The sequence below is a fragment of the Bradyrhizobium sp. P5_C11_2 genome (genome assembly GCF_054049755.1).
The window spans coordinates 1-55,712 of record NZ_JBFULT010000001.1 but is presented as its reverse complement, the minus strand read 5'-3'; the positions used below and the strand labels follow the sequence as shown (position 1 = coordinate 55,712).

The window sequence follows — 55,712 nt, the reverse complement described above, 5'->3', positions numbered from 1 at the left end:
GGGTGTCTCGGATACTGGCAGTCGGGCGCTCATAGCTTTGAACCGGCCGTGGATGCGATCCCAGAAGTCCGAAAGCTCGCACGAGCCGAGCATAGCATAAAAGCTGTCCGCCACCCAGGTCGGCACGATCTCGGCCAACGGCGACAAGGAGATCGGCGAGATGATCGCCCACGCCATGCAGAAGGTGGGCAACGAGGGCGTGATCACGGTCGAGGAGGCGAAGACCGCCGAGACCGAGCTCGACGTCGTCGAGGGCATGCAGTTCGTCCCCGATCCGCGGCCTGAGCTGAGCTTCCACCGCTAGCGCATCTACAATCCGCAGCTCCTAAGGCTCAAGCTGGATGCGTGAAGAAAGCCGCGAAAAGGTGATCAGCGCGCGCCCCAGGGCTCGATGACTTCGTTCAAAACTTAGTGTAAAGTAGCGCAATACGGCGCAGCTCCAGCTTCGCGGGAGTTCAGCCATGTCAGATGCATTTTCCGAATATCGGCACGTCGTGGCGGCTCCCTGCCCGAGCGAGGATCCGAGCGATTGTCTCGCCGGAGCCTGGGCGCTCGGAATCTGTGGCGAAGATTGGGTCTGGGGCTGGTGCGATCCTGACAGGGTTCGGATCGCGTTTCGCCGCGAGAGCGACTGTGTCGCGTTCCTCGCCCGCGCAGGGTCGGCCTACTCGGTGCCGCCACTGGGACTGTATGACACTCCGCGCATGAGCCTGTGAGACTGCTGCCCCATATCTTCCCGATCGCTGCTCGGGCCGAAAGGGCTGAGCCATGCCGAAGTGCCAGTCTTGCGGTCAGTGGATTGAGGCGACGGCGAGGATCTGCCCGATGTGCGGCGCGCTGACCGGCGTGACCGTGCCGCGGAGTAACGAGCCGACAGCCCCAGCTTGGCGCGGCAACACCCTCATTTATATCGTCACGACCATACTCATCCTGCTGTTCAACTGGTTTCTGACGTAGCGGAACAAACGCGGCGCTCGCCTTCTCGTCGGTCCAGACGGGCGCCCCCGAGACCTGCTGAAAGACGGCAACACACCCAATGCGTTACCGCTCATATGCAAGGAAGGCCAAGCCAAAACACGAGCGCAGCAGCTACTTCCTCGCCACCGCCGGGGTTCCCGTTGGATTCCTGACGGAAACGTTCCACAGCGGCGGTCAAGGTCACTGCTTCAGCTGCTATGCTTCCATCTCAACAACATTCCGAACAAATCGCGCGGATCATCCGGGTCGGCGAGCAGATCGAGATTTCCGTAGAACGGAAACGCCTCCAGCTTGTGTCGCACATAGCGCAAAGCTGAGAAATCTTCGACCGCAAAGCCAACTGAGTCGAAGATCGTAACCCGTTGCGGGTCACGGCGGCCTGGCGCCAAACCGGCTATCACCTGCCAAATCTCTGTCACGGGGTGCCCGAGTGGCAGTTGCTGAATCTCGCCTTCGATCCTGGTCTGCGGGGCATACTCGACAAAGATATCTGAGCGCAGCAGCACATCGCGATGCAGCTCGGTCTTGCCCGGACAATCCCCGCCAACTGCATTGATATGAACGCCGGCCCCAATCAGGTTGTCATTGAGGATCGTGGCGTTTTGCTTGTCGGCCGTAGCTGTCGTGATGATGTCTGCCCCTTCTACCGCCTCCGCGGCAGTCCTGCAGGACGTCATGTCGAAGCCGAGCCCGGCGAGGTTGCGCATACATTTGGTCGTCGCGGTTGGGTCGATGTCATACAGGCGTAAATGATCGACACCGAGCAACGCCTTGAAGGCCAGCGCTTGGAATTCGGCTTGCGCCCCATTGCCGACAAGTGCCATCGTGCGCGCACCGGGCTTGGCGAGATGGCTGGCCGCCAGAGCTGAGGTTGCTGCCGTGCGCAGTGCAGTGAGAATGGTCATCTCCGTCAACAGCATCGGGTATCCATTACCCACGTCAGCTAGAACGCCAAAGGCCGTCACCGTCTGACGGCCCTGGCGAAAGTTCTTCGGATGACCGTTGACGTATTTAAATCCATATTTTGATCCATCGCTCGTCGGCATGAGCTCGATAACGCCATCTGGGCTGTGCGATGCRACGCGTGGCGTTTTATCAAAGAGGTGCCAGCGCCGGAAATCTTCACTGATGCAATCGGCTAGTTCCACAATAAATCGTTCGACACCGATCGCGGTGACGAGCTGCATCATGTTTTCGACATCAACGAACGGAACAATATTAAAATTTCGTTTTGGGAATGTGGTTTCAGCCATAGGAAAAGGGTTTCTATAAGAGATTGGATCGTGATTTTACATCACTGCATGGTCGCGCTTTGAAGGTTGCTGCGAAAATGCTCGTGCCGTGAAGAGCGTGGACTGCAGCGCCTGATGTCCTGTACACCTTTACCGTTCCCAACGCTCTCGAAAAACTATGCTCCGCACCCACGGCTTCATGTCGTCCAGCGTGTCGGCGACGCTTACTGCCCTCGCCGGGTAGTCTTATAGCTACTGTTGGGCGATTCACGAACGTTGATGGCGGAAACTCCGGAGCGTCCGCCATAGTGATCACAGGGTCGAACCCTTCCGTGCTTTTTCCAGCTGTATAAGATCTGCTAAAAGCTTTTGTGCAAGAGCCGTATGTTGGTTATTACTCACCCCCGCCCTTAAGTGGGATTTACCATTCGGGACCAACGGGTTAGGCCAGATTTTCGCGGTTCCTGCGGTTATAGTAATTGCGGCGCCTTTATCCGTACTTACTGGTGCATCACCGCGTCTGCCATAGCAGATTTCGCGTTTATACTGTTTTGTTCCGAAATTTCGCTTTCAAAGGTTCCGGACCCTCACGGGCGGGAAATTTGAGTCGCATGCCAACATACTGATGCAATTGGCCTTTCGAAATTTATGAGGGGTGGGTAATTACGTATGTTGCGCCTTTTCTACTGGAGCGGTTTTCTTGCCGTATGTTGTGGTCACGGTCATCAGGTTTCGGTCAACCTTGAAGGTGCCCGAGTAGGTTCTGCCGTCTAGCTTCACATGAATAGAGTGGCCCGACATGCGGAGATCCTCCCGACTGTGTGGCAAACATCTTAGCTATAAAAATACCTGTGATGCCTTTTTTCGTGACACAGGCTATCATAGAAAAACGCCGATTGCGCGCCTAGGAGGGCTCGATGTTGCGGCTCGAGAACGGCCTACACAGCCCTCGAGACTTGGTTAGCGAGGCGGTTAGATTGGATGTAGTAAGCCTCATCGAGCTCTACGGCAACGACGCGTTCAGAGTGGCTTGCGACAGAATTCAGCAAGCACGAGCAAGAGGAGATCGGGCGGCAAAACTTCTATGGACGCAGGTGGCTCTCAAGATACGTCACCGGGCCTTCGGTGACGCTCCGAAGTTGCTCGTCCCTGCTGAACCGGCACAACGAGCGAAGGTGTCCAAGCCTCGTCTCGCGGCGCGTTCTAAGCCAGCAGGTTCTGTAGATCGGCGCCACCGCTAACAGCYGACGGCTCTGACTTGGCGGTGCGGGCTGATGGCCTGGGCATCACCATCGCCGATACGTTGATCTCCGCCTGCCGGCAATCAGCGACGGAACTCCGCCCCGGTCGCGAAGGGATGAGGCGGGAGGTTCCGAAGTGGGGAAAAGATGGTAAACTGGATCGGTCCTGGAGGGTTGCTCCATGTCCGCACATCCTGAACAACTGGTCACGAAAACCTGCACACCCTGCCAAGGCGGGATCCCGCCGCTTGCGCCCGATGACGCTGAAGATCATCGCCGACAGACGCCCGCTTGGGCCCTGCTCGATGACGCGCGCCGCATCGAGCGACGGTTTGAATTCGGCAGCTTTGCCGACGCGTTTAGGTTTGTGCAGCGTGTGGCAGATCTCGCCGAGCGCGAGGGCCATCATCCAGACATCACATTCGGTTGGGGCTACGCCACGGTTTCGCTTCAGACCCACAAAATAAAGGGATTGCACGAGAACGACTTCATTCTCGCGGCTAAGATAGATCAGGAGGCATCGAGCCAGCATTAGCGCTGCATCTTACTCACTGCTTCAGAGCCCGTCCGATAGGGGTGCGAGGCGTGGTTGCATAGCCGGGATGGAGATTATTCTAGGCAAGTTGCTGAAGCCTGATCTGGAAGCGCCATGTGGACCCCGCCCGCCCGAGGGCTTGAACGCTCGGCGCCTTCCGAGCCGGGAAGGCACCAAGCCATGCACTTCGAACGTGACACGCATGGCGACTGGGTGATTGATCCCGAGCAGCTTGCTTCCAAGCTGGGGATCAATCCCGGGCACCTCCGGCACGAGATGCGCCTTGGGCTCGTCACCAGCCGCATCGAGGCCGGGAAAGAGGCTGACGAGGGCTGTTGGCGCGTGACGATTCGGACCCGTAAGGCGGCTTGGCAGGGCGTCATTGATGATGCAGGCTGCCTTGTCAGCGAACGCCGTCTGTGAACCCGGGGCAGATTTATTAGGCGGCCTGCCACATTCGCGACGTTGAGGGGCTTCCAGGTCCAGCTACGCCTTGCGCGAGGCGAAACCCCCATATCAGAATGCAGCCGCTGCCAGGAAGCAGAGGATGACCGCTGCCAACATCACCAGCCCCGGCCAGTTTGCCTGAGGGCTGAAGCCGGCCGCCCCAGAAGCGGACTTTTCGAACATCTCCAACGGGTGGAGGCTGTGTGAAAACGCAGGAGCACTTCAAAATAGTAGAACAATTTTCTACGTGGCTGCCAAACAGCTATCCTGGACAGGTGCATAGCTCACTGACTCAGACGGATGGTTCAGGAGATCGGCTGACGGCTGCGATGATGTCGGTGGCGGGCTTGGTCCAGACGAAAGGTCGGGCGCGTCGGTTGTGCTCGGCGATATAGGGTTTGATGGCCGCCTGTAGATCGACGACGCCGGTGAAGGAGCCTCGCCGCAGCCGACGACGGGTCAGCGCTGAGAAGAAGCCCTCGACCGCGTTGACCCACGAGGCCGAGGTCGGGGTGAAGTGGAACGTCTAGCGCGGATGCCAGGCGAGCCAGGCGCGCACCTTCGGATGTTTGTGAACCGCCCCGGGTTTCCCGGAGGCTCCAACTCTTGAGAGACTGGAGCCATGACGAAGCATACCCCACCGTTTTCCCCTGAGGTCCGCGAGCGGGCTGTCCGGATGGTCCGGGAGCATCAGGGCGAGCACAGCTCACCCTGGGCCGCGATGCAGTCGATCGCCGCCAAGATCGGCTGCTCGGGCGAGACGCTGCGGAACTGGGTTCGCCAAGCCGAGCGCGATCAGGGCCAGAGGGCCGGACCGACCACGGACGAGCGCGAGCGGATCAAGGCCCTGGAGCGGGAGGTTCGCGAACTCCGGCAGGCGAACGAGATCCTGCGCAAGGCATCCGCGTATTTTGCGATGGCGGAGCTCGACCGCCGGTCCCGGTCATGATCGCCTTCATCGACGATCATCGTGCGCTCTACGGGGTCGAGCCGATCTGCAAGGTCCTGCCGATCGCCCCGTCGACGTACCATGCCCATGTCGCGCGACGGGCTGCCCCCGAGACGCTGCCGGCCCGAGCCAAACGGGACGCGACGCTCATGATCGAGGTCCGGCGCGTCTATGAGGCGAACTTTCGCGTCGACAGTGTGCGCAAGGTCTGGCGGCAACTCGCCCGCGAGGGGATCGTGGCCGCCCGCTGCACCGTCGCTCGGCTAATGCGAGCGACGGGTTTGAAGGGCGTGGTGCGGGGCAAGTCGGTCCGGACGACGATCCCCGATCCGGCCGCAGCCTGCCCACGCGACCGGGTCAACCGGCAGTTCAAGGCCGCGTGCCCGAACAGGCTGTGGGTCGCGGATTTTACGTACGTCGCAACCTGGGACGGCTTCGTCTACGCCGCCTTCGTGATCGATGTCTTCGCCCGCCGGATCGTCGGCTGGCGCGTGTCACGTTCGGCCCGAGCGGACTTCGTGCTCGATGCTCTGGAGCAGGCCCTGTACGAGCGCCGCCCCTTCGCCGGCAGCGGCCTCGTCTGTCACTCCGACCGCGGGTCGCAATACGTGAGCCTCCGCTACACCGAGCGTCTCGCCGAGGCGGGGGTCGAACCCTCCGTCGGCAGCGTCGGCGACTCGTACGATAATGCTCTGGCCGAGACGGTGATCGGCCTGTTCAAGACCGAGGTGATCCACCGGCGTGGACCCTGGCGCTCGTTCGAAGCCGTCGAGTTTGCCACCCTCGAATGGGTGGATTGGTTCAACCACCGCCGGCTACTCGAACCCATCGGCAACGTCCCTCCCGCCGAGGCCGAAGCGCGCTATTTTGCCCAGACCGAGGTCCAAGCCTTGGCCGCCTGACCCAAACCAAACGGCCTCCGGGAAACCCGGGGCGGTTCACTGCGCCGCAGCACACACTCCTTGCGGCTCTCGGTGATCTCTGACGGATAAGAACTGGAGCGATCGGCGCCAATGCGGTCACCATCGCAAAAACATCTCGTGTAGGATCGCGCCTGCGAACGCTCGAGTGGTGGTCTGCAAAGGGGTGCCTGACGCCTCGACAGCCGCCCCGGCGCTCGCCATCTTGCGTGCATGCCCGGGCAGCACAGCCAGACCTACGATCCGCAGGAGGAGCCCGCACCCCAAGGTGTTGCTCCTAGGTGCTCTCGGTCACGTATCCTCGGTCGCCTCTCACGAGCACGCTGCACGCTGATCGTCCTCACGCTCATCAGCGGCAGCGCCGTTGCCGGACCCGCTGATCCGCCAACTGCTTTGGTAGCGCAGGACGCCGCTCGCCTCGCCCAAGCAGCGCAGATGATCGTCCGCGTGACCCTCATCGGCCGGAATTGCGCGCCGTTCTACGCCGTCGACCAAGCCCAGCTTCAGGAGATCGGGAGCGGGTTGTTCAACCAAGCGCTCGCCCGCTACGGCAAGGATCGGCTGCTGCGAGCGGTCGATACTGCCGAGGCTGAGGACACGGCTCAGATCCGCGAGAGCGGCGCCGCTTTCTGGTGTCCGCTCCAGCGCGCCTACCTCAACAGCCTGAGAATGCCAGGCCTGATTGGGAAACAGCGGCAGTAGCTCGGTCAGCTCTGACTGCTTCTCGTGACTGGCTCGACCGTAACCGATCTCAATCCCGTAGCTCTCATGCGGGGCGCGTCTACGGGCCGCCTGACCGCCGGATTTCCCACAGTTGCTGGCGTAGTACCTGCAAAGCGTCCGTGTCCTCCCAGAGCTGCCGCTCAGCGTCGCGGGTGTCGGCCTCAGCCTGGGTTAGGGCGGCGAGCGCATCGCGGTCTGATCTGCTCCAGGAAGGCGGGCGGGCAGGATTTGGATCTCGGCCATGGTGACCTCAGGCGGCGCGCACGGTTGCGAGGAAGCGGCTCATCTCGGCGGCGAGTTGCTCGGACTGGCGCGAAAGCTCGGAGGCCGCCCCGAGCACTTGGCTGGCGGCCGCACCGGTCTCCTCGGCCGCGCCCGCCACACCGGCGATGTTGCTTGTCACCTCACCGGTGCCCTGCGCCGCCTGCGCGACGTTGCGCACGATTTCCTGCGTGGCCGCGCCCTGCTCCTCCACCGCCGCCGCGATCGAGGTGGCCACGCTGCTGATCTCCTGGATGCGCGCGCTGATCGAGCCGATGGCCGACACCGCCTGACCCGTCGACCCCTGGATCCGGGCGATCTGGCCGGAGATCTCCTCCGTGGCCTTGGCGGTCTGGTTGGCCAGCTCCTTCACCTCGGAGGCGACCACCGCAAAGCCCTTACCCGCCTCGCCAGCACGCGCTGCTTCGATCGTGGCATTCAGAGCCAAGAGGTTGGTCTGGCCAGCAATCGTCGAGATCAGGCCGACTACGTCGCCAATCCTGGCCACAGCACCGCTGAGTTCCTGCACGAGTGCGGCCGTCTGGCTGGCCTCATCCACGGCCGTGCGGGCCAGCTGAGCCGAGCCGGTCACCTGACGACCGATCTCCTGCACGGACGAGCCCAGCTCCTCGGCGGCGGCGGCAACCGTGTTGACGTTCGAGGCGGCCTCCTCGGCGGCGGCCGCGACCGTGGTGGACTGGCTGGCGGTCTGCGTGGCGGTCGCGGTCATGGTCTGAGCCGTGGCCTGCAGCTCGGTGGCTGAAGAGGAGACCATGCCGACAATCCCACCCACGGCCTGCTCGAAACCGTCGGCCATCTGGCGCATGCCGGCTTTGCGCTGCTCCTCGGCAGAGGCACGGGCGAGCGCCGTCTCCGCCTCCAGCTGACGCGTGCGGATCAGGTTGTCCTTGAACACCTGAACGGCAGACGCCATCGCGCCGATCTCGTCCTGCCGGCCGACACTGGGAACCGCGATGGTCGCGTCGCCGGACGCTAGCACGCCCATCGCTGACGTCATGCGCTCGATGGGGCGCGCGATGCCGAAGAGGCTGAACAGAGCCGCGCCGAGGGAAGCCAGCAGAGCGACAGCCATGGCGACGTAGGCGGTGCGGGTGGCTGCGTCGGCGCTCGCAATGCTGGCGCTCACTGCGGTCTCTGCGGACTGCTTGTTGAAGCTGACATCCTCCTGCAGGGCGTCGCTCGCTTCCTTGGCCAACTGCGCCAGTTCAGGCGCGATCAGCGAGGACAGAGCTTCCGTTTTACGGCTGCCCTCCATGGCATCCAGCAGCGGGCGCTGGTCCCTCAGGTACTGCGCCCAGGCCGCAGAGAAGCGGTCATAGAACACCCTCTCCTCGGCGGAGCTGATCATCAGCTCGTACTCGCGCCGGAGCTGCGCGATGACATCTGCAGCGGCGCTGAGCCCCGTCTTGTTGGCCGCTTGGGCATCAGGCGTGTTGGAGGCGACGACGAACCGGTAGAGCTTGACCCGGTAGTCGCGGATGGCGGTGTTGATGCGGTTGACCGTGTTGACGGCGGGAAGGCGCACCGCGCCGACGTCGCTGACGTTCTGCCGGATTTCGGAAAGATCCCGGATACTGAGCAGGCCCTGGCCAGCGGAGATCACGGCGGCCAGTCCGAACAGACCGGCTAGAGCAGATTTGATCGACAGACGCATGGGAGAGGCCGCCAGAATACAGAATACTGCTTTTTTCATGAAATGTATAAAGTTAACAATTTGCTAATGATAACATAAGTACTTATTGCAGGCCGAAGCAATCTGACAGATAGTGTGTATGTGAACAGCTTGCGGATGAGTGCTGATTGCTCCTCGACCGCTTCAAGATCAAGCGCTTAGCGCCTTGAGCGAGCTTCAGTTTGCGCGCCGGATCAGGAACGCGCGATAGGTGGAAGTTGAGGCGCTTTACCGAGGCTAATGAGGCTTGGTAGCCTCAAAATAGCTCGGTCAGCCCGAGGCGGCGGCGAGCTTCCATGTCGTTGCCGCACCAGGCCGCGAGCAAGGCGACTCAATCGAGCAGGGCGGCGCCGTTCAGCAGGACGCCTTCTCCCGTCTGCCAATCACCGCGGCCTGTGCGACGGGCGCGCCGGCGTGCAGCCACGTGATGATGGTCTGCTCGGGCACGGCATAGATCTCGGCGGCATCTGCGACCGTCAGGAGCGGCGCGGACAGGTCAGGATGCGTACCGCGCTGTGCGACGCGCCCCAGGAATACGACGACGAGCGGATCGGTCGCCCGCGGCACCGGGCGTTTCGGTTTGGGCAGGGTGCCGTGGTCGCGGCGATCGCGCAGGCCGAGGGCGGCCAATGCACTGCTCAAGCGGTAGACGGGACGGCCGCTGCGCTGTCCGTCGGGCTTGACCGATGCACGAAGGGCCGACGACCGGAGTGTTTCAGAGCGGTCGTCTTGTTGCACGACACAGACGATATCGCGGCGCGTTAGCTGTTGGGCAATTGCCACTTGGCCTTATGCCGGACGATGAACATGCGGTTGGCGCCCTCCGGACCCTTCAAATTCGTGTAGGTATAGGGCGCCGACCCCGTGAGCCCTTTGTACTTACCCGTACCGCCTGTGAAGGTGTGGACACCGCCTTTGGCGTCGGCGTCAAAATCGGAATAGAACTGATCACCATCGGTATCGACATCGACGCATGAGCCGCGGGAATGGACGGCACTTCCGGTCATCTCCCGTAACCCCATGCAACGCGTCCCCACATTGTTGAACATCTGGCCACCCGCATCATTGGTGGTGATGCCGTTCAATTCGAGGTAAACGACGTTCTTATCTCCAGATTTCATCGTGTTCGTCGCGACGACCACGAAGCTGCTTGTGTATGCATCTTCCCCGGATTTTGGAGTCTCAGCGGCGTGAGCACCGACAACAAAGCATGCGCTCATTCCCAGAGCAATCGGTAGCTTGCCCATCTCGTTCCTCCTCCGTGATCGTCCCCTTAAACTGAAGATCGATTCAGCTACAATGTAGCTGAGGTAGAGATGATTGAATAGATGTTCCTTAGACGCCGCCACTTTCAGAGCGGATGCTGATTATCGGCGAGGGGCGCATTCTGCGGACGCCGGACAGGCGGAGGCGAAGATGGAGACGCTTCATTCAGGCTGGATCTTGATACGTGGCTGACGCCGTTCCTGGCCGTGACGGGCCGCAAGACGCGGCAGGCCTGGGCGCCCCTCTTCCTGAGCGGTCTGCCGATCTTCGGCCTTCTTGGCTCCGCTTCAAGTCCTGCAAGTGCTCCGAGCGAACCTGGTCGTACGTCAGTGTCTCGTCCGATCAAGCATAGTACGCTGGAGGTGCGAGACTGAGGCGGAGCTTTTCCTGAGCTAACGGAAGGCCGCAGGCAAGACGGACGCCGCTGAACTGAGCCGTTGAGCTTCAAACCTCGACGCTGTCAATCTTTGCCGAACGAGCTCAAAGGGGAAATTGGTGGACGGCAGGGTCCGGGCGAGAAAGGTCGTGATATTTTGGACCGCGGATGGCCTATCGGTCTTTGTCTATGACATAGATCCGGTATACACGGCTAAGGCCAGATGCGTCTGGCCGATCTCGAACGCGCTTAGCTGGGCAGGCTCATGAGGAGTCGCTGGCTCCGGGCTGTCGCATCAGTGGCCTGCCTCGCAGCAGTTGCGATCGCTGGCGCCTATGTCGTAACTCTCTATCCATCGCTGATTTCCGGGCGATATACCCTGACACTCGCGACCGGTCCCATCGGGAGCGACGGACAGAAGGTCCTCGCGGGATTTATCCGCGAAATTTCTGCGGAGCATCCCCTCGTCCGCTTGGCGCCACTGCCAACGGAGAGCCTCGCCCAGAGCGCAAACGACCTTGCGGCCAATCGGGTCGATCTCGCAGTCGCGCGGAGCGATGCTGAGGCAGCAGCACACGGACGAACAATCTTTGTGCTGCGGCAGGTTGGCATAGCAATCCTCCTGCCGCCGGCATCGAAGATCGAGAGCGTGAGTGACCTCGCGGGCAAGAAGCTCGCGGTGGGCCCGGGATGCGATGCCGGACTACTTAAAGCCTTCACGAGTTTCTTCGGGCTGCGTGCGACAGACCTGATCGAGATGCCGCAGCAGGAGTTCGGCCCTGCGCTGAAGGCGAAGCGCGTCGTTGCCGCGATCGTCACCGGGCCCCTCGGGGAGGGACCAATCCCGGGCGCTTTCGCCTCCATTCGGAAGAGCTTCAAGGATAAACCCTCGTACTTGGACATCCCAGAAGCGGAGGCCATTGTCGCCCAGTGGCCGACCTACGAGTCGGTCGAGGTCAAGCAGGGAACCTTTGGTGGGACGCCGACCGAACCTGAGGAGACACTCAACACCTTCGCGGTGCGCATCCTGCTCGTCTCGCGCCCTTCTTTGCCCGACCGGGTGGCCGGCGAGCTCACGCGACTCCTGATGACAACGAAAGCGAAGCTCATCGCTGGGCTTCCGGCGGCGTCTCAGATGGAGGCTCCGGATACTGAGCGGTCCTCGCTCCTGCCGGTCCATCCCGGGACACTCGCCTATCTTGACGGCGAACAGGAAAGCCTACTGGACGAGACGCTCAATTATTATTGGCTGGGCGCAATGGTGTTTGCCGTTTTGACGCCGCTGACGGGTTGGATCGTGTCGAGGGGCAGGTTGCGCCGCAGTGAGGATGCGCGAGTGAAGCTCCTTCGCTTGGTCGAACTCATGAGACTCGCCAAGGTCGGCTCAGTCGATCAGCTTCGCCCTGCCGACGAAGAACTCGAGCTTATGATGGAGGAGCTATTGGAACGGCTGGCGTCTGGTGAGATAGAACGCGACCATTTCCAATGCGTCGAGAGGATTATCCGACAGTTGCGCATGACGATCGAGAAGCGACTGGGCGAACTCGCCATCACGGACGCCAGCCCGAAATCCAAGCTCAACGATTTCACGCTTAAGCCGCGCCCGCATGCCGTCTAAAATGGGCGAGCCAGCACTAATGTCGGCAGCTTCTGCACACTGACTTCTAACTCAGACCACTCGGGTCTAAGTCATCGATAGGGCAGGGGATGCCGAGGCGCTGCGCTGAGACTAGCCGGCCGAAAAGCGTTCCAGACGGGAACGCTTTGCCGTTTGTCACGGACCTTGGCCTGACCCGCAAGGCTATCCACGAGGGTCGCCAGCTGCGCGCCGCAGAGGCGGCCGACCAGGGACTTGCCCGGTCCCACCAACTTACGAGTGTCAGCTCATTCAGCAGCTGCCTTCTTCGGTTTGCGAGCCTTGCCCGGCTTCTCTGCAGGCGCGGCAGCCTTCTTCCGGCCGCGAGCCTTCGGCGCCTCGGCAACGGTCTCGGTCGTGTCCGCTACCTTCGCAACCGCCTTGCGCCGCTGCTGCCCGAGGCCGAGGCTCTTGGCGAGCGCGGAGCGCTGAGCCGAGTAGCTGGGGGCCGTAGACGGGTAATCCCGTGGTAGGCCGAAGCGCTCGCGGTACTCCTCAAAGGTCATCCCGTTGCCGCTGAGGTGACGCTTCAGCGTCTTGTACGACTTGCCGTCAATGAAGCTCACGATGGCGTCCGGCGTGACGGACTTTCGGATCTGAGCCGGCGTGAGCTTTTCGCGCGCAGGCGCTTCGGATGCGCCGCCCTGGCCGAGGCTAGACAGTGCGGAGTAGACGCTGGTAAGCAGGGTCGGGAGTTCGGCAACCGGAAGGCTGTTGTTCGACACGTAGGCTGCCACGATGTCGGCAGCCAGTTCAGTCGATTTGCTCGGCGGGCTTGCTGTGTTATCGTCCATGTCGTGCTCCTTTTCGAGGGTGAGCACACCGACGATCTAATTTGTTCCCGGCGTCAAGTGGTTGGCTCGGAATTTCAGAGCACAACCCAGATTTTCATACTCTCGGCCTGCATAGCTCTTTCGGACGACGCTTTGTCTGTCGCACATTCGGCTCGGTTAACTGGGCCGTCGCAACAAAGATGATCCATTGGTCGGCTTCACTATGGCGAAGGGCGCACGCGACGAGCTGATAAGGGCAGCACACCGCTCAGGTCGATAGGTACGTTGCTACGCGTGTCCCGCAGCACATCGAGCCGTAAAGCTTGAGCATAGATCTCCGTCAACGAGGGAAGTCGCCGCCCATCTCATTGAGATCACCATGTCCCCCTCGTCCCGCCTCGTTCTGCTCGGCGGTGTTGTCATTCCTGATGGTGCCCTCCTCGTCGGCGCGTTCGCTACACTCGTCAGCCTTGCCTTGCCGATGCACTTCGCCGGTGGGTCCAAGCTGCGGCCGAGAAATTAGCCGCAGCTCCTGTGAGATGAGCCCAGTTAGAGTGATGCCCGAGCGAGTTGCGACGACGGCCTAATAGACCGCACGTGACATTCAGCGGTGGTGCCTAAATCTATTCATCCCACTCAAGCGCGAACGCGCGTTGATGAGGATGTCGTAGCCCCATGTCACTGTCGATCAAAGCCGAGCGGGCGCTCATAACGCACGAAGAGTTCGAAATGCTCGCGCAGACCCATCATCCCGCACTTCACAGCATTTCCGATGACGCCTTGTCGGATGCTCAACGACGCATCCGCGATCTCCGCGCAAAGGAGCGTACGTTCGCGCGAGATCTGCGGCGGAGCATTCGCGGCAAGGGCGAGCAACGGGGCGGTAGTTTCCCAGGCAATGCCGATAAGCCTGGACGCAGGAAGCAGGTCTTCGCCAGCGCCTTAAAGCGGGTAAACGGCGAGGTAACCCGGCGACGCGCGGTCGCTGCGCGGGATGCACTAAAGGACGCCGCACGCCGCGCTATTGGGCTGAAGAATGCCGCGCGCAGTCATCGTGCACCTGCGTATCGAACCAGTCGTGCAGGCATGACACGGATCGAGAACGAGCGTACCCGCAAAATCGTGCAGCCTTCCAAGGTTGGCAGCGTTTCTCAGGCGACCAAGAACACTCAGGCAGCGCGGGACGCGCGTGAGTAGAAAGGCATCACATTAGGCCGTGTCAGCGCCTGACTGTTTCAACTAGTGCGGATGCGGCTCTAATTGCCGCCCTGCCGTACGCTGTTTTCGGATCTTGCCGCCGGCAGATACAGCGCTGTACGAGTGCTGGTCGCTAGAGATTTGCCGTGCGCCACCGCGCCCCCGTAGCTGTTGCCCTTGCCGTCAGTGCGCACGCCGCGTCCGCCTGCGCGCAGACCCAGGAGGAGCAGGCGCTGGCCCTGCTCCAGGCCTCCAGCGCGCAATCGGCGATCACCGCGTTCTGCGGCGAGCACTACGCGATCGACGGCGCGACGGCGCTGCGGATCTCCCAAACCGCACGAGACGTGGCCACCAAGGTGCTCGGTCCCAAGCGGGCGAACGCCGCCTTCAAGGACGAGCTGGCGCGGCGCTACGCCGAGGTGAAGGCGGTCGGAGAGCAGCAGTGGTGCACCGACCTGCGCGAGGAGCCGGCACAGGGCGAGGTGCGGATCTTCAAGAACTGAGGCGCAAGCTCAGGCCGGATCTGTCAACGTTGACAGATCCGGCCTGCACGGTCTCACCCGGCGGCACCGTCTACTCGATGAGCACCCGCCACATAGGCCGGCAGCAGCCCGAGCCCGCGCTGCTGCCCGATTAGCTATCCGCCAACCGCCAAGGCGTCGGTCACCAGCCGATTGACCAGGGTGTCCCGCCTTGCCTGACGCAATACGATGCGGGCCGCCGCCCGAGCATTGGCTGCGCGCTGCACACCTTGTGGGCCACCATCACGCAGGGCACGCCACGCCATCGCACGAAACCATCGTATGTTAGCAACAGCTATGGCGCGATTATGGGTAATCGCGCCCCGTTGGCGCGGGTCGACTGGAAATACGGTATGCATTTGTACGATCCTGGACGGCAAAGATACGCCAGCCCGTGAACTAATGCTGTATTCGCATACCAGGATACAGCAATCAATACTCCATCTGGGGGAATCGGAAGATTTTAGCCAGCGCTACGGCGCTGTGTCACTCCGGCTGCTCTACCCGACCCGCCAGGGCCGCTCGCGTCGCCACCGAGTAGCCCGTGACGAGGATCATCATCTCGCGCATGGGCGCTGCTCCCCCTTAGCGTCGAGGTAAACGGGCCCAAGATTAGCGGCGTTGTCCCTTTGCAGCTCGACGAACATCCTGCGGGCGGCCCGTGCAAGTCAGCGGCCGCCAAGGCTTTTGCGAGCGTTAGGCTACGGTGTCGGCCAGATTTGCACGATTAAAGCGCAGTGCTCGCGAGGTTATTTCCGTCAGGCGCTCGCGGAATATCCGATCCTGACGCGGAGAGTCGGGCCCGTCTTGTATTCGCCGGTGCGTTTGTCGGGCTCGGCGGTGGCAGCGGTCCCGAAAAAGCGGCAACTTACGCATACGTCGGTTCGCGCAAGCACCGAGTATCTGCGGCAAGCCACGATGCGGCCTAACGAGGTCGCGCGACCAGAGCAGATCAGATCAATGATGAACGTGTCCGATACCCAGACACAGAGCGCAGGTACCAGGACGCGCCTTGGATGATCAGCTCGGCCTCAAAGTGCCGGATTCAGAAATCGCCACGGGCTACTCTCTTCAGCTTGAGCGCGAGGGCATTGAGGATCATGGACCGGTTTCGAAGGCGGAGCGGCAAGCTGGGCAGGTTTGGATAAGGCCCGTGAGACTTGCGCATTCGCGTTTGCGACAGGCAGCAGCCGAAGTTGTTTCACTTGACTGCCCAAAAGCAAAAACCTCTGCCTTCCGCAGCGGATCGAAGGTGGGTGGTAACAAGTGTCTGCTTTGGTCCAATCGTCTCCTCAAATGAAAGCCCCACGCCAAGAGTCGGCTTGGATCAAAACTTTCATTCTTTTGGCTTCGTAGGGATGTTGAGTTGGGCTTTAAGCTCACGGATTCTCTCCGCACGCGGGCTCGACTGCCGTGCCGCTTCTCGCGCAACTGACAAACACGCCTCAACGCCTGCATGCAGCGTGGCCACGTAGTGGTCCGCGCCGATCTGGTTGCGCAGCGTTTCATCCCTCAGCACGGCATCGGTCGACGGCCACAGGCCAACCAGGACCGGAATTTCGCCTGCGCGCTGGCGCAGGCGCCGCAGCAGATACCGTAGGTGCGACGGGGTGCCGTTGATGTCCAGATAGGAGACGCAGATCATCGCCACCCCCTGCATCTCAAGCTCTCCGATCCGGCTGCGCTTCGTGACGGTGTGCGAAAGAACGCGCGCGCCAACGCCATGCTTCTTGAGGAGTTGCGCCATCATGGCAGCAGCGGCTTCGTCGAGCGGCCCCCGTCCGGCAATACACAAAACCGGAGCTTGACCACGCCAGAGCGGCGGAAGTTCCTGCGGCTCGGGCGCTCGATCCGTGACAGTCCGACTCTCCGGCAGTGCTTGCTCGGATTGGGAGGGAATATCCGCCGAAGCCTGCCGTTCCGACTGCTTTGGATCGGGGTCGCTGTCCTCATGATCGTCCAGGTCCTCGATCAGTTCACGGACAGTCTCTTTGATCAATAGGATCTGGTCTGGCTTGAGTACGCCACGTCGCGCATCATCGGCGGCCATCTGCAGCCCTTTCAGCGCCACTTCGTCGTAGTATGACGACAGCGAGCGCTCCTTGAGCAGTTGCTCCGCGTGCTCCTCAGCCTCATCGGCGTCCCCCGCCAGCATGCGCTGATAGAAGTTCTCGACGGGCGTAAGGGCTGGACGGTCGCCGAGGAGGACGTCCAGGAACTCGAGGTGCTCGATGTGCTTCCCGAGAACGACCAAGCACAGGGTCAGCGGCGTCGACATGAGCAGCCCAACAGGGCCCCACACCCAGGCCCAGAACAGGGCCGAGATCACCACGGCGATCGGCGACATGCCTGTGCTGTGGCCGTAGAGGAGCGGCTCGACACCGTTGCCGATCACTGGCTCAGTCACGAGGAACAGGGCCGCCGTCCACAATGCCATCGACCAGCCTGGCTCTGCAGCAGCCGCCAGCAGGATCGGGCCTGCCGCTGAGGCGAACGCACCGACGTAGGGCACGAAGCGCATGATCGCGGCGACGACACCCCACAGAACGGGGCTCGGTACACCGATCAGCCAGAGCCCAGATCCAATCAGCACACCGAAGGCGATGTTGATCCCGAGCTGTGCCAGGAAGTAGCGGCTCAACCGCCGTGCCGCATCATCCAACGCGGCCGTGGTGCGGTGCAAGTCGTCTGACCCGAAGAGGCGGATCATGCGGTCGCGCAGATCCTGGCGCTGCATAAGGATGAAGATCAGCACGACCAGGATGATGACGGTCGTGGCGAGAGGCTGGAGCAGAGGACCGATGAGGCGTTCGGTGAGCGCCATGGGCGTTGGAGGAGGCTCCCGGACCTCGACAGGGACCGGCTTCGGAGCCTCTTGTGTCGGCGTGGCGTTACTGCCGCTTTCTGGCTCATCTGCGGGCTTGCTGGGCTGCTCTGTGCGGGTTTGGGCACCGCGATTGAGCTGGTTCAGCACTTCAGAGACGCGGCCGAGAGCGCCCTCCTGCAAGCCCAGCACCTTCTGCTCGATAGCTCGCTGATAGTAGGGCAGATCCGTCGCGAGCTGAGCGACTTGGAGGCCGATCACCCCGGCCACGGCCGCAAGGAGGCCGAGAGCGACAAAGACGGTGACGAGCACCGCCAGGATACGCCCTATGAAGCGACGCAGGAAGCGGACAGCTGGGGCGAGGAGAAAGCCCAGCAGGACGGCCAGGGCGATCGGGATGAAGATCTCGCGGCCGAAGTGCAGCACCGCGACCACGAGCACGAGAACAGCCGTGGTTCCGAGACCAGATGGACCAGGCGTGGAGGGTGGGAGCACTCGTGGCGTGCCAGGCTGAGCTTCGGGTTGGTTGGCGGCTTGCATCCCGTCCTCGGCGAACTCACGACAGTGGCAAGCGCTCCGCGTGGCGGAGGCCCAGCTATAGAAAACGCTGCCGCTCATCCTTGTACCATGGATCAGCGTTGAACTGCTCAAACGGCCTGCGTTCGTAACAGACCTCGCCGATTTGACCGTCAGAGTGTCTGGCTCGATAGGCTCCTGAAATGAGGAACTCGTCAGGAGCGGCAGCCGTGTTCTCAAAGCATAGTCGCGAGGGACAGCCGGCGAGGCCCTCTTACCGTATCGCCCGATGCACATGACAGCGAGACCGACGCGCAGCCATTGAGCCCCCTCGTCAATTTTGACATAACGTTTCGGAAAGAAGACCAATAACGAGAGAGGGCCATGTCGTTGTTTTGGATAACACCAAGGCCGTCGACCACTACTTACAGGTAGACTGCTGAGTTTTTCCAAAGCAGATCTCGCCAGGGAATGCCCGCTCAGCCGCTTCCATCCATCTTGCTTCGTGTTTGCGCATCAGCATCACCAACCAGATAAAGCCGGCAGCGGCGACTGCCAGCATAATGATGCCTGCTGGCCCCGTAAGAGATTCGATGCGTGAACCGAAGAAGTAAGCCCCGCAACCGAACACGGTCGCCCAGACGACGCCGCCTGTCGCGTTGAACAGGAAAAATCGTGGCCACGCCATCTGGTTTGCGCCAGCTAAGAGCGCCGCCAAAACACGTAGCACCGCGACGAAGCGGCCGAAGAATACGACTTTTCCGCCGTGCCGCAGGAAGAGGTATTGTCCTAGCTTAATCTTATCTGGCGTAATCCCGACACGAGGTCCGTGGCGGATCAGCACGCGCTGTCCGATGCTCCGGCCGAGCCAGAAGCCGAGACTATCTCCGATGACAGCGCCTGCAGTCGCGGCTGCGATGACGCTGACGAGCGTGAGATTGCCAGTTGCTCCAGCGTAGATTGAGGCAGTGACGAGGCAGGTCTCACCGGGGAGCGGCAGACCCATGCTCTCCAGCCCGATCACCAGCGCCACGATCCAGAGACCGTGCGCAGCGATCAGGCTGGACAGATCACCGAGAATGAACTCCAACATGCACGAACAGCCACCTGAACCAACACATAACCGCCGAGGCCCGACAGCATAGACACCGACCCGAGACAGCGGGCCGGTGATCGCTAACGAGCGGCTCTACAGGAAAGCTTAGTCACAGTTTTCTCTTCGCACCGTCTTCGAGTCACCGAGCTCATTCTCCTTGTGGACAGTTGTATGCGAGCAGCCGCCCCGGCGCTCGACGACAGTGTCGCGATCCGGGCCAGTCGCCGCGTGCCCGACACCTGCGCCAACCGCTGCACCGACCGGCCCGCCCACGGCGGCACCAGTAGCAGCCCCGACGGCGGCCCCTCCTTCAGCAGCAAGAGCGGCCGAGCCGATCAGTGTTGTAGCCGCGATCACAAGCGCAACGCGTTTCATGGCACACCTCCGCGATCCGAAGGCCATGCAACGGTTCGGTATACGTTTCCGTTCCGCGGCCGAATAATCGGAACTGTCGGGTTAGGCTGAGCGTTTCGCTGCGTCGAGCGCAGTATAAGTGGCTTAAAATATTCTGGAGGAAGCGATGGACAAGGATCGAGTCGAAGGGTCGGCCACCAACATGGGCGGCAAAGTCAAAGAAGGTGCAGGCAAGCTCACCGGTGATGACAAGCTGCGCAGTGAAGGCATGATGGATCAGGTGAGAGGCAAGGTTCAGAACGCCGTTGGAGGTATCAAGGATACGCTGAAGGGCAAGTAGCCAGCCGATGCTCGCCAGCTAACTGGGCTGGCGAGCTTCCCTGAAGCTGAGGATAAGGAGAAGCGATGTTTAGAGGTGGGCTACTCTGGCTGCTCGGCATTCCGCTACCGATCATTCTGCTGCTCTGGTTGTTTGGCGTCTTCCACTAACGCCTTCCCTCCTACGCCACCCAGGACAAGCGACAGGTTTGCTCGCTGTTGAAGGAGCGAACCTGCCGTCGCGTCAAAAGCGGAGCGATTGAGCACATAGCCCTAGACGAGCGCGGCACATGTTTCCCTGCATGTGTGGATTAAGCGACCATTCCGAGCCCAACGACGCAGCCCACCAACGTCACTAACGACAGGCCGAATCCGAGGCTTGCCTGAAAAAGGCTGGGGCCGCTGACCAAGCGTGTTCCTTCGTTGCTGCTCATACCACTTACCTTGGCTGTTCGGGCTGGGGCTGCAACGCGGACCGGCATCATGCAGTTCCAGGCATTTGGGGATGGCCCTTGCAAGCTATCCAGTCCGCAGCAGAGCGAGGGCGATTGCATTACACCGGCGACGAGCGCACCTCTCGGCTTGCCCCAGCTCCCTATGATGCCTCTCGTCGGCAAGCCGCTGGACCAGCTCTCGCCGGGTGCCCGCGAGGCGCTGATCGCGGCACGGGGGCTGTCAGGCTGTTGGCCGGGACCGTATGTACGCGGGCAGCGCTGAAAAGCGCCCAGCGTAGGCGGCCCCAGCGTTACTCGGCCTCACTACCGCGATAAAGGCTGAGCGAGATCGATACGCATGAGCACGGGCATCCGGCTGATCGATGAAAAGGCGGCAACGGAGAGCATCGGTCGCCTCGCACAAGGCAAGCTCAGTCTCGAGGTGGTCGGAGCGTTAGCCGGTGAGATAGCGCGGTGGCTTGAGGACCATCCCGATCTGCCCATCGTCGCAGTTTCGGTACGAAGCGGCGGCCGACTGCAGAAACTCTGGGTGCTATTCAGCGCGGTCGAAGCGCAGCGGAAGGACGTCCAGAAGAGCAACGATGCTTTGATGCTATTCAAGGCGACTTGGAATGTGCCTGAGCGTGGTGTTCAGTGGCTTGTGCCTCCAGATAGCCGCACGGTGCTGTATGCGCACTGAGGCTTCGGAGTTGGGCTACTGCCTGTGAAAGCTCCAGCGAATGTCCTGTGGGGCATCAGTGCTGCTGCCCAGCCCCGGCAGCTCCCCTGTGAGCCCGGGAACTCAAGACGCTTGTGCTGGGGCATCCCAGGCCCTTGCTGACAGCTGCAGGACCCGGAGAGCTGCGAGCACCTCTCCTACACTCAGTCGGCGTCGTAGATGAGACAGGCCAGCACGTTGCCGTGCGCGATCGTGCGCTGGCCCGCATCCTTGGTCACGTTCTGACCTGGGTAGTAGTAGCCGAGCGTTCTCTGCGCGGCGTCCAGCGCCTTACGCCGTCCGTTGTTCTCCGTGACGATGTACCCCAATGTTCGCAGGTAGCGATCCTTGATCGTTTCGCGGCTCATATGAATTCTCCTGAAGAGAAATTGGGGTAGCCAAGCCGGTCACCTGCAAACGAGCAGCGCTGCCGCTGGTCATCCTCGGAAGGTGGGGACGACCAGGCACATGCTGGCCTGGTCGTTTGCCGGTGGCGCGCTCAGGCGGCCTTCTTCCGACGCTCCGCCATCATCAGCCCACGAGCCGCTGCGGCTTCCTTGATTTGAGGATCCAGCTCACCGGCGCGCACTGCGGTGATCAGCGCGTCGACGACGCCGGGCAGCTTGTCGAGGCTGCCGATGCTGATCGCGGCCTTTCCGGGCTGAAGATCTAGAGGGCGGCCGCCGACCCGCATGATGAAGTGGACCGTGCCGGCCTCATCCTGGAACCAGCCCTTGCGCACACGGCGAGCCACCTCCACCCGCACGCGCTCGCCTTCAGCATTCTTGCGGATCGCCGCCACCTTCGGCGGCTCGTACAGCCGACCCTCAAGGGCGGCGCTCGCCATGTTTTTCTGCTCGGTCAGCTGACCCAGCAGCTTCTCGCGCGCGCGGGAGAGAGGATCATTGGCCGACGCGGCGGGCGCGGCAGTACTCAACTTGAGCGTCTTGAGCACGGACATCTGCATCTCCTTACATGTGAGCTCGATCAGCTCTCATGTCCGGGACGGTAATGCCGCTATCCTGCCGTTCAACCGAAGATTTTCGGGTGGCGCTGCAAGGATTAACAGGCAGGCCTATGCATGCTTGTAAGCCGGCGCCATCGGGTTGTTGCTGCGGAAAGGCCTCATTTCCCGGCGGAAAAGTTCCACACCGTTATACACCTCGACAGCTGTCAGTTGCTCACCCTCCCAGCATGCACGAGCCATCACGCGCGGGACCGGCCGCCCTTCACACCTGCGATTGCCGTACAAACCGCTCACCGCGAAGCGCTCAGCGTAGTCAGCTTTTCCCATGATCGGGGATTGGCGGTCCCGGTAGCCTCGCCCAAGATTCTGCCAAATGTGGTGAGTCAGCCAGGCGTGGTTGATTGGATTTTCGCTGGCGCAGTGACTGCGGCCCATGAGTTCTTCGCATCGTGTATAGCTCAAGAAATTGACGTGGTACGTCTCGCCGTTGGCCTTAATCTCACCCGACAGCTTGCCGCCGTTAACCCACAGCGAAGCTTCCAGCTTGAGGCCATTAAATGCATCAATGCCTGGCGTGATCTCGTCCGCGAAGCTTCTTGCCGGCTCCGCCCCGCTCCCAGTCCAGGTTGCCTCCTGGTGCTCCTTGTCAGCCGGCTCCGCCTTACTCTCCTCGAACTGGCAGTCGGCACCGGGGAACCACGGCCAAGTCGCGTCCTGCGGGTGCTCGGCTTCCGGCTCCCGAGCCGCGGCCGTGCTCGGCGCGGCCCTTCTTTCTCTCGAGCTTAAATGGGCTGCCACATCTTTGGCTGAGCGAAGCTCACTCACTACTGGCGAGCCGGCAGGCGAGCCAGGGTGTTCAGGTGGCGTGGCGAGCGCCACCTCGTCCGCAGGACTAATCACTGGAACACGCGGAGCAAGACCCAACGACCGACGAGTGGACCGGAGGTCCATCTCAGCCATCCGTTCTGTGTCGTTCCGTTCCGTTAAGTTTCGTTCCGTAGAGAATGCTAAACTACTTGCGCCGTTGAAGTTTCCGCTCCATTTGCCACAACTTGGCAACAAGCTGGCTGCATCCGCGTTACGTGTTGGATACGAGCTGTGTACGTCCTGGTCACGAGCCGATGACGTGCCACCTGCAATGCCGCGGGTGTTCGACCGACCGGTGCCACATGCCAGAGCGTCGGTGTCAAACGCCTGAGGGAAACAGGCGATTAGGTCAGTCAGGATGTTGCCATCGTTCTTCAGCGCTGTTTGGCGCTGCCGTGCAGTGAGCATCGCTGTTTCGGGAAACTCTCGAGTCAGGTATTGGCCGCCCACCCGGAGGCGCACACTCTCAACAAAGCTATCGCGCTGTTTTTGGCTGAGAGGGCGCCCGGCGAGCAGCACCTTCACGCATTGTGCCATGATGCTGCGGTCGATGTTGTCGGTTCGTGGGCTTCGTGTACCATCTTCGTAGGATTGGGCGACCTTAATGGCGAGCCTGAGCCACTGTTCGGAGTTCTTCATGTGAGTTCCTTTCGAGATTGGGCCTCCTCGGCCCCTTCTCGGAAACACTGCTGAACTCACGCTGGCCGCGTCAATATTATCTGCTTGGCGGGCGTTCGGCAGCCCACTTGCAAAGGACGAACGGGAAATCGGTGCGGCGAGGCTAAGATTGGGGCTGCCAAGCGAGGCAAGCCGCTGTCTGAGGCTCACAAAGAGGCAATCCGAGCGGCACGCACGGGAGTAGCCCAGAGCGACGAGCACAAGCGTAAGCGCATCGAGGCTATTAGAGCCACCAAGCAGCGGCAGCGCGAAGAACGTCTGGCGCTCACAACCCGCGTGGCTGAAGCCGCATAACGTGCTGGCGCGGCGGGGTGGGAACATGCCCACTTCGCACCGTACCATGGTGCTGCGGGCAAGCTCCTGCCCACATAGGGCTGAGCATGAGAAAGCCCCGGCGCGGGTCCGGGGCTCTTACTCTCACCTCAGCGGTCGAGCTGCAGATAGCAGTTACCGAACGGATCCCGTCGTCTCGACAACGTCGCTGGGCTGAGCCTGGGCCGCGGGGACTGGACGCAGTGTGGTGGTCAGCTCGGAAGCCGGACGCACCGCCGCCGTAGAACGGGCCTGCTCGCGGAAGAGCGGCGGGGTGAGGTTGATACGGTCCTCGRCCATCGCGACACCCACCGTAGCGGTGGAGGCGAGAGCAGCGAGGGCGAGAAGCTGAAGGGCGCGCATGGATCGTCTCCCGTGAGATCGGTCCGGGTAACCAACCGATGCGTGGATTGAACCACAGATTCGTGCGCTGCGGTTTGCGCATTTCGCAACGCACCATATTGCGGTTCCGCCACCCGAGATCAGATATTCTGCATCTCCCTGAGCGCAATAAACGATGCAGAAACCGAACAAGCCATGCGCTTAGCGCCTGAGTAGAAAATATTGATGCCGGCCTAAACTTTTTTGCACCGCGAGATAGTACGCGGTCGACCGAATGACGAGGCGATTTAGTGCTGCATCGTCTCGGACTGCAACTCTGCTCGCCGCTCGTGGCAAGGCTCGCACAGCCCTCGCAAGCAGCCCGGTTCAGAACGCCGGAACGTCGGCGCTAATTCGCCTAAACGTCAAAAATCACTTCGGATGTCCGGCTATGGCCGTCGGGAAAACAGTTAGTATCATGTATGTAAAAGTTGTGAAAGCTAATCCTTCTTAGAACCCGTACGAGTCTTCAATCTCTCAAACCCACCTCTTTTCGACATCGACCAATCCACATACGCGGTGATGTCCTTGTCCTTCCACTAGCTCCTCTGTAATGACATGGCCGTGCCATTCCATGCCAGCTGCGCAGTGGACATCTTGTAGTTCGCCTCGATTCGAAACTTCATGGAGTACCGCACCAGCGTCTTAATGTTCTCAGCTACAGGCTTGTGCTGGTGGAACTCCGTGACGTTCACCTGATATGGCCTGCTGTAGCCCTTAGATCGGAGCGCTTTGGCGAACTCCTCGCGGGTCACATCGCCCAGGTGCACCAGCGCATGTAGGTGTGGCTGCCACACCGTTTGATCGTAACGGTAGGCGAACTGCGGCCATTCCGCCTGCAGCGCGAGCTTCTTATTCCGACCCAGCTTGGTCTCGGCGTCCTGCCAGTCGTGCCGGTCCATCTCCCACCAGCCCGTGTAGTGCACGGAGTTCCAGCGGTTGTCTGACTTCCGCTTATAGCGGATCATGTTGCGGACGCTCGTCTCGGTTTCATCCATGCATGGATCTACCGTGCCAAGATCCAACGTAGGCGGCACCAGTAGCGTGAGGAATGCCATGTCGTCATTGGTGGCTCCTGCGAAGTACTTCTTGATGGCCTTACCTGTTTCTTTGCCACGCTTCACCATGAAACAGCGCGGGCACAACGGTACACCGCATAGCCGCATGTTATGTCCGTTCTCGTCCATCGTGCCGCAGGCTTCCATTCGCTCGTACTTGTCGTGCCTCCAACCAATTGCTTTCATCACACGCGTGCGTTGCTCGGCCATTCCCGGAAACAGGTAACGGATGTTCCTCCGCTCCCAATATGTGAGCTCCGGGATGAGCGCGGATCGTATTTCTTTGATGGTAGTTTCCATGTTGTCTGGTCCTTGATGTGAACTCTTGTTCCCATCTATTTTATGMCAGACGCGAAATTCGATTTTTACCTGAGCATCATGGGACGACAGCCAGCTGCGGCGTCATCACCGAATACACTGGGACGCGCCGGCAGGTAGGCTGCTGCGTCCTCGCGGCCCTATGGCTCAGGGACGTCGCTGCATCCACGTCCGCAGCCACGCCAATCCGAGAGGGAAGAAGATCGGCGTTGTAGAAAGTCAGAGGGTGCCATTCCAGGCGGTCCAGTGGCCCAACTTCGGCAACTCCTGGCCGGAAGCAGCACGTCCGCTGCGAACTGAGTAAGACGGGATAAAGGACATTTGGCTTGCGACCCAACCCGGTAGCATAAGCTGTTGAAGATGCCGCTCGATAGTCGATTTGGATGTAGATCATAGGGCGTGCAGGTGACCGCACCCTCAGTTGTCACGCAATTTCTCAGTGATGAAGTCGACGAAAGCGCGCGCGGCCATGCGGGTCGCGCGACCCATCGGAAAGTAGGCGTGGACCGGAAGCTCCGCCATTTCCCAGTCCGGAAGCAGGTTCACGAGCGCCCCTTGGTTCAACTCGCGTCGACACCCCCACGACGTCGATGAGGTGATCCCCAGACCGCTGGCCGCCGCCGCAACGGCTCCTGCCGTGTCGTTGGTCGAGATGTGGGGTTGAACGGCAACCTGCACCGTCTCGCCGTCGCGCTGAAATTGCCAGGACGAGGCCTGCATCGCCGCCGGGCCGGCCACGATGCGATGCTTCTCGATGTCGGCGGGTACCTGCGGGGTGCCATGGCGCGCGAGGTAGGTTGGAGACGCGACGGCGACGCGCCGCATCTTTCCGATCAGCTTCGTCGTCCCGGTGGCGTCCGGGAGCCGGCCCACGCGGATGCCGACGTCGACCGCCTCCTTGACCATGTCCTGGTTCCGGTCGTCGAGCATGACCTCGATGCGAAGGTGGGGATGTACTTCCGCGAACGCCGGCAAGCTCGGGATGACGATGCTGATGGCCAGCGTCGACGGCATCCCGACTCGGAGCAATCCGCGTAACTCACCGGTCTCGCGCACGCTGTTCTCGGCGTCCTCCAGGGCGGCGAGTATCGGCTCGATTTGAGCGAGGAATCTCTGCCCGGCCTCCGTCGGCGTGACCGCTCGCGTGGTCCGAGCGAGGAGGCGCGCACCCAGTCCCGCCTCAAGCTCGGCGATCATCCGGGATACCTGCGACTGCGCGAGGTCGCATTCGCGCGCGGCCGCCGAGAAACTGCCGAGGCGGGCGACGCGCGCGTAGAGCTTGAGGCTCAGAAGATCCTTCACGGATCAACTCCTGACCGGAACACGATTCCCGGACGTCCCCGGCTCTCGCCCGGCCGGATACTAATGCCGGGCCAGCATAGAACATAGCGGAATTCAGCGACTACCGAGCAGAGGCGGTAGATAGGATCTTCCAACCCAGCCCGGCGACGTATGCCGGATTAGAAGGTCGGTGCCGCCCCGGCCAATCCCGGCGGCAAGTGGTTTTCTCCAATCACTGCTCAAAACGCAGACCGGCACCTGTATTCGCCGTGCGCGCCCTCATGTCTGAAGGAGATCATCATGACCACCGTTCTCGTAACCGGCGCCTCGGGTGACACCGGGCGTCCCACCGTCGAACGACTGCTCGAAAAAGGCCTCAGCGTCCGTGCGCTGGTACGCAAGGACGACGAGCGGGCCCAGCGCCTGCGCGACCTTGGCGCCGAGGTGGTGCTCGGCGACATGAGGAGCCTGCGCGACATCCGGCTCGCCATGGACGGCGTGCGGCGTGCCTACTTCGTCTATCCGCTGGAGGAAGGGCTGGTCGAGGCCGCTGTCATCTTTGCGCAGGCGGCGAAGGAGCAAAACCTCGAAGTCATCGTCAACATGTCCCACAAGCAGGCGCGCCCGGCCGCACGCAGCAAGGCGAGCCAGAACCACTGGCTGTCCGAGCAGATCTTCACCTGGTCCGGTGTGCCTTCCGTGCACCTGCGGATCACCTTCTTCGCCGAGTGGCTGCTCTACATCGCGCCGCAGATCCGCTACGGGCGCTACGTGATGCCCTACGACAAGGACAGCCGCTTCGCCCCCATCGCGGGCAGCGACATCGCCCGCATCGTCGCCGGCATCATCGACAACCCGGGGCCCTACCTCGGGCAGGCCATCGCCCTGCATGGGCCGGTGGAATACAGCCACGAGGAGCTCGCGGCCGAGGTGAGCCGCGTGCTGGGCAAGGACATGCCCTACGAGCACGTCACTGTGTCGACGTTCCTGGAGCTTTTCGGCCTCCAGGACGCCCAGGCCATGCGGCGGCACTTCGAGGCGGTCACCATCGACCAGCAGGAAGGCCTGCTCGCGGGTACCGACACCATCGGCAGGGAGATCATCGGACAACCGCTCGTGACCATCGAGGAGTTCATCAGGGCGAACCTCTCGAAGTTCGTGCTCGAATACCCCCTGGCCGCCAGCCGGCGGTGACAACGTCCGGCGACCGCCCGGTGCCTCAGGCCCGCGGTCGCCGGACCCCGGTGATTGATGCTGGGGCGAGATAGATATTAGCCGAAAACAGCGGCTACCGGCCCAGCCGCCCGCGGCCGATAACCAACACATCGAAACGGAGGCGCCAGGCAGCGGCGCCTAATCCAGCAAAGTCCAGCGCGAATAAAGTCACCGCGCCCACTAACCCAAATAACTTCGATGATCGTGTCAACCCCCTTTCCGAAGGAGCTTTCGTCATGTCCAAGAAGGTGCTCATCACAGGTGCGACAGGCGACACCGGCCGTGCCGCCGTCCGGGAAGCCATCGCTCTCGGACTCGACGTCCGCGCGATGGTGCACAGCAGGGATGACCGCGCGGCGGCCCTGGAGGCGCTGGGCGCCGAGGTAGTGGTCGGCGACCTCTTGGAGATCAACACCGTCCGCGACGCGATGAACGGTGTCGAGGCGGCCTACTTCGTGTGGCCGGTCCAACCCGGCCTGATCAACGCCACGGTGAACTTCGCCCAGGCCGCGAAGGAGACGGGCGTCAAGACCGTCGTCAACCTCTCGCAGCGCTCGGCCAACCGTGAGTCCTCCAGCAACTCGTGCCGCGACACCTTCATCGCCGAGGAGGTTTTCAACTGGTCGGGCCTGCACGTCATCCACCTGAGGCCGACCTACTTCTTGGAGTGGCTGCTCTACCCCTGGCAGCTCCCCTACCTCCAGCAGGGCGTCCTGCGCATGCCGGTCGGCAAGGGCCGCCACTCGCCCATCGCCGCCGACGATCAGGGCCGCGTCATCGCCGTGCTTCTGAAGGACCCGGAAGGGCACATCGGCACCACCATCCCGATCTCCGGTCCTGTTGAGATGGACCATGAGCAGATGGCCGCAGAGCTGTCCGAGGCGCTCGGCCGCAAGATCGTCTTCCAAGACCTGCCGGTCGACGAATACGCCGCCTCCATCACGGAGATGGGCGTGCCCGCCTACATCGTGCAGCACCTGAGCGGCGCCATGGTGGACTACCAGAACGGCCACATGTCCGGTGCCGACGACAACGTCGAGAGGCTGACCGGCCGGCGCTCCATGACCGTCGGCGAGTTCGCCCGCCTGCACGCGGACAAGCTCAACGCCCACTGACATCCACCGGCGCGGACCCGCCTCCGGATGTCCGCGGCCTCCCTCATCCCCAATCCGCATGAAGGATTCACGGTCATGGACATCTCCGGTTCTGTCGTCCTGGTCACGGGCGCGAATGGCGGCATCGGGCGCGCCTTCGTCGCCGACTTGCTGAAGCGCGGCGCGGCCAAGGTCTACGTGGCGGCACGCGACACCGCTTCGCTCAGGACACTGGTCCGTGACGGCGACCGCCGCCTCGTGCCGCTGCCCCTCGACGTCACCGACCCCGACCAAGTCGCCGCCGCCGCCGGCGTGGCGAAGGACGTGACGCTGCTCATCAACAACGCCGGATTCGCAGCCTTCCAGGGCTCGATCTCCGCCCCCGACATCGAGGACGCACGGCGGGAGATGGAGGTGAACTACTTCGGCACGCTGGCGCTAACTCGCGCCTTCGCGCCGGCGCTGGCGGCGTCCGGCGGTGGCGCCGTGCTGAATATGCTGTCGATGTTGGCGCTGGTCAGCCTGCCGCTGGCGGCGACCTATTCCGCCTCCAAGGCGGCGACCCTGTCGCTCACCCGCAGCATCCGCGCCGAGCTCGGCGCGCAGGGCACGCAGGTCGTCGGCGTCTTGGCGGTTCAAACTGAAACGCCTCTGGGGGCCAAGCTGCCCGAGCCGCGGATGTCGCCGGCCGAGGTCGCCTCCGACGCGCTCGACGCGGTGCAGGCCGGCACGAACGACGAGATCGTCGCCGGCGCCCAGTCCCGCGGCATCCATCAGGCCTTCATGGCCGACCCGAAGGCTGTGCAGGCGATGATGTCCACTCGCCTGCCCAAGCACGCCTGACCGACCGCAAAGCCGTAGATCTCAGGAGGCGACCATGGACTTTCTCGACACGCTGCTAAAGCGCAACGCCGACTTCGCCGAGACCGGCTTCTCGGCCGGCATGAAGATGATGCCGTCCTGCCGGACGATGATCATCGGCTGCGTCGACCCTCGGGTCGACCCGATGGACATCCTCAAGCTCAAGCCGGGCGAGGCCGCCATCATCCGCAACGTGGGTGGCCGTGTGAGCCCGGCGCTGCTTGAAACCCTGGCGCTCCTGCGGGTCGTGTCTCGGGCGGGCGGCCAAGAGGTCGGCACCGGCTGGAACCTGATCGTCCTGCACCACACTGATTGCGGTATCATCGGGTGCTATCATCACGCGCCTGACATGCTGGCCAAGCACATGGGCGTGTCGAGGAGCGGGCTTGAGGCAGTCGCGGTGACCGACCCCTACGAGGCCGTCGCCGTCGACGTGGCCGCGCTCAAGGCCAACCCGAATCTTCCCGGTGGGTTCATGGTCTCCGGCCTCGTGTACGATGTAGCCAAGGGAACCATCGACACGGTCGTTCCGCCGGCTCTGCTTCGACCCGAAGACTGACGCTGGAACGACGGCTCAATGCGGTCGTCCGTCCTCAGAATGGTGCGTGATAATTGCATACGGCGCTGTCGATGCTGCATTCGACGGTTCTGACAGCGGAGAACAGAGCGATGTCTCTCTCGATGTACCAAGCCTCGATTCCTGTCTTCACGCGGGGGCTCGGGGTGCTGTCGGACCTGCTCGCGAAGGGCGAAGCTCATGCCCGGGCGAGCGGCCTCGATCCCGCAACCATGGTGGCGACCCGCCTCGCCCCCGACATGTTCCCCCTCTCCGGGCAGGTGCAGCGGGCGAGCGACACGGCCAAGTTAGCGGCCGTGCGCCTCTCGGGCGGGTCCGGGCCCTCCTTCGCCGACGAGGAGGCGACCCTCGACCACCTTCGCGCGCGATGCGCGCGCACGGTGTCCTACCTGGAGACGGTCCCTACCGAGGCTCTGGAGGACAGCGAGGCACGGCAGATCACGTTCGGCGGCGGAGCGCTTAAGGCGACGCTCTCAGGAGACGCGTATCTCCTCACCTTCGCGCTGCCGAACTTCTTCTTCCACGTCACCACCGCCTACGACATCCTGCGCCACCTCGGCGTTCCCCTCGGTAAGATCGACTACCTCGGCATGCACGATCGCACGTGAGAAGCCGACGCGGCCGGGTCTCCCTCGATTAGGGCCGCTGCATCACGCCCTCGTCGAACGACAGTCGGACACGGCGCCGGCCCTCGAAATTCGAAGCAAGGAAACAGCGATCATGACGATGCTTCTTCTCGCGCTGCTCGTCGGCGTGATCGCCGGCCTGCGCGCCCTGACGGCTCCGGCCATCGTCAGCTGGGCGGCGGCGCTGGGCTGGCTGAACCTCGACGGGTCCTGGCTTGCCTTCCTGGGCTATCGCTTCACGCCCTACGTGTTCACGGCCCTGGCGCTGGTCGAGTTCGTCACCGACCAGCTGCCGAGCACCCCGAGCCGGAAAGTACCGATGCAGTTCGCCCCTCGGCTCCTCACCGGCGCGCTCTCCGGGGCGGCGGTCGGCATCCCCTCCGGCCAATTGGTTGGCGGCCTCGTGGCCGGCGTCGTCGGCGCCGTTATCGGGACCTATGGCGGCGCCGCGGTCCGCGGGCGTCTGGCGGCGTCCTTCGGCAAGGACCGACCCGCCGCCCTCATCGAGGACGCCGTCGCCATCTTGGGCGGCGCCCTGGTCCTGGGAGCGCTGTGATGTGCAGCCGCTTCGACGCCATCGTGATCGGTGCCGGGCAGGCCGGGCCGCCGCTGGCCGGGCGCCTCACCGCCGCAGGCCAGCGGGTGGCCGTCATCGAGCGCAAACTCTTTGGCGGCACCTGCGTGAACACCGGCTGCATGCCGACCAAGACCCTCGTGGCGAGCGCCTACGCCGCCCACCTCGCCCGGCGCGCCGCCGAATATGGGGTTGTCCTCCAGGGAACGGTGGGCATCGACGCCAGGGCGGTGGCCGCACGCCAGCAGGGCGTCTCCACCAAGGCGCGGGCCGGTGTCGAGGGGTGGCTGCGCGGCATGGAGGGCTGCACCGTCCTCAACGGACAGGCCCGGTTCGTATCCGGGCATGCAGTGGCGGTCGGCGACGAGGTGCTGGAAGCCGACCGCATCTTCATCAACGTCGGCGGCCGCGCGCACGTACCTGCCATGCCGGGCATCGATGCGGTCCCGTTCCTGACCAACACCACGCTACTCCAGCTCGACACGGTGCCCGAACACCTCGTCGTGGTCGGCGGCAGCTACATCGGGCTGGAATTCGCCCAGGCCTACCGCCGCTTCGGCAGTGAGGTCACCGTCGTGGAGATGGGACCGCGTCTGATCGGGCGCGAGGACCCGGACATCTCCGAGGCGGTCGCCGCCATCCTGCGCGACGAGGGCATCGCCCTGCGGCTGAACGCCGAGTGCATCCGGTTCGCGCCCCACGCCGACGGGGTCGCTGTCGGGGTGAACTGCACCGACGGCGAGCCGGAGGTGGTCGGTTCGCACGTGCTGCTGGCGGTGGGCCGTCGGCCTAACACCGACGACCTCGGTCTGGAGGCGGCCGGCATCGTCACGGACGCGCGCGGCTTCATCACGGTGAACGACGGCCTTCAGACCAGCGTTCCGGGGGTCTACGCGCTCGGCGACTGCAACGGACGCGGCGCCTTCACCCACACCGCCTACAACGACTTCGAGATCGTAGCCGCGAACCTCCTTGACGGCGCGAGCCGCAGGGTGAGCGACCGGATCCCCGGTTACGCCCTATACATCGATCCGCCTCTCGGCCGGGTCGGGATGAGCGAGGCGGAGGTCCGCGCGAGCGGCCGTCCTGCGCTAATCGGCACCCGGCCGATGACCCGCGTCGGCCGAGCCGTGGAGAAGGGCGAGACCAAGGGCTTCATGAAGGTGCTGGTCGATGCCGAGAGCCAGGCGATCCTGGGCGCGGCGATCCTCGGCACCGGGGGCGACGAGGCGGTGCACGGCATCCTCGACATGATCAACGCCGGGGCGAGCGCTCAGACCGTGCAATGGGCTGTGCCGATCCATCCGACCGTGTCGGAGCTGATCCCGACCGTGCTCGGGGATCTGAAGCCAATCAGTCACTGAGGGAGGCTACAATTGGCGCGGTCGAACGCTACGACATCCTGATCCTGGGCGGAGGCAAGGCCGGCAAGACGCTGGCGATGGATCAGGCCAAGACCGGCAAGCGCGTCGCGGTCGTCGAGGCCGGGATGATCGGCGGCTCCTGCATCAACATCGCCTGCATCCCGACCAAGGCGCTGGTCCGGAGCGCGCAGGTTGCGGACCTGTTCTGGCGCGCCGAGGAGTTCGGGGTCGTACTGCCCGAGGCGCCGACCGTCGACATGGGTCGTGTGGCCGCGCGCACCGCGGAGGTCGTCGCCGGCATGGTCGAGGTCAACGCCAAGGCGTTCGCCGCGAGCGGGTTCGAGCTCGCGCTAGGCTGGGGGCGGTTCATCGAGCCCAGGGTGATCGAGGTCGCCGCTGAGGGAGGCACGCGCCGGCTCACAGGGGACCGCATATACCTGAACCTCGGCACGCGCGCCGCCATCCCGCCCGTGCCCGGTCTGCGGGAGGCGGCCCCGCTCACTCACGTCGAGGCATTGAAGCTCGACGTGGTGCCCGAGCGCCTGTTGGTAATCGGCGGCGGCTACATCGGGATGGAGTTGGCACAGGCCTTCCGGCATCTCGGGGCCGAGGTGACCATCATCGAACATGGGCGACAGCTCGCTACGCGCGAGGATGCCGACGTCGCGTCCGCGATCCAGGATCTGTTCTCGGCCGACGGCATCAAACTGGCCCTGGACGCCCGCATCGCCGAGGTCACAGGCCGCTCTGGCGAGAGCGTCATGGTGCGTCTGGAAGATGGACAGAGCTTCACCGGATCGCACGTGCTAGTGGCGGCCGGCCGGGACCCGATGACGAGGGACATCGGCCTCGACATCGCCGGCGTGACGCTCGACGCGCGCGGGTTCATCTTGGTCGATGACCGACTGGCTACAAGTGCGCCAGGCATCTGGGCACTCGGCGAGGTCGCCGGCAGCCCGATGTTTACGCATGTCGCGCTCGACGACTATCGGGTGGCCAAGAGCGGCATCGTGGGTGGGGACCGCACGACCAAGGATCGGCTCGTGCCCTACAGCGTATTCCTCGAGCCCGAGTTGGGTCGGGTGGGCCTGAGCGAGCGCGAGGCCGCGCGGGCTGGAGTACCGTATCGCGTGGCGCGGCTCGCGATGGATGCCGTCCCGCGGGCTCGCACGCTCTCGGCGAGGACGGGCTTCATGAAGGCGCTGGTGGGCGATGACGACCGCATCCTGGGCTTCGCGATGCTGGGTGCCCAGGCCGGCGAGGTCATGGCGACGGTGCAGATGGCGATGCTCGGCGGCCTACCCTACACTGCCTTGCGCGACGGCATCTTGGCCCACCCTACCTTGGCGGAGGGGCTCAACATGTTATTCGCGCCCGTAAGCGAACGTAGCAGTTTGTCGAAGGCGGCCTGATCGCTCGTTGACCAGCAAGCGCTCGGTCGAACTAACAGACCGGCGGGACGACAACCGAGTCGGCTGCGATAATTTCCAGGTTTGCCACTAGAACGAGGCACCTGTCGACCTCAGCAAAACCTCGCTTGCGCCGCACACGACAGCGGCTGCGACATGGCCTGATCTTGTTCATAGAGGGGGCGGTCGGTTGCCATGATGCAGCGGTTCAGAATCGTCCCTACCCGAACCTGTGGTCAAGGCTGAGATGATGTCCGCTTCGGAGTAGCTACTGAAGGCTGCCGAATGACCAAGTTGGGCGCAAAGCCGAATGTCCGTTGTGCGGCAAAGGGCAAGGTCCGGCACCGCGCCAACCGAAGGCGCGTAAAGGCTCTCTGCGGCGCTAGGCCAGCACTTTCGCCGCGTTTGCGCCGTGCTCGCGAACATGAACCTCGGCGAGGCGGATTCGCGGGCTGAGGCTCTGCTCGGCCAACCAGTCGCTGACCCAAGCGAAGATGTGCTCGGCAAACGCCTCACAGCTCACGTGCGGGAGAACGACGAGCTGGACCAGGCCAATCTCGTCCATTGCTCGCAGCTCGGCTAGCAGCGGATCGTCCGCAGCGACCAGCGTTTTGTGATCGAAGGTTTGCTCCAGCCAGCGCCTCACGGGTTTGAGGCTGCCGAAATCCATGACCCAGCTGCGTGCATCAAGGTCGTCGGCTTCGAACTCCAGGTGCACGGCGAGCGCGTAGCCGTGGAGGAACCTGCAATGCGAAGCTGACCGCCACTGCCGAAAGCAGCAGGACAGGCCGACGTCGTGGCCATAGGTCTTCGTGCTGCGATATTTCACGCGTAAGTCTCCAATCGTTGGGACCGGTGCCTTCGCAGATCGGAAGGCCGAGTTGCGTTCGATGCGCTCCCAACCGCAGAGCGCCTTTGACCAACAGGCCTCTGCGGCTGGCTGGATGGGTGGGCGAGGGGCGCTCAGAGCCCCTCGAGCACCTTCGCGTACAGCTCATCACCCGAGAAGAACGGCGTCAGCTGCTGTCGGCAGCCTTCGAGCTCAAAGCCACCCTGCTCAGCGCGTGTCAGCACCTCGCGAAGGTGCGCAACAAGCGCCGGCTTGTTCCTGCGATAGGCATCCTCGTTGAGGGTCCATTCGGACGGGTAACGGAACCCAGCTGGGTAGAGCTCTCGATAGCTGAGACGATCCGGCACCACCGGTACGGCACCGGCGAGCACCCCCTCGTAGCAGCCGATCCCGAGTGTCTCCTGCAGAGAGCACGAGAACACCACGCGGCTCTGCGCAAGCAGCCGGTGATACTCCTCCTTGGACCTCGACGTTTCTTGGCAGACGATGAACCGCCAGTCCGGAAAGCTGCCTGCGAGATCGCGGAACATGTCCACCTGCTTCTCCGGTGCCAGCCGGTGGGGGAACAGCACGATGTTCTCCTTGGGCAAACCGGCATATGGCGCCAGCACGTTCGGCAGGTACTCCATGGGCCAGCCGCACTGCGCAATACGCGGATGGGCCGGCGAGAGATCGAAAGCGTCGCAGAACAGCTCCACGTGGTAGCGCGTGGCAAAGACGTTCAGATCGTAGGCGTCGAAGAGCGCTTGCTCCATGCCGCGCGCCCACTGCCTGCGAGCGATGCGGGCAAGGAAATCGTTCGGATCGTACGAGCCCGCGTGCCATAGGCCGAAGATGACAACGGGCACCTCGAGCAGCTCGCTCATGTAGCGGATTTGATGCACTCCGGGGTGCCAAGCGTCGGGGACGACGAAGATATCCCCCGGCTGCACCTCGCCATTGTTGAAGAGCTCGGCCACCCGAGCGATCTGCGTACCCTTGTAGATGTTGGTGGCGGCGAAGTTCAGGAAAGTTTCTGGGGTGGTACCCTGCCGAAGCAGGGTACCCTTGATGCTGCGAATTTGTGTCGCCACGCCCTTACGCTTGGCCGCTCGCCTCAGCCGCTTCGGAAGCTCTGACACCCACTCGCACGTGTAGCGCTGCTGGTGAGCCTCGATGGGCAGGATCCGGATTCTCACGACACCGGCTCCGCTGTAACATGCGCCGGGTAGGTCGCCTCAGAGGTGTACTCGCCGTCCTCGGACACCTCGATCCTAACGGACCTTCCAGGATACCTCTGCGAGATGTGCCGGTAGAGGTCATGCCCGATCGTCTCGCAGCTCTGATCGCCAAATTCCAAGGGACCCGGGCCGTAGAGACTCTGCAGCCAGTCTGAGAGATCGTGGAACTCGACCTCGCGATCACGATGCCGAACCTCAAGTGAGACCTTGAAGCGGAACGTGTGACGATGACGCTCCGACAGGTAAGATCGGTGGGGCGGTGCATCAGGCCAGCGGTGGAAGCCGATGCGAGCGAACCTTACGGAGATCTCGTGACGTGGAGCGATAGGGGCATCGTCAGATCCAGGGACAGTGCCTCCTGCCGCATCGGGAGCAGGCGCTTCGTCTGGGGCGTCACGATGCCGGAGCCAGAGCCAGATCGCCAAGCTCGCTACCATCTTGATAATGCAGGCGATGAGAAATGCGCCGAGAGTGAAGCGCTCGATCAGCTGCAAGAAGACGAAGCTGTCGATAGGAACAGAGCATGCCGAGGAGATGAGGATCCGGTCCTTGAGCGGCTTGCGCAGGATCGTGAACACGATCTGATCCACCGTCTCGCTAATCACAAAAGCGATCGCGCTGGCGAGGGCAATCCAGCCGCCCGCTACAAAGTAGCTGCCGGCAGCGGCTAACAACGTAGCCACGAGGACGCGCTGGCCGATCTCCTGCTGACTGAAGTCACGCAGCACGAACACGACACCGGCCGCGAACAGAGCAGGTGGGATCTTGGCCCCGAGCACGTCCCAGTCGCCTATGCCGTAGACAGTCCAGTTGATGAACAAGATGAACAAGACGTAGAAAGGAGTCCACGGGCCAATAGGGCTCGGGCCGCGAGAGTTGCGGTTGCGCATGTTGGTGCTCCATTGCAGTTTGATTTACTGAGTTACTGGAGTAGCGGCTGCAGACGTCACGCAAGAAGAGCTTGCGAGTGCCGATCACGGCAGCGTTCAAGGACGATGTGCGTCTCTTCTCCAGCGCGTATGGACGAACGTGTGAGCAAATGATGAGGGCGTACGGTACTTGTTCACACTCTGAGGCAACGCGATAGCGGGTCGAATTAACTCTAGGATGTATCAAAAGCCATGATCTGCTCCTTTGTGACTTTGCAAATTGCAAAGTGTCGCTGCAGCTGTCAGTCAGCGGTCGATATCTTCCGGCAGCAGTGTGCTGTTCCGCCCGCGTCCAGCGAGTTGATCGAGATCTGCCGCCCACCGCTGAATCAGCGTCATCGGCTTCTCGCTACGCAGCACCTCACGGATTTTGGTCGTGAGATCGACGAGCCTTTCAGGGAGCCACAGACGGCTCTCTGCCTCTGTCAGCCGCAGACGATGGTTGACCTGTGCGATGGCATGACACAGCTGCCATACGTTGTGCGCGGCAAGAAGAACCTGAGACAGTGAGTCCCAGCACGTCTTGCCGGAACTTTTTACACACAGGTCGCCTAGTGTAAGCCGATCTGCAAACGGGCTAGAACATGGCCAAGGTGAGTCACTCCTTATGTGACGCGGGTTGTCTGGCATAGCGCATGCTGTAAGGTGGATTTTACGCGGTAAATTCGCGATGTCTGCGTAAGCTCGCTGGTAACGACCCGCGATGAGGAACGGGGTTGAGCTATCGAACGTCAGCTCGGCTCCGCCATGTGTTTCAGTCAAGCCGTCCTGAACCGCCGTAAGCGCGCAGGCTACTTCTGGGTGGCCGGTCCCTAGAACGTGAATCCTAGGTCGTTTCCCAGGTAGCCCTCATCGCGAAGGACCACCAGGTGCTCAAGTGTGATGGAAAGGTGAAGCCGCGTTGCGCCGGCAAACGCCCAGCCATCAAGAGCTCGATCACCGAATAGCGCGCGGTCATTCAGGTGCTTGATCCCGTTGCRCCATGCACGAGCTTCTTTCCTAGATCGTCCCTGCATGACATTCAGCAGTTTGGTACGGCCTGGCTCGCGATTGCGGATATAGTATAACGCGTTTCTCAACGTAAATTCTAGACACTGCCTGAAGCTGTAGAAGCCAGTCCCGGGTCTTCCAATTGCGGAAGTTGGCGCATCGATCACTGGTGCAGACTCCTGCTCCTCGGAGGCACGGAGTGTATTGTCCATGTACGTCACGGTGAGCGGGAGCTTGCCGGTCCCGATCTGAAAGCCCCCACTGTCAAGACAACCACATGCAACAGCAATCGCGCGTGTGGAGACCATGCAGTTCGGATTTCGATTAGCCAGAAGGTGCGGCGCAGCGTACAAGTAGCGGGAAAGCGTGGCTATGCCCTGGCCATTCAGTAAGTGAAGGTCACCTTTTGTAAGGCGTCCATCGGTACGTAGCGGCCCGTAACCGTCGCCAACAAGCCGAGCGTAGCCCGGCTGGATTGCCGGACAGTACTGCGCACCGTCGTGCTTTAGCAAATTTGGCTGCATTTTCTCACCTTTCCTACTGAGAGAGCGTGCAATCGTTGAGTTCCGTCTACCCTAATGGGGGGAGTGCTTGGGCAGCATCGCCCGGACGGCCTTCTCCGCGCGGATGCCAGATTCTATCGGCCCGTAGAGCAACGTTCCGCTGTCGTTACCGGCTGGCAGCCCAACGAACAGTGATATGTCGCTAGAATTTCCTGGACCGCTCGAACATTTTGGAAGCTGCCCAAGCGCGGGAAGACATTCCCTTACGAGTAGCGTGAGTGGCTGGGCGTCGGCCGAGCCGCTCATGTTAGTTCCGGTTTCGGCCTCGCTACCTCCTCTTGGTGAGGAAGCTTTGCCGTCGCTCCCATCGTGCCTGGTGAGAGTGCCTCCAGAACGATCCGCCTCCATGGGTATTGCACTGATGCAACCGCCTGATCCGGCTAGTTCGGTTTCGGCCGGTACGCTGGCGTCAACTGGGGCGACATCCATCGTGCCAAGTTCTTCGTTCCCCGGTTCATCTCCGTTGCTGCCAACGCGTGCAGCGTCATTCGCGAGATCACGAAGTTTTTGGTCACTCATTTTATGTGTTTCTTGATAGATGATTCCCTCGCTGCCAAATGCGAGAGAAATTCCACTTGACCTACAAAACACTGCTATGCCTTCCATTACGTGAGCTGTACGGCTGACATCATGTGGCCGCATTGACTCTCCGCTCTCTTCTCTCAAGGCGTATGAGCTACCCAGCTTAATCGCGGCAGCATAAATGGCGCGATCGTCGTTCTTCGCATTCGAAGCAACCGCTATATTGTTAGAACTCAGCTTTCTCTCAAGGTAACCTGGCTTTATCCGGCTCTCTGCAGTCCATACAAGGAGTGATATAATATGTCGCCTGTTATGCTTGCGCTTTGCGGGGCCCATCCAGAGATAAAAGCGTTCGTCCTTCAGTTTGATAGCGCCCAATCTTCGATCGAGAATCTCCTCGCGCTTACCCTCGAAAGGGACCGCTGGATCATCAGTAGCGTCTTGCTCTGGATCTTTTTCATCCAGGAATGTGGAACTGTCGCCTGATGCGGCCGCCCCACTCCCGCAAGACGGCTTCGTCTCCGGTTCAACTTGCTCGAGTGAGGGTGCCGAGGTGTTATCGGTCATGTTTTAGGTTCCTGGCGTCGCGGAATGCACATGGTGGTACCAGTGCACGAGCGGCTAACCTAACGATCTAGCGGCGAAAAAGGCTTTGTATGGCAATGGCTTAGAGGAGAAATGGCCCGCTGTAAGGGATTCTCATTTGCTTCTGCCTGCGGATAAGTCCGGCGAGGCAAACGGTGGCTTGCGTACTGCCGACCGGTCGTGAAGCGTCAGAGGATCCTCCCTTGAAAGCATGCGTTTGAACCGGCACTGGCAATTTTGGAGTTGGGCGATTCCGAGCGTGCCTCAACAAGTCGCGGAGCGCATCGGACAGCGAGGGCGTTCCCTCCCTGGAGCGGACTGGCCGTCTCCGTTGGTGCGGAGGTCACCGACGCAGGGGGTGAGCCCCCGCCCACCGAGAATACAGACGAGCACGATCCCGACAGTACGGCTGTCCGGGTCACCACACATCGGCGTGGGCGGCTTACGTCGGGCACCGCACGGTGCCGATGTCGTGCTCATGCGAGCCGGTGACAGATCTGGTTCCAGGGTGTCGAGACGGGCGACGCTGCTGCCACTCAGCAGCTCGTAAAGCGCAGCGCTGCGCTTGGAGCGCAACTGCTAAACTGGCGCGGCTTCTGATCTGCAGTGATTGGCGGAGTTTGGCCGGCTACCCTGGCGRCATGCGCGCTGCAGTGGGCTGGTCGTTAATCCGCTGGAGGGCTGAGCAGGACCACGCCGTTCGCGGGTGAGTGCGAGGGCGAAGGTTGAATTGACTGGTGGCGATGGGCCGGCCCGACCCCGGAAGAGCTGAGGCTGATCTTTGCGAAGGCAATCCGAGCCGAGTTAAAGTAGTGCTTTACGGGCCAAGCTGGGACTGAGGAACTCGTCGGTCCGAACAGCTGTTTCTACTAACCTTAGCTTCTCTTCCTGCGGCGATTTTCGTCGCGCTTTGTCTGCCTCCGTCGCACTGCAGCGGATATTCTAGGTTCTAAGACCTGCATGACAGCCCTCATGACTCGGTCGTTCGAGCTGAACGGGTCCTTACCAGCCGGTTGACGGTCCGCCCCCACGATACAGGCAGTCAAAAGCTTGGCGGCCTTCAGAGTCATCAATTTACCGTCGAGCGCCCTGAGGTGGTGAGTCGCTCCATAATAACCAAAGAGAGCGCGACGATTGGCCTCCTTTTGGGCCTGTATACCTTTGAGCAGGCGAAATACGGCGAGTCGAGCGGTTGCAAATGCTCTGCGATCTGCTTGCCAGTCCACGAGCGCGCGTTCAATCAGGAGACGACCTGTCGCCGGCTCCAGCCTAGCGTCGACAGTCTTGCCATACCCTCTGTAGTCCGGCTGAAGAAAATAGACATCAGAGTCGATCATGTCTTGAAGGAGTTTATGCCGCTGCTTTGGGTTTCTTGCTGCATGCAGATCCGGGAGGAATTCGGCAATCTTTCCTCCTATGCCGATGTGGGATTGAGCCGCGCTGGAGGTCCATACCTGCGTGAGCTCACGTGCTCTGTCATGATGGCGATCAATGTGGTGCGTGCGCTCCGCATCTGACATGTCCTGCGAGGGTTTGAGAGCAGTTCTCACTCTCTCTGACGAAAAATCAGACTCGGGGTTAGCTAAGATGAACAAGAGCAACTCGGTCTTCGTCATCCTTCGGTCACCGTCAAATAGCGGCGAGGGCGGCGAATTCAGTTCTTCTGACCGCTGCACCATGAGAGGATAGAGATGAATCTGCAAGTTATATAGCTGTTGCAGGTCTCTGACGCGATCCTTCGGAATAAAGTGTTTGCGACCGCGTCTCGCTTCGCCGATGAGGGGTACTAGGTGGGGTACTGGATGCATGCGCGGCATGGTTACAGAGCCTGGTTCGGTGGCTTGCGAGCAGAAGGGTTTTCCTTCGGACAGAAATAGCCAGGGCCTTTCCTATCCGTTGCGGAGACACGCTGCAGGCGGCTCTCGACCACGCAGCGTCACGTCTACGTCGGATGAGGAAATAACGCATTCTGCGGCAAAGCGTCTATATTGCGTCACCTCAATGCTCAACCTGTTTAGACTAACAAAATTTAAGCTTGAACATAGATGCCAGCCTTTTTGCCTCCGCATTGAGCCGCGAATCACCTTCTTTGTACAAGAAGCTGATTACCGTTTTCATTGAGATCGGCTTGGTATTTGTGAAGCTGATAAGCACACTGTACGCGCTCTCATCCTTAGCGTCCTGCTTAAGCCACTTGGTCTGCTCCCTTGCGTCCGATCCGTGCACTACCGCTACATACTGACTTGGATGCTCAGATTATGCTTTACAAGCGGGACCGGAAAACCAGTGGACTTTTGTAGCATTCCCACTGCTGTTCATTATCGCGGACTCCCTAGCTCATCTTTTGAGGAAAGTTCATCCGTAGTATTCAGGCGGCCTGCGCGACCGGGTCGGGAGCCGGCGCGTCCATGGCGCGCAGGTAGAGCTCGAGCAGCGTCTCCTGCTCCTCGCGCTCGTCCTTGTCCTGCTTGCGAAGCTTCAAGATCTCCTTGAGCACCTTTACGTCCAGGCCCTCGCCCTTAGCCTCGGCGAAGATCTCCTTCTTGGTCTCCATCAGATCCTTGATCTCTTCCTCCAACCGCTCGATGCGCTCGATGATGGAGCGGATGCGGTCGCCCGCGACGCCTACGGTGTCAGTCATATCACTCATGCTCCCTCCTCGCGCTGATGCGGGGCGGCACTTTTGCGGATCAGGATCAACGAGGGGTTAAGCGAACCGGCGGAGCCTGCTTAGCTATCTTGCCGGGCGTTTTCTGGTTGCTGTGCCTGCCGCGCCAGATGCAGCGTCCCACGCCGGATCGCCCACCGATTGCATGCCATGTTCAGCACAGGGATGCCCTGCCGCGACAGCGACACCGCCACGCGGCAATCGGATCAGTCGGAGGTGCAAACGGGTGCTGCGCCGAGCGGAGTGCCGCGGCCGGAGGGTGCGTGATGTGCTCGGCAGGTCAAGCGCGAGCGCGTTGGCCGCCTTTCGCAGACACGGACACTGAGCCAGCCGCAGTGTGTGGTGACCTCGATATGGTCAAGCCGCAGTACCAGGCAGGAAAGGGACTGCGCTGGCAGCCCCTTCGCACATGCCAGCATCTTACGCGCTCGGATTAATGCTTGGCCCACGGTCTAACTCGAGGATCCGGCCGGCGGCTCTCGCAACGCGCGTATATACCGAGATCGGATGCGTACCTCGGAATGAGCGGTCGCGCTCCAAGCCGATGGCGAGCCCAGCACTGACCTCCTTTAGCTCCTCGAGGCTGACGTAGCCGAGCTCAGGCTCGCCGAAGCCGAGATCGCACAGCCCGAAAAGGGTGTCGCCATCCGCCTCCATCGCGCAAATCAACCAAGTGGCCGGTCCCACCGGATTGAACAGCTTGAGCACGGGGTGGTGGTCGCGCTCCGGTTCGCGGCCATTGGCCAGGAGCAGCTTTCGGGTAGCAGCGTCGATCAGGGGCGGCATGGGCAACCTCGCGCGTGGGATGAGGAAGCCGTGCAGCCAGGCTGATCAAAGAGCGAGCGCGCCAAGGTTGAGGTGTGCCCGCACGAAAACGTCATAAAATGTAGTTTTTCTGAGGTTTGCAGCTAAGTTGTTGATATTGCTAAAGAAAGGCAAGAGCTCGCTCTCGGCTTGATTTGGAAACATCATGCCTTGCCGCTGAGGCGTACAAATTTTGAGGTTTTTCGATGAGCCAGGCCCGAGTTCCAAGCGATGCTGAGCTGAGAAGACTTTTGGCTGTTGCGGGCCAAGGCAAATATGGTCATCGGAACCGAGCTGCTCTGATGCTGAGCTACTTGGCCGGTCTGCGGGTCGGCGAGATTGCCTCGCTACGTTGGGGTGATCTCCTCGACGGGGACGGGAGGGTGCGCGAGCAGCTCCGGTTGAGCGCGGCTGTTACCAAAGGCGGACACGCGCGCGTCGTGTTCATGAATGCTCGCCTACGACGTGAGATTGAGCAGTTCCGATCCAGCCTGATCGAAGCGCCACAAGCTTCGCAGGCGGTCCTCATCACGCAGAAGAGGTCGGCGTTCAGCGCAAACGTGCTGACGCAGCTGATGAAGGGCTTCTACGTCCAGGCTGGCTTGGACGGCGGATCGAGCCACAGTGGTCGACGCTGGTTCATCACTCGCTTGGCCCACGCAGGCATCTCGTCCAAGGCCATTATGATGCTGGCCGGACACCGTCACCTCTCGACAACGCAGCGCTACATCGACGTCAACGACGAAATGATGCGTGCTGCGGTCGAGGTACTTTAGAGCCTTCCAATATCTCCGACTAATCGGTTTTGTTGAACAACTTCACCAGATCAGAGAGGCCATAGATGCTGCCTGTGATCCAGCCGGTCTACGTGATCGTCTCAGATGGGTGGCTGCGGCCTCAATGGCCGGGCGGCGTTGAATGTGATTGCCGAGGCGATGATAGCTTTGAACGCACCCTCGTCGATCGTGTCGCCATCGCGCAGATCAATCGCGCGCCGCGTGCCACCGTCTAGCCCAGCGTTGAAGAGGCCCGATGGATCTGGCAGCGACGCGCCCTGCGCAAAGGTCAGTTTGACCTTGTCCTTGTAGGTTTCGCCCGTGCACAAAATGCCGCCGTGCGACCAGACGGCGACACCCAGAGGATTGGACGGCTTCCGCCATTTCACGTCCTCGGTAACCGCCGGATCGGCCTGCCAGATCAGATTGCGGATCGAGGCTAGCATCGCCCCGCGCCAGTCGCCCAGCGCGGCGATCTTCGCGTCGATCAACTGCCCGGCGGTGCCGGTATCCTGGTCTCTTCCCTGAGTTGCAACGTCCGTCCTCTTGCCGGCCATCAGCGTCTCTCCCAAGGTAGTCCAACGCGCCGATCACATGCCTCAAAAAGGCCCGCAATGGATCGGCTTTCGGCGTTGAGGCGTCGACCGGCTCCCTTCCGACAATCAGCGCGTCAGCACGATGTAGGTCGCGAGCTCCGTCGGGACCGTCTCCGTCACGCGATAGCCGAGGCCTGGCAGGTCTATGCCCGCGAACAGGTGTTCGCCCCGGCCCAGAACGATGGGTGACACCGCCAGCTGCATTTCGTCGATCGCGCCCGCGAGCAGATACTGCCGGACCGTCGACACGCCACCGCCGACCTTGACGTCCAAGTCGCCAGCGGCGGCCTTGGCCTGGGCGAGCGCCGCCTCGATCCCCCCGGTGATGAAATGGAAGGTCGTCCCGCCCTCCATCTCGATTGGCGCCCGGGCGTGATGGGTGAGGATGAAAGTCGGTGCGTGATACGGGGGATTGTCGCCCCACCAGCCCTTCCACGCGTCGTCCGGCCATTCGCCCCGGATCGGGCCGAACATATTGCGGCCGAGGATGAAGGCGCCGAAGCCTTTCATCCCGTCCTCGGCAAAGCGATCGTCAGTCCCGCCCTCTTGCCCGATCATCGAGCGGAAGGCCCGCGTCGGGAAGAACCACCGCATCAACTCCGGGCCGCCTTTCCCGAGCGGATGCTCGAGGCTCTGGTCCGGGCCGGCGCCGAAGCCGTCGACGGACACTGCAAAACCTCTCACGCACACCTTGCCCATGGCGGTCAGACCTTCGCGTCCAGGCTGATGACAAGCTCGTCCAGCTGCGCGAATTGCTCAGCCCAGCCGCTGGTGCTTCCGCAGGCCATGGCCTCGTTGAGCGCTTCCTTCGAGGGATAGAGCTCGTGCACGACGACGCGTGTCGCCCCGCCCGTTTCCTCGAAGGTCACGGTGGTGACGGCCCCGTCCTCACCCCCTTCGTCATTGGTCCAGACGAGTCGGGCACGGGGCGTCACCTCGACGTATCGGCCGAAGAACGCCATGGGCTGCTCCGAGGAAGGATGACCCATCACCAACCGGTAGGCGCCGCCCGTGCGGATATCGGCCTCGAACGAGATCAAGGACACGCCGCACGATTTGGGCACCCACCATTGCTGAAACAGCTCCGGCTTGGTCCATGCTTCGAACACGATGCGCGCCGGTCCACTGACGGTTCGCGTAACGACGAACTCCCTTTCTGATGCCGGCTCCACTGTTGTGCGGGCCTTCCTGGCGGCGGGAACATTCTGTCCGCTTGCGTCCATCGAACGTCTCCCTCTGCTTCGACCCTTGCCTCCTGATCGGCGCCGAACATCCATGAACTTGCGCCATCCAGAATGCTCAGAAGCCATCGAGCGGGATGGCCATCTTCAAGATCAGGCTCTGACGGCTCTCGCCAGCTCAACTCACGCCAGGAGGGCGTACAGGTCTGTCTCCGCCTCCTCAGGCGGCACGTCGGGAGCGGCATAGATCTCCCAATTGAGGCCTGCAGGCACCAATCCTTGGGCCTTGATGCCCGAGAACACGCGTCCCCATGCGTCCGGCAAACCCGCGTAAGAACCGCGCATACGAAGATGAGCAGCGCGTCCTTTTGGCAATGTGAAGAGGCTCACCGCTCCTGACACGCTGAACCCTTCCGGCACGAAGACACCCGGCGCGTAGTCGATCATCCCAGCCTCCGGAGGCCGCCAAACCGTCAGCGTCCAGCCACCGTTCTCAATCCCCGCATCTTTCAGCAATGCATCGAGTAAGGCGCGTGCCTCACGCTGTGCTCGGGGAAGATCAGCAAAGGCCACGGTGTTACGGACTATCGCGATCAGTCGTGGTTCAACCGGCACGATCTCGATCTGAGCAGCATCTATCCCGGCTGCAGTCATGATCATACCCTCTTACGTGTTGTGGCGACCTAGGACGAGCGGGCTCGCAGCTCCCCGGCAAGCAAAGGTGCCGCCCGTGCGTCAGCACGTCGAAGAGCCTCGCTCTGATTTAGCCGAAAGTCAGGTGTGAGGACTGAACAGCGCGAACATCGCACCTTGCGGGTCAAGGCCCTGGACGATCCAGTCACCGCCTGGCACTTGGTGCGGGCCATTGATGACGGTCCCACCCGCAGCCTGGATGCGCGACACTGCAGCCTCGATGCTGTCGACGCGGAAGTAGTAGGTCCAGAACGGTGCCGGAAGGCTCGGCGGCTTGGTCATCATCCCACCGATCGCGGCGCCACCAGCAGCGAACAACTGGTAAGTGCCCATAGGCCCCAGGTCGACAGCGTCGGCTTTCGTCCACCTAAACAGGTCAGAGTAGAAGCTGAACGCACTCTCGGCGTCAGCAGCCATCAACTCACGCCACGCGGCGTATCCCGGCTCATCAGGGAGGGCCGGTGATGCCGACCCACACTCCATGCCCTTGAACAGCACGAACTCGGCCCCTTGCGGGTCTGCCACGACGGCGAAACGGCCGATGCCCGGGATGTCGGTCGCTGGGCGGTGAATCTGACCACCGCCGTCTGTCACCCGCACCGCGTAAGCATCGACATCGTCAACGATGACGTAGCCGAGCCAGCCCGGGCGAGCGCCGGCAGCACACGCGTCCTCGGGCAGGGTCATCACCCCCGCCACCGGCGTGCTTCCGGCGAGGAAGGACGTATAGGTCATACCAGGTTGGCTCGCGTCACGGGCATTCCAACCGACCACGGCCTTGTAGAAAGCCTCTGCGGCCGCTGCATCGGTCGTCATTAGCTCGTACCAGGCAAACTGTCCGTGCGCGCTCGACATACAGGCCTCTCCGATCGGGCAATGAGCTTCGCGGAGCCCCCGCCAGCCTGATAATATTGATATCAATATGATCTGATTTGTCAATACGGCCGAGCTTGCGTTGCGAGCGGCTCAGCCCGGTAAGGGAGCACGGCTTCTCCGACAATGTCGCGGGCAATCGGACTGACGAACCCAGCCTCCTCGGCAAAGCGCCGGAGCACTGCCTCAACGTCGCGCTCGCTCCAGTTTGCAACCTAAGCGGCGGCAAAGCCCATCATCGTCATGGTGCATCAGCATAATCGCTAAGCCCCTTAAGCGTCTTCTGAGCGCCTCGGGGGGGGGTTGCAGCTGTATGCTGGTGCAGCGAGCACCCGCGGCAGCTCGAAGCCGAGATCGCAGGCGCGGCGGAGGCGAGCGGGTGCAGCGCGGCAATCAGGATGAGACCAGCGCGTCAATCAAGATGAGAGGAACCGCCGATCTGATGACGCAAGGAGGGCAGAGCCCGACCGGAGGCATCGGATCGGCGTCGGCGTGACCTCCAGGGGCACGTCGTCTGGTGATCGCGGCCACCGGGCCAGCTGCGGGGTCGTCCTCAGTTTGAGGAGCCCGCCCGTGCCCGGCCGCCACGTGACCGATCACCAGATGAGGCTCTTCATGCAGTTCCGTCAGAGCGACAGCGTCGCTGCGGCCGCCGCCAAGGCCGCCTTCAGTCCCGCCACCGGCCATCGCATTGCCGCCGATCCGCGTCTGCCCTCGGCTAAGAAGACCCCGCGCGGACGGCGTCGGCCCGATCCTCTCGCCGAGGTGTTCGAGGCCGAGATCGTGCCATTGCTCGAAGCCGCGCCCGGCCTGAGGCCGGTGGCCGTCTTCGAGGAGATCCTGCGCCGTCATCCCGATCTCGGCGAAGGGGTCCGCCGGACGCTGGAGCGGCGTATCCGGGCTTGGCGCGCCGTGCACGGAGCCGACCAGGACGTCATCTTTCGTCAGACCCACGAGCCCGGGCGGATGGGGCTGTCGGACTTTACCGACATGGCCGATCTCGGCGTCACCATCGCTGGGCTGCGCCTCGACCATCGGCTCTACCACTTCCGGCTCGCCTACTCCGGCTTCGAGCACGCCCACGTCGTGCTCGGCGGCGAGAGCTTCGTGGCGCTCGCCGAAGGGCTGCAGAATGCCCTCTGGTCTCTCGGCGGCGTGCCGCGCGAGCACCGCACCGACAGCCTCTCGGCCGCCTTCCGCAACCTCGACGAGGCCGCCCAGGAGGATCTCACCCGCCGCTACGAGGCCCTGTGCGCCCACTACGGCATGACGCCCACCCGCAACAACACCGGCCTCGCCCACGAGAACGGCTCGGTCGAGGGCCCGCATGGCCATCTCAAGCGGGCCATCGCCGACGCGCTCCTGCTGCGCACCAGCACCGACTTCCCCGACCTGACCGCCTACCGCACCTTCGTCGACGAGCTCGTAGGACGCCGCAACGCCCGCCAAGCCAAGCGCATCGACAGCGAGCGGGCTGTCCTGGCGCGGCTGCCCGAGCGGCGCTCGTGCGACTACGAGCAGGTCAGCGTGCGCGTTTCCTCGGCCGGCGGGTTCCGCCTGCGCAAGGTGTTCTACACCGTGCCCTCGCGCCTGATCGGCCACACCCTGCGCGTACGCCTCTACGACGACCGCCTCGACGTCTTCGTCGGCGGCTCCCACCTCCTCACCCTGCCGCGGGGGCGGGCTCATCCGGACGGACGGCACGATCAGGTCGTCGACTACCACCACGTCATCCACGCCCTCCGGCGCAAGCCGATGGCGCTGCTCAACCTCGTCTACCGCGACCGGCTCTTCCCGCGCGCACCCTACCGGCACGCCTTCGAGGCCCTGCGCGCCGCGCTTCCGGAACGGCAGGCCTGCCGCATCGCCGTCGACTTACTTGCGCTGGCCCATGACCGCGGCTGCGAGGCCGAGCTCGCCGAATGTCTGGCCGTCGAACTGGCCGCCAAGCGCCTGCCCGATCTCGCCGCCTTGCGCGCCCGCTTCGCACCCGATCCGGCTACCATCCCTCACGTCAACGTCGTCCTCGGCTCGCTGACGAGCTACGAGAGCCTCCTCGACGGCGTCACGACGGGAGGGGCGGCATGAAGGCCCTGGCCCGCACCACGACCGCGGTCGACACCGCCCGGCTCGGGATCATGCTCGGTGAGCTGCGCCTGCCGACCATCAAGACCGTCTGGCCCCGCTTTGCCGAACAGGCCGACAAGGAGGGCTGGCCCGCCGCCCGCTTCCTCGCCGCCCTCGCCGAGCACGAGTTGGCCGAGCGCGACAGACGACGCATCGAGCGTCATCTCGCCGAGGCGCGCCTGCCGCCGGGCAAGACGCTCGATGGCTTCGACTTCGCCGCCGTGCCGATGCTCTCGAAGGCTCAGGTCATGGCGGTCACCGCCGGCGACGCTTGGCTGGCGCAGGGGGCCAACCTGCTCCTGTTCGGTCCACCTGGCGGTGGGAAGAGCCATCTCGCCGCCGCGATCGGGCTCGCTCTCGTCGAGGCCGGCTTCAAGGTGCTGTTCACCCGCACCACCGACCTCGTCCAGAAGCTGCAGGTCGCCCGGCGCGACCTCGGCCTGGAGGCGGCCATCGGCCGGCTCGACCGCTTCGACCTGCTGATCCTCGACGACCTCGCCTACGTCACCAAGGACCAGGCCGAGACGAGCGTGCTGTTCGAGCTGATCAGCGCCCGCTACGAGCGCCGCTCCCTGATGATCACCGCCAACCAGCCCTTCGGCGAATGGGGTCGGATCTTCCCCGATCCGGCCATGACGCTCGCTGCCGTCGACCGGCTGGTGCACCATGCCACCATCTTCGAGATGAACGTCGACAGCTACCGGCGTCGCACGGCCCTGGATCGGAAACGCGGTCCTGGTCGACCGCCAACTCGCGCGACAATCAAAACTGCCGATGCGTGACGCGCCGCGACACGAACCTGACCCGACGCCACCTTGCGCCGGTCGATCGACCCGCTCATCATCAACCCGCCGCGACACCGGTCACTCATCCTGATTGTCGCTGACATCTCATCCAGATCGCCGCGCTACAAGCGGGCAACTGGTGCCATGAGCCAATGCTGTCATGCTCAGGCTAAAGCACGCATTGCTCGACGCACCGCCTCCGCATCCAAGTCCGGCAGGAGCGCTTCGATCGCTTGATGAGTCTGCTCCCAGATTGGCACCGCCTGCCGAAGAAGCGCCTTCCCCTCTGCCGTCAGCCGGAGTAACCGCTCTCGCCGGTCTGCAGGGTTGGGCGTCACATCGACGAGACCACGGCGTTCCAGAGGCTTGAGAGCCGCGGTCAGAGTTGTCTGATCCATCGCAAGCAGCGCGGCCACCGGCCCCATGGTCGGCGGCTCAGGACGGTTCAGCGACATCAGAAGGGAGAACTGGCCGTTGGTCAGTTGCACCGGCCGCAGCGCCTCGTCGAAGCGCCTCGCGAGGGCGCGCGCGGTGCGCTGCGCATGCAGGCACAGACAGGTGTCCCGAACCAGTAGGGTTGTCTCGAAGGGGACATCGAGCGGCTTAGACATTTAAAAATCGTATTGATATCAAGGCTATTAATCAAGGCCCGAGCGATGCCCCCCGGGGGGGGGGTGACGGGGGGCTATACAGATCACCTCCTACGTGATGTTTAACTGCTGCCGGCCGGTCTGATGCTGAGCTACCCCGCGGACCTACGCGTCGGAGAGATCGCAGTGCTACGCTGGGGTGATCTCCTCGACGGCGAGGGGAGGGTGCGTGAGCAGCTCCGGCTGAGCGCGGCCATCACAAAGGGTGGGCATGCGCGTGTGTTGTTCATGAACGCGCGCCGGCGCCGCGAGGTTGAGCAATTCCGGTCGAGTCTGGCCGAAGCGCCGCTGACTTCACAGCCGGTACTCATCACACAGAAGAGGTCGGCATTCAGCGCGAACGTCCTCACGCAGCTGATGAAAGGCTTGTACGATCAGGCCGGCCTGGACGGTGGCTGGAGCTACAGCGGCAGAGGTTGGTTCATCACCCGCCTTGCACATGGCGAGAACTCGCCCCAGGCGATCATGATGCTGGCTGGCCACCGACACCTCTCAACCACGCAGCGCTACATCGATGTCAACGACGAGATGATGCGTGCAGCTGTCGAGGTGCTCTGACCGAGACGCCAGCACGAGCGCCCGTCATCTGGCGAGGCCGCTGTTTTACGTCTTGGTGAACGCGCAGCACGAGGATGACTTATGCTCAACCTCACGGCACCACGCGTCTTAACCTCTCTCATACCCTTCGTTTTGATTGGGCCGGCCGTTGCCAGGCTCTACATGTGCATCCCGACGGTCTTCCCGTCGGTTGTGAAATTCAGGACGTGGGCATTCATTGACACCTACGTCGTGCAGTCTGCGGGCCCGTGACCTGATGCCCACCATCTACCTGGATTGCGATGGCGTACTCGCAGATTTTGATGCTGGTGCCGGACGCATCTTCGGCATGCCACCGAGCGAGTTTGAGCGCCGCTTCGGGCTGAGGCGGTTCTGGAGCAAGCTGGCCTCGCTCGACGACTTCTTCGGAGGGCTTCCACTGTTGCCCGATGCCATGGAGCTCTACGAGGCTGTGCGTCATCTGAAGCCAATTATCCTGACAGGACTGCCGCGCGGCAATTGGGCTGAGCCGCAGAAGCGGCGCTGGGCAGAGGCGCACTTCCCAGGCGTCGAAGTGATCACCACGAGCGCGGCATTGAAGCGGGAGCATTGTCACCCAGGCGATGCCTTGGTGGACGATCGCGAGAAGTACCGTCACCTCTGGGAAGAAGCCGGCGGCATCTTCATCCATCACCGCGATGCAGCCACTTCGATCAGCGAGCTACGCAGCCACGCCTTTCTGTAAAGGAAGCCAGGGAGATCGGCTCCGGTCTTCCTAGACAAAGATCTGCCGTCACCCATATGATGTGCGAACGTTGTCAGCGCGAATTGTGCGGCTGAGCGTGATGTTTTCAGGATTCCCACACACATGAAGCGCCGAAGCGCGCGACCGTTCACGGTCGAAGTCAAGCACACCCGCACATCCCGTGCCTCGCTGTCCGATGCCACCGCACGTTCCCGCAAGAGCAATGATCTTTGGCAGGGTCTGCCACTGATCGCGGATAACCAGCCCGCCGAGGTGAAGCCGGTACAGCCGGTGCAGCCAGCTTCTTCCGAAGCTGCTCGGCTCGAGACACCCGCTCGTCGTGTACTGCCGAGCCTGGTGCCGATGTTTGCCATGCCGGTTGAGCCCGAAGTCCAGGCGATTCATGAAGCACCAGTGCCGGAGCGCCTGCCGCGTGTCCGCCGTGTCAAATCGGCGGCCGAGCCCCTGCAGAAGTCAGCTGCTAGGGTTAGCCCGAGGCGAGGGCCTCGCGCTGAGCCAGCAATACAGCCGCGGGTTACACCTGCTGCCGTTCCTGCCTCGATCACAACGCCCGTCATGGTCTCGCAGCCTGCTGTGGCGCAGGCGCGTACAGTACGGCGTTCTCAGCCGGCCGAAACACTGCGCCTTGGCGAGCGGTGGAAGCGACGGCTTCCGCGCGTCCTCAGGTGATCTGGCCCCGGGCTGTCTGCCGCACGTTGATGCTTTGCGTCCAGCTGGCTCTCCAGAATTCGTCACCAAGGGTCACGCGGACGCTCGACAACCTCGTTGCGCATCCGGCGGAGGAAGCTGTGGCAGCGGGCTGAGTGCTGGCGCCGACTGCTACGCCAGTTCCGCGTTCGGCTCTGATGACGCAGCCTCGCACGCCTCACAGGCACGGTCCAGGAGGGTTTGCAACCTCTCTGGCATAGTATCGAGACTAGGCAGATCGAGTTGCTTCAGTCCATGCGCGATACCCTGCAGGACGGCATCAATGCCATCATCGCAGCCGCTGGTGTGGAGGTCCTTGAGTTCACGCATGATAAATGCTCCCGGTCAGCAGCTCCTTTCACGGGTGCATCTGGCCGAACTGTCATGTGGCGGTAGACAGCTCAGATGGTGCCTCCGGCTGAATATTGAAATGGATAGCAGCCATGCGGGCGGACGTGCCCGCTCGCACACGGCTCTCCAGCCCTTGAGCCGCAGATCTGGCCTTGAACAGCGCTGTGAGCTCGCAAACTTGGGTACCGTCCCGAAGCTTAAGCGGCCTGGAGGTGCTGTCCGAGGAATCCTGCAACGCGTGTAGCCGCATCGAGCTGTGCTGGTCCCGAAAGTCCATGACCCTGGCCTTCGTAGATCCGGATCTCGTGCGCCGTTCCCTGCTCCTGAAGCAGTTGCTCCAGCCCTCGTGCGTGAGAGACCGGCACGATTGCATCTGCGCTGCCGTGCAGGATCAGCGTAGGCGGCAGGCGTGGGCGCTCACGCTTGAGCTCCTCCGGTAACGGACCGAAATAGTCGACAATCGCCCGCACCCGCGGCTCAGCTGCCGCTGTGGTGAGGGCCAGAGCTGCACCGAGCGAGATCCCAACGATGCCGAGCCTCTGCGCATCGGTATCAGGCTGGTCCGCCAGCCAGACGACTGCATCGCGCACCGTCTCCGCCCAGAGCGGAAAGTCCTGCCGCAGCCGGGTATAGGCAACACGCCGGTCACCAGTCCGGTCAAGGTAGTGGACGAAGGCGACGTGGTAGCCTAAGGCAGCAATCGTGCGAGCGGCCAAGTGGTAACCCGCGGCAAAGGTCAGCCCGTCGGCACCGTGCAGGAGAAGTACAGCTGGGCTGGATGCTCCGTTCCCGTCGCCCCCTGCAGAGCCGCCAGAGGCAGCGAACCATTCCACCTCAATTCGTCGGGCGCCACTCGTGAAGCTCTGCATTTGAGGATCTATGTTCCCGCTTTCTGGCCTGAACCGCAGAGGTGGGAGGCCGCCTTGGACATTAGGATGCGGCACTTCGCGCTCCTACGGAGCCACGTGGCTGATCATCGAGAAGCCTAAATCACATATGATTAGCGGCCGGTGAGATTGACCGGGTTCGATCCACCTTGGCCGAGATGCCCGCCTCGTCGCAGCCGGTCCTCATCACCTCGAAGAGGTCGGCATTCAGCGCCAACGTGCTGACACAGCTGCTGAAGGGCTTCAACACTCAAGCAGGTCGAGACGGTGGCTCAAGCCAGAGCGGCCGCCGCTGGCTCATCAATCGCCTGGCCCACGCAGGCATCTCGCCCAAGGCCATTATGATGCTCGCCGGTCACTGGCATCGCTCGACGACGCAGCGCTACATCGACGTCAACGACGAGATGATGCGTGCGGCTGTGGAAGTGCTCTGACATGTAGAAGGCCACACTTGAGTAATGTTGAAGCTTAAGCCTCATGATTATCTAAATATCGCGATGTCTGCTAGCAGATTGTCGATATCTTCTAATAGGCTCGCTGCTTCATTCTCCGCTTCATGGGCTAAGTTATAGATTGCCTTGACATCTATCTCCTCGGATGAGGCCTGCGATACCCAATCGGACGGCAATAGTTTAAAACCACTTTCGTGGACGACATTTATACTGATGCGGGCAACACGCGTGTTATCTGTTCCGTTCACGTATTCGAAAAATATTTTCTCTGCCATATCATCTTCGATGCGCTCAGATCGTCGTCTGCCCAGAGTGTAAAATTTTGTTGCGTCTACGAACGACACTGTGTTGGTGGATTTATTCGACCCAATTTTGGAAATAATGAGTAGCACAAAAGTTATTTCAGTCCAGGGAACAATTCCTCTAGGTAAAGAAATGACGCCTTCGAGAATTCCATCCCGAACAAGTTGTTCTCGCAGAGCTTTGTCATTCCGTCTGGAGAGAAAACTTTGCGGAACTAAAACGCAGGCCCTACCATTGGCTTTTAGAGAAGCGATGGATTTTTCAAGAAACTGTGTCTCCAGGCGGGTGTGCCGATGAGACGAGCCTGAAAGCTGCACTTGGTCAGTC

Annotated in this window: 54 protein-coding genes, 2 pseudogenes and 1 other annotated feature; of the genes and pseudogenes, 26 read left to right on the top strand and 30 right to left on the bottom strand. The window is 62.2% G+C overall.

Annotated features, from left to right (window positions below; genetic code table 11):
* Positions 1-160: 160 nt before the first annotated feature.
* From ACXJL8_RS00280 to ACXJL8_RS00270, 3 genes are all read left to right on the top strand, one after another.
* The gene (locus ACXJL8_RS00280) at positions 161-304 is read left to right on the top strand and encodes a hypothetical protein (RefSeq protein ID WP_456684449.1); all 144 of its coding nucleotides are present in this window, start codon (positions 161-163) and stop codon (positions 302-304) included.
* 157 nt (positions 305-461) lie between these two features.
* Positions 462-716: a hypothetical protein gene (locus tag ACXJL8_RS00275; protein WP_456684448.1), complete on the top strand. Its 255-nt coding sequence runs from the start codon at positions 462-464 to the stop codon at positions 714-716.
* A gap of 109 nt (positions 717-825) precedes the next feature.
* Complete coding sequence (locus tag ACXJL8_RS00270; RefSeq protein WP_456684447.1) at positions 826-957, top strand: hypothetical protein; 132 nt, start codon at positions 826-828, stop codon at positions 955-957.
* A 209-nt stretch (positions 958-1,166) separates the two neighbouring features.
* On the opposite strand, the gene ACXJL8_RS00265 is transcribed toward ACXJL8_RS00270, so the two are convergent.
* Positions 1,167-2,231: an ornithine cyclodeaminase gene (locus ACXJL8_RS00265; RefSeq protein ID WP_456684446.1), complete on the bottom strand. Its 1,065-nt coding sequence runs from the start codon at positions 2,229-2,231 to the stop codon at positions 1,167-1,169.
* A 1,401-nt stretch (positions 2,232-3,632) separates the two neighbouring features.
* Here ACXJL8_RS00265 and ACXJL8_RS00260 point away from each other — a divergent pair.
* Positions 3,633-3,986, top strand: coding sequence for a 4a-hydroxytetrahydrobiopterin dehydratase (locus ACXJL8_RS00260; protein ID WP_456684445.1), 354 nt, complete (start codon positions 3,633-3,635; stop codon positions 3,984-3,986).
* 180 nt (positions 3,987-4,166) lie between these two features.
* Positions 4,167-4,409 (top strand): DUF6522 family protein, encoded by a 243-nt coding sequence (locus ACXJL8_RS00255; RefSeq protein WP_456684444.1) that lies wholly within the window; start codon positions 4,167-4,169, stop codon positions 4,407-4,409.
* A 316-nt stretch (positions 4,410-4,725) separates the two neighbouring features.
* Here ACXJL8_RS00255 and ACXJL8_RS00250 read toward each other — a convergent pair.
* Positions 4,726-5,013: pseudogene (locus ACXJL8_RS00250) on the bottom strand (IS630 family transposase); the annotation flags it as partial.
* 42 nt (positions 5,014-5,055) lie between these two features.
* Between ACXJL8_RS00250 and ACXJL8_RS00245 the strand changes: the two are divergent.
* Both ACXJL8_RS00245 and ACXJL8_RS00240 read left to right on the top strand, forming a co-directional pair.
* A protein-coding gene (locus ACXJL8_RS00245) for an IS3 family transposase (RefSeq protein WP_456684443.1) occupies positions 5,056-6,284 on the top strand; the annotation gives its coding sequence in 2 pieces (ribosomal slippage) (positions 5,056-5,344 and positions 5,344-6,284; 1,230 coding nt in all).
* Positions 5,337-5,453 (top strand) — a sequence feature (AL1L pseudoknot). Its footprint overlaps the gene before it by 117 nt.
* 453 nt (positions 6,285-6,737) lie before the next feature.
* Positions 6,738-7,004 (top strand): hypothetical protein, encoded by a 267-nt coding sequence (locus ACXJL8_RS00240; protein ID WP_456684442.1) that lies wholly within the window; start codon positions 6,738-6,740, stop codon positions 7,002-7,004.
* Positions 7,005-7,275: 271 nt separating this feature from the next.
* On the opposite strand, the gene ACXJL8_RS00235 is transcribed toward ACXJL8_RS00240, so the two are convergent.
* From ACXJL8_RS00235 to ACXJL8_RS00225, 3 genes are all read right to left on the bottom strand, one after another.
* Positions 7,276-8,961, bottom strand: a complete 1,686-nt coding sequence (locus ACXJL8_RS00235; RefSeq protein WP_456684441.1) for a methyl-accepting chemotaxis protein — start codon at positions 8,959-8,961, stop codon at positions 7,276-7,278.
* 372 nt (positions 8,962-9,333) lie between these two features.
* Positions 9,334-9,762: a hypothetical protein gene (locus ACXJL8_RS00230; protein WP_456684440.1), complete on the bottom strand. Its 429-nt coding sequence runs from the start codon at positions 9,760-9,762 to the stop codon at positions 9,334-9,336.
* The gene (locus ACXJL8_RS00225; protein WP_456684439.1) at positions 9,741-10,226 is read right to left on the bottom strand and encodes a hypothetical protein; all 486 of its coding nucleotides are present in this window, start codon (positions 10,224-10,226) and stop codon (positions 9,741-9,743) included. Before ACXJL8_RS00225 ends, ACXJL8_RS00230 begins: the two co-directional genes overlap by 22 nt.
* Positions 10,227-10,919: 693 nt before the next feature.
* Here ACXJL8_RS00225 and ACXJL8_RS00220 point away from each other — a divergent pair.
* A complete protein-coding gene (locus ACXJL8_RS00220; RefSeq protein WP_456684438.1) occupies positions 10,920-12,239 on the top strand; it encodes a TAXI family TRAP transporter solute-binding subunit in 1,320 nt (439 codons plus the stop codon).
* Between the two features lie 266 nt (positions 12,240-12,505).
* Here the strand turns inward: ACXJL8_RS00220 and ACXJL8_RS00215 are convergent, their stop codons facing one another.
* Positions 12,506-13,051 (bottom strand): MucR family transcriptional regulator, encoded by a 546-nt coding sequence (locus tag ACXJL8_RS00215; RefSeq protein ID WP_456684437.1) that lies wholly within the window; start codon positions 13,049-13,051, stop codon positions 12,506-12,508.
* Between the two features lie 654 nt (positions 13,052-13,705).
* Here ACXJL8_RS00215 and ACXJL8_RS00210 point away from each other — a divergent pair.
* Positions 13,706-14,227: a hypothetical protein gene (locus tag ACXJL8_RS00210; RefSeq protein ID WP_456684436.1), complete on the top strand. Its 522-nt coding sequence runs from the start codon at positions 13,706-13,708 to the stop codon at positions 14,225-14,227.
* A gap of 146 nt (positions 14,228-14,373) precedes the next feature.
* On the top strand, positions 14,374-14,730 hold the full coding sequence (locus ACXJL8_RS00205) for a hypothetical protein (RefSeq protein WP_456684435.1): 357 nt from the start codon (positions 14,374-14,376) through the stop codon (positions 14,728-14,730).
* Between the two features lie 991 nt (positions 14,731-15,721).
* On the opposite strand, the pseudogene ACXJL8_RS00200 reads toward ACXJL8_RS00205, so the two are convergent.
* From ACXJL8_RS00200 to ACXJL8_RS00190, 3 genes and pseudogenes are all read right to left on the bottom strand, one after another.
* Positions 15,722-15,850 (bottom strand): annotated as a pseudogene (locus ACXJL8_RS00200) (IS6 family transposase); the annotation flags it as partial.
* Between the two features lie 234 nt (positions 15,851-16,084).
* Positions 16,085-18,112: an AI-2E family transporter gene (locus tag ACXJL8_RS00195; protein WP_456684434.1), complete on the bottom strand. Its 2,028-nt coding sequence runs from the start codon at positions 18,110-18,112 to the stop codon at positions 16,085-16,087.
* A gap of 397 nt (positions 18,113-18,509) precedes the next feature.
* A complete protein-coding gene (locus ACXJL8_RS00190) occupies positions 18,510-19,181 on the bottom strand; it encodes a DedA family protein (RefSeq protein WP_456684433.1) in 672 nt (223 codons plus the stop codon).
* A 523-nt stretch (positions 19,182-19,704) separates the two neighbouring features.
* On the opposite strand from ACXJL8_RS00190, the gene ACXJL8_RS00185 reads away from it, so the two are divergent.
* Positions 19,705-19,878 (top strand): CsbD family protein, encoded by a 174-nt coding sequence (locus tag ACXJL8_RS00185; RefSeq protein WP_456684432.1) that lies wholly within the window; start codon positions 19,705-19,707, stop codon positions 19,876-19,878.
* 770 nt (positions 19,879-20,648) lie between these two features.
* Positions 20,649-20,990 (top strand): hypothetical protein, encoded by a 342-nt coding sequence (locus tag ACXJL8_RS00180; RefSeq protein WP_456684431.1) that lies wholly within the window; start codon positions 20,649-20,651, stop codon positions 20,988-20,990.
* 182 nt (positions 20,991-21,172) lie between these two features.
* Here the strand turns inward: ACXJL8_RS00180 and ACXJL8_RS00175 are convergent, their stop codons facing one another.
* The 5 genes from ACXJL8_RS00175 to ACXJL8_RS00155 form a co-directional block, all read right to left on the bottom strand.
* Positions 21,173-21,376, bottom strand: coding sequence for a hypothetical protein (locus ACXJL8_RS00175; protein WP_456684430.1), 204 nt, complete (start codon positions 21,374-21,376; stop codon positions 21,173-21,175).
* 131 nt (positions 21,377-21,507) lie between these two features.
* A complete protein-coding gene (locus ACXJL8_RS00170; RefSeq protein ID WP_456684429.1) occupies positions 21,508-21,969 on the bottom strand; it encodes a DUF6641 family protein in 462 nt (153 codons plus the stop codon).
* Positions 21,970-22,083: 114 nt separating this feature from the next.
* Positions 22,084-23,481 (bottom strand): hypothetical protein, encoded by a 1,398-nt coding sequence (locus ACXJL8_RS00165; RefSeq protein ID WP_456684428.1) that lies wholly within the window; start codon positions 23,479-23,481, stop codon positions 22,084-22,086.
* 1,271 nt (positions 23,482-24,752) lie between these two features.
* Entirely contained in the window at positions 24,753-25,571 is an 819-nt protein-coding gene (locus ACXJL8_RS00160; RefSeq protein WP_456684427.1) for a hypothetical protein, read from the bottom strand.
* 435 nt (positions 25,572-26,006) lie between these two features.
* Positions 26,007-26,891 carry a LysR family transcriptional regulator gene (locus ACXJL8_RS00155; protein WP_456684426.1) on the bottom strand — a complete coding sequence of 295 codons (885 nt, stop codon included), beginning with the start codon at positions 26,889-26,891 and terminating at the stop codon, positions 26,007-26,009.
* A gap of 279 nt (positions 26,892-27,170) precedes the next feature.
* Here ACXJL8_RS00155 and ACXJL8_RS00150 point away from each other — a divergent pair, with 279 nt between their 5' ends.
* The 8 genes from ACXJL8_RS00150 (at position 27,171) to ACXJL8_RS00115 (ending at position 34,593) form a co-directional block, all read left to right on the top strand.
* Complete coding sequence (locus ACXJL8_RS00150; protein ID WP_456684425.1) at positions 27,171-28,064, top strand: NmrA family NAD(P)-binding protein; 894 nt, start codon at positions 27,171-27,173, stop codon at positions 28,062-28,064.
* 257 nt (positions 28,065-28,321) lie between these two features.
* A complete protein-coding gene (locus tag ACXJL8_RS00145; protein ID WP_456684424.1) occupies positions 28,322-29,200 on the top strand; it encodes an NmrA family NAD(P)-binding protein in 879 nt (292 codons plus the stop codon).
* Positions 29,201-29,227: 27 nt separating this feature from the next.
* Entirely contained in the window at positions 29,228-30,022 is a 795-nt protein-coding gene (locus ACXJL8_RS00140) for an SDR family oxidoreductase (protein WP_456684423.1), read from the top strand.
* Positions 30,023-30,056: 34 nt separating this feature from the next.
* Entirely contained in the window at positions 30,057-30,599 is a 543-nt protein-coding gene (locus tag ACXJL8_RS00135) for a carbonic anhydrase (RefSeq protein ID WP_456684422.1), read from the top strand.
* A gap of 110 nt (positions 30,600-30,709) precedes the next feature.
* Positions 30,710-31,225 carry a DUF1993 domain-containing protein gene (locus ACXJL8_RS00130; RefSeq protein WP_456684457.1) on the top strand — a complete coding sequence of 172 codons (516 nt, stop codon included), beginning with the start codon at positions 30,710-30,712 and terminating at the stop codon, positions 31,223-31,225.
* A gap of 112 nt (positions 31,226-31,337) precedes the next feature.
* A complete protein-coding gene (locus ACXJL8_RS00125) occupies positions 31,338-31,799 on the top strand; it encodes a DUF4126 domain-containing protein (protein ID WP_456684421.1) in 462 nt (153 codons plus the stop codon).
* A complete protein-coding gene (locus tag ACXJL8_RS00120) occupies positions 31,799-33,181 on the top strand; it encodes an FAD-containing oxidoreductase (RefSeq protein WP_456684420.1) in 1,383 nt (460 codons plus the stop codon). The genes ACXJL8_RS00125 and ACXJL8_RS00120 overlap by 1 nt, the downstream gene beginning before the upstream one ends.
* Positions 33,103-34,593 (top strand): FAD-dependent oxidoreductase, encoded by a 1,491-nt coding sequence (locus ACXJL8_RS00115; protein WP_456684419.1) that lies wholly within the window; start codon positions 33,103-33,105, stop codon positions 34,591-34,593. The genes ACXJL8_RS00120 and ACXJL8_RS00115 overlap by 79 nt, the downstream gene beginning before the upstream one ends.
* Positions 34,594-34,972: 379 nt before the next feature.
* Here ACXJL8_RS00115 and ACXJL8_RS00110 read toward each other — a convergent pair whose 3' ends face one another.
* From ACXJL8_RS00110 to ACXJL8_RS00080, 7 genes are all read right to left on the bottom strand, one after another.
* Positions 34,973-35,419, bottom strand: coding sequence for a 6-pyruvoyl trahydropterin synthase family protein (locus ACXJL8_RS00110; protein WP_456684418.1), 447 nt, complete (start codon positions 35,417-35,419; stop codon positions 34,973-34,975).
* A 134-nt stretch (positions 35,420-35,553) separates the two neighbouring features.
* Entirely contained in the window at positions 35,554-36,618 is a 1,065-nt protein-coding gene (locus ACXJL8_RS00105) for a hypothetical protein (RefSeq protein WP_456684417.1), read from the bottom strand.
* Positions 36,615-37,550, bottom strand: coding sequence for a VUT family protein (locus tag ACXJL8_RS00100; RefSeq protein ID WP_456684416.1), 936 nt, complete (start codon positions 37,548-37,550; stop codon positions 36,615-36,617). Before ACXJL8_RS00100 ends, ACXJL8_RS00105 begins: the two co-directional genes overlap by 4 nt.
* Positions 37,551-39,154: 1,604 nt before the next feature.
* Positions 39,155-40,231 (bottom strand): hypothetical protein, encoded by a 1,077-nt coding sequence (locus ACXJL8_RS00095; protein ID WP_456684415.1) that lies wholly within the window; start codon positions 40,229-40,231, stop codon positions 39,155-39,157.
* Positions 40,232-41,124: 893 nt separating this feature from the next.
* Positions 41,125-41,865 (bottom strand): hypothetical protein, encoded by a 741-nt coding sequence (locus ACXJL8_RS00090; RefSeq protein WP_456684414.1) that lies wholly within the window; start codon positions 41,863-41,865, stop codon positions 41,125-41,127.
* A 752-nt stretch (positions 41,866-42,617) separates the two neighbouring features.
* Complete coding sequence (locus ACXJL8_RS00085) at positions 42,618-42,899, bottom strand: DUF2312 domain-containing protein (protein WP_456684413.1); 282 nt, start codon at positions 42,897-42,899, stop codon at positions 42,618-42,620.
* Positions 42,900-43,337: 438 nt separating this feature from the next.
* Entirely contained in the window at positions 43,338-43,703 is a 366-nt protein-coding gene (locus ACXJL8_RS00080; protein ID WP_456684412.1) for a DUF2958 domain-containing protein, read from the bottom strand.
* Between the two features lie 224 nt (positions 43,704-43,927).
* Here ACXJL8_RS00080 and ACXJL8_RS00075 point away from each other — a divergent pair, with 224 nt between their 5' ends.
* On the top strand, positions 43,928-44,497 hold the full coding sequence (locus tag ACXJL8_RS00075) for a tyrosine-type recombinase/integrase (RefSeq protein ID WP_456684411.1): 570 nt from the start codon (positions 43,928-43,930) through the stop codon (positions 44,495-44,497).
* Positions 44,498-44,598: 101 nt separating this feature from the next.
* On the opposite strand, the gene ACXJL8_RS00070 is transcribed toward ACXJL8_RS00075, so the two are convergent.
* The 5 genes from ACXJL8_RS00070 to ACXJL8_RS00050 all read right to left on the bottom strand — a co-directional run bounded on the left by ACXJL8_RS00070 (position 44,599) and on the right by ACXJL8_RS00050 (position 47,822).
* A complete protein-coding gene (locus ACXJL8_RS00070; protein WP_456684410.1) occupies positions 44,599-45,054 on the bottom strand; it encodes a DUF1801 domain-containing protein in 456 nt (151 codons plus the stop codon).
* A 105-nt stretch (positions 45,055-45,159) separates the two neighbouring features.
* On the bottom strand, positions 45,160-45,792 hold the full coding sequence (locus tag ACXJL8_RS00065; protein ID WP_456684409.1) for a dihydrofolate reductase family protein: 633 nt from the start codon (positions 45,790-45,792) through the stop codon (positions 45,160-45,162).
* 5 nt (positions 45,793-45,797) lie between these two features.
* Positions 45,798-46,316, bottom strand: coding sequence for an SRPBCC domain-containing protein (locus ACXJL8_RS00060; RefSeq protein WP_456684408.1), 519 nt, complete (start codon positions 46,314-46,316; stop codon positions 45,798-45,800).
* Positions 46,317-46,457: 141 nt separating this feature from the next.
* Complete coding sequence (locus ACXJL8_RS00055) at positions 46,458-46,934, bottom strand: GyrI-like domain-containing protein (RefSeq protein ID WP_456684407.1); 477 nt, start codon at positions 46,932-46,934, stop codon at positions 46,458-46,460.
* Positions 46,935-47,048: 114 nt separating this feature from the next.
* Positions 47,049-47,822 carry a VOC family protein gene (locus ACXJL8_RS00050; protein ID WP_456684406.1) on the bottom strand — a complete coding sequence of 258 codons (774 nt, stop codon included), beginning with the start codon at positions 47,820-47,822 and terminating at the stop codon, positions 47,049-47,051.
* Between the two features lie 591 nt (positions 47,823-48,413).
* Between ACXJL8_RS00050 and istA the strand changes: the two genes are divergently transcribed.
* A complete protein-coding gene (gene istA / locus ACXJL8_RS00045; RefSeq protein ID WP_456684405.1) occupies positions 48,414-49,928 on the top strand; it encodes an IS21 family transposase in 1,515 nt (504 codons plus the stop codon).
* Positions 49,925-50,749, top strand: coding sequence for an IS21-like element helper ATPase IstB (gene istB / locus ACXJL8_RS00040; RefSeq protein WP_456684404.1), 825 nt, complete (start codon positions 49,925-49,927; stop codon positions 50,747-50,749). The genes istA and istB overlap by 4 nt, the downstream gene beginning before the upstream one ends.
* Positions 50,750-50,916: 167 nt before the next feature.
* Here istB and ACXJL8_RS00035 read toward each other — a convergent pair whose 3' ends face one another.
* The gene (locus tag ACXJL8_RS00035) at positions 50,917-51,363 is read right to left on the bottom strand and encodes a MarR family winged helix-turn-helix transcriptional regulator (protein ID WP_456684403.1); all 447 of its coding nucleotides are present in this window, start codon (positions 51,361-51,363) and stop codon (positions 50,917-50,919) included.
* Between the two features lie 123 nt (positions 51,364-51,486).
* On the opposite strand from ACXJL8_RS00035, the gene ACXJL8_RS00030 reads away from it, so the two are divergent.
* Positions 51,487-51,960, top strand: a complete 474-nt coding sequence (locus ACXJL8_RS00030) for a tyrosine-type recombinase/integrase (protein ID WP_456684402.1) — start codon at positions 51,487-51,489, stop codon at positions 51,958-51,960.
* A 256-nt stretch (positions 51,961-52,216) separates the two neighbouring features.
* Complete coding sequence (locus ACXJL8_RS00025; RefSeq protein WP_456684401.1) at positions 52,217-52,684, top strand: hypothetical protein; 468 nt, start codon at positions 52,217-52,219, stop codon at positions 52,682-52,684.
* A gap of 840 nt (positions 52,685-53,524) precedes the next feature.
* On the opposite strand, the gene ACXJL8_RS00020 is transcribed toward ACXJL8_RS00025, so the two are convergent.
* Both ACXJL8_RS00020 and ACXJL8_RS00015 read right to left on the bottom strand, forming a co-directional pair.
* Positions 53,525-53,722: a hypothetical protein gene (locus ACXJL8_RS00020; RefSeq protein WP_456684400.1), complete on the bottom strand. Its 198-nt coding sequence runs from the start codon at positions 53,720-53,722 to the stop codon at positions 53,525-53,527.
* A gap of 218 nt (positions 53,723-53,940) precedes the next feature.
* Positions 53,941-54,612, bottom strand: coding sequence for a dienelactone hydrolase family protein (locus tag ACXJL8_RS00015; protein WP_456684399.1), 672 nt, complete (start codon positions 54,610-54,612; stop codon positions 53,941-53,943).
* A 176-nt stretch (positions 54,613-54,788) separates the two neighbouring features.
* Here ACXJL8_RS00015 and ACXJL8_RS00010 point away from each other — a divergent pair, with 176 nt between their 5' ends.
* On the top strand, positions 54,789-55,064 hold the full coding sequence (locus ACXJL8_RS00010) for a tyrosine-type recombinase/integrase (RefSeq protein WP_456684456.1): 276 nt from the start codon (positions 54,789-54,791) through the stop codon (positions 55,062-55,064).
* Positions 55,065-55,111: 47 nt separating this feature from the next.
* Here ACXJL8_RS00010 and ACXJL8_RS00005 read toward each other — a convergent pair.
* A partial coding sequence (locus ACXJL8_RS00005) for an N-6 DNA methylase (RefSeq protein ID WP_456684398.1) occupies positions 55,112-55,712 on the bottom strand: 601 nt, incomplete at its 5' end.

Excerpts from the sequence above, each read along its gene's own strand:
- ACXJL8_RS00175 (WP_456684430.1), bottom strand. The coding sequence starts at position 21,376 with ATGAGCCGCGAAACGATCAAGGATCGCTACCTGCGAACATTGGGGTAC.
- ACXJL8_RS00065 (WP_456684409.1), bottom strand. The coding sequence starts at position 45,792 with ATGGGCAAGGTGTGCGTGAGAGGTTTTGCAGTGTCCGTCGACGGCTTC.
- ACXJL8_RS00210 (WP_456684436.1), top strand. The coding sequence starts at position 13,706 with ATGTCACTGTCGATCAAAGCCGAGCGGGCGCTCATAACGCACGAAGAG.
- ACXJL8_RS00255 (WP_456684444.1), top strand. The coding sequence starts at position 4,167 with ATGCACTTCGAACGTGACACGCATGGCGACTGGGTGATTGATCCCGAG.
- ACXJL8_RS00240 (WP_456684442.1), top strand. The coding sequence starts at position 6,738 with ATGATCGTCCGCGTGACCCTCATCGGCCGGAATTGCGCGCCGTTCTAC.
- ACXJL8_RS00160 (WP_456684427.1), bottom strand. The coding sequence starts at position 25,571 with ATGGAAACTACCATCAAAGAAATACGATCCGCGCTCATCCCGGAGCTC.
- ACXJL8_RS00085 (WP_456684413.1), bottom strand. The coding sequence starts at position 42,899 with ATGAGTGATATGACTGACACCGTAGGCGTCGCGGGCGACCGCATCCGC.
- ACXJL8_RS00020 (WP_456684400.1), bottom strand. The coding sequence starts at position 53,722 with ATGCGTGAACTCAAGGACCTCCACACCAGCGGCTGCGATGATGGCATT.
- ACXJL8_RS00095 (WP_456684415.1), bottom strand. The coding sequence starts at position 40,231 with ATGACCGATAACACCTCGGCACCCTCACTCGAGCAAGTTGAACCGGAG.
- ACXJL8_RS00120 (WP_456684420.1), top strand. The coding sequence starts at position 31,799 with ATGTGCAGCCGCTTCGACGCCATCGTGATCGGTGCCGGGCAGGCCGGG.
- ACXJL8_RS00030 (WP_456684402.1), top strand. The coding sequence starts at position 51,487 with ATGCTGAGCTACCCCGCGGACCTACGCGTCGGAGAGATCGCAGTGCTA.
- ACXJL8_RS00270 (WP_456684447.1), top strand. The coding sequence starts at position 826 with ATGTGCGGCGCGCTGACCGGCGTGACCGTGCCGCGGAGTAACGAGCCG.
- ACXJL8_RS00035 (WP_456684403.1), bottom strand. The coding sequence starts at position 51,363 with ATGTCTAAGCCGCTCGATGTCCCCTTCGAGACAACCCTACTGGTTCGG.
- ACXJL8_RS00055 (WP_456684407.1), bottom strand. The coding sequence starts at position 46,934 with ATGATCATGACTGCAGCCGGGATAGATGCTGCTCAGATCGAGATCGTG.
- ACXJL8_RS00050 (WP_456684406.1), bottom strand. The coding sequence starts at position 47,822 with ATGTCGAGCGCGCACGGACAGTTTGCCTGGTACGAGCTAATGACGACC.
- ACXJL8_RS00010 (WP_456684456.1), top strand. The coding sequence starts at position 54,789 with ATGCCCGCCTCGTCGCAGCCGGTCCTCATCACCTCGAAGAGGTCGGCA.
- ACXJL8_RS00190 (WP_456684433.1), bottom strand. The coding sequence starts at position 19,181 with ATGTTGGAGTTCATTCTCGGTGATCTGTCCAGCCTGATCGCTGCGCAC.
- ACXJL8_RS00235 (WP_456684441.1), bottom strand. The coding sequence starts at position 8,961 with ATGCGTCTGTCGATCAAATCTGCTCTAGCCGGTCTGTTCGGACTGGCC.
- ACXJL8_RS00080 (WP_456684412.1), bottom strand. The coding sequence starts at position 43,703 with ATGCCGCCCCTGATCGACGCTGCTACCCGAAAGCTGCTCCTGGCCAAT.
- ACXJL8_RS00070 (WP_456684410.1), bottom strand. The coding sequence starts at position 45,054 with ATGGCCGGCAAGAGGACGGACGTTGCAACTCAGGGAAGAGACCAGGAT.
- ACXJL8_RS00280 (WP_456684449.1), top strand. The coding sequence starts at position 161 with ATGATCGCCCACGCCATGCAGAAGGTGGGCAACGAGGGCGTGATCACG.
- ACXJL8_RS00090 (WP_456684414.1), bottom strand. The coding sequence starts at position 41,865 with ATGACGAAGACCGAGTTGCTCTTGTTCATCTTAGCTAACCCCGAGTCT.
- ACXJL8_RS00185 (WP_456684432.1), top strand. The coding sequence starts at position 19,705 with ATGGACAAGGATCGAGTCGAAGGGTCGGCCACCAACATGGGCGGCAAA.
- ACXJL8_RS00015 (WP_456684399.1), bottom strand. The coding sequence starts at position 54,612 with ATGCAGAGCTTCACGAGTGGCGCCCGACGAATTGAGGTGGAATGGTTC.
- istB (WP_456684404.1), top strand. The coding sequence starts at position 49,925 with ATGAAGGCCCTGGCCCGCACCACGACCGCGGTCGACACCGCCCGGCTC.
- ACXJL8_RS00135 (WP_456684422.1), top strand. The coding sequence starts at position 30,057 with ATGGACTTTCTCGACACGCTGCTAAAGCGCAACGCCGACTTCGCCGAG.
- ACXJL8_RS00060 (WP_456684408.1), bottom strand. The coding sequence starts at position 46,316 with ATGGACGCAAGCGGACAGAATGTTCCCGCCGCCAGGAAGGCCCGCACA.
- ACXJL8_RS00130 (WP_456684457.1), top strand. The coding sequence starts at position 30,710 with ATGTCTCTCTCGATGTACCAAGCCTCGATTCCTGTCTTCACGCGGGGG.
- ACXJL8_RS00275 (WP_456684448.1), top strand. The coding sequence starts at position 462 with ATGTCAGATGCATTTTCCGAATATCGGCACGTCGTGGCGGCTCCCTGC.
- ACXJL8_RS00100 (WP_456684416.1), bottom strand. The coding sequence starts at position 37,550 with ATGCGCAACCGCAACTCTCGCGGCCCGAGCCCTATTGGCCCGTGGACT.
- ACXJL8_RS00170 (WP_456684429.1), bottom strand. The coding sequence starts at position 21,969 with ATGTCCGTGCTCAAGACGCTCAAGTTGAGTACTGCCGCGCCCGCCGCG.
- ACXJL8_RS00140 (WP_456684423.1), top strand. The coding sequence starts at position 29,228 with ATGTCCGCGGCCTCCCTCATCCCCAATCCGCATGAAGGATTCACGGTC.
- ACXJL8_RS00115 (WP_456684419.1), top strand. The coding sequence starts at position 33,103 with ATGGGCTGTGCCGATCCATCCGACCGTGTCGGAGCTGATCCCGACCGT.
- ACXJL8_RS00215 (WP_456684437.1), bottom strand. The coding sequence starts at position 13,051 with ATGGACGATAACACAGCAAGCCCGCCGAGCAAATCGACTGAACTGGCT.
- ACXJL8_RS00225 (WP_456684439.1), bottom strand. The coding sequence starts at position 10,226 with ATGGGCAAGCTACCGATTGCTCTGGGAATGAGCGCATGCTTTGTTGTC.
- ACXJL8_RS00145 (WP_456684424.1), top strand. The coding sequence starts at position 28,322 with ATGTCCAAGAAGGTGCTCATCACAGGTGCGACAGGCGACACCGGCCGT.
- ACXJL8_RS00195 (WP_456684434.1), bottom strand. The coding sequence starts at position 18,112 with ATGCAAGCCGCCAACCAACCCGAAGCTCAGCCTGGCACGCCACGAGTG.
- ACXJL8_RS00025 (WP_456684401.1), top strand. The coding sequence starts at position 52,217 with ATGCCCACCATCTACCTGGATTGCGATGGCGTACTCGCAGATTTTGAT.
- ACXJL8_RS00180 (WP_456684431.1), top strand. The coding sequence starts at position 20,649 with ATGAGCACGGGCATCCGGCTGATCGATGAAAAGGCGGCAACGGAGAGC.
- ACXJL8_RS00150 (WP_456684425.1), top strand. The coding sequence starts at position 27,171 with ATGACCACCGTTCTCGTAACCGGCGCCTCGGGTGACACCGGGCGTCCC.
- ACXJL8_RS00260 (WP_456684445.1), top strand. The coding sequence starts at position 3,633 with ATGTCCGCACATCCTGAACAACTGGTCACGAAAACCTGCACACCCTGC.
- ACXJL8_RS00125 (WP_456684421.1), top strand. The coding sequence starts at position 31,338 with ATGACGATGCTTCTTCTCGCGCTGCTCGTCGGCGTGATCGCCGGCCTG.
- ACXJL8_RS00165 (WP_456684428.1), bottom strand. The coding sequence starts at position 23,481 with ATGAAGAACTCCGAACAGTGGCTCAGGCTCGCCATTAAGGTCGCCCAA.
- ACXJL8_RS00075 (WP_456684411.1), top strand. The coding sequence starts at position 43,928 with ATGAGCCAGGCCCGAGTTCCAAGCGATGCTGAGCTGAGAAGACTTTTG.